The sequence below is a fragment of the Fulvivirga ulvae genome (genome assembly GCF_021389975.1).
Lineage (GTDB): Bacteria > Bacteroidota > Bacteroidia > Cytophagales > Cyclobacteriaceae > Fulvivirga > Fulvivirga ulvae.
Genome location: NZ_CP089981.1, coordinates 1,202,229 through 1,259,899, shown reverse-complemented (window position 1 = coordinate 1,259,899; position 57,671 = coordinate 1,202,229). Strand labels below are relative to the sequence as shown.

The 57,671-nt window shown below is 42.9% G+C and carries 56 protein-coding genes, 2 tRNA genes and 1 riboswitch (2 of these 59 cut by a window edge); of the genes, 34 read left to right on the top strand and 24 right to left on the bottom strand.

The window, feature by feature from the left end; all coding sequences use genetic code 11:
• Positions 1-415, bottom strand: partial view of an MBL fold metallo-hydrolase gene (locus tag LVD17_RS05230; RefSeq protein ID WP_233765222.1) — the start only. It extends 962 nt beyond the left edge of the window; the window shows 415 of its 1,377 coding nt (coding positions 1-415); its start codon is at positions 413-415; its stop codon lies off the left edge, out of view.
• Between the two features lie 113 nt (positions 416-528).
• On the opposite strand from LVD17_RS05230, the gene LVD17_RS05225 reads away from it, so the two are divergent.
• The 6 genes from LVD17_RS05225 to LVD17_RS05200 all read left to right on the top strand — a co-directional run bounded on the left by LVD17_RS05225 (position 529) and on the right by LVD17_RS05200 (position 5,892).
• The gene (locus LVD17_RS05225) at positions 529-2,658 is read left to right on the top strand and encodes a WG repeat-containing protein (RefSeq protein WP_233765220.1); all 2,130 of its coding nucleotides are present in this window, start codon (positions 529-531) and stop codon (positions 2,656-2,658) included.
• 36 nt (positions 2,659-2,694) lie between these two features.
• Positions 2,695-3,165 (top strand): NfeD family protein, encoded by a 471-nt coding sequence (locus LVD17_RS05220; protein ID WP_233765219.1) that lies wholly within the window; start codon positions 2,695-2,697, stop codon positions 3,163-3,165.
• 2 nt (positions 3,166-3,167) lie between these two features.
• A complete protein-coding gene (floA, locus tag LVD17_RS05215) occupies positions 3,168-4,163 on the top strand; it encodes a flotillin-like protein FloA (protein WP_155173747.1) in 996 nt (331 codons plus the stop codon).
• Between the two features lie 201 nt (positions 4,164-4,364).
• Complete coding sequence (locus tag LVD17_RS05210; RefSeq protein ID WP_233765217.1) at positions 4,365-4,583, top strand: helix-turn-helix domain-containing protein; 219 nt, start codon at positions 4,365-4,367, stop codon at positions 4,581-4,583.
• Entirely contained in the window at positions 4,580-4,909 is a 330-nt protein-coding gene (locus tag LVD17_RS05205; protein WP_233765215.1) for a HipA N-terminal domain-containing protein, read from the top strand. The genes LVD17_RS05210 and LVD17_RS05205 overlap by 4 nt, the downstream gene beginning before the upstream one ends.
• On the top strand, positions 4,906-5,892 hold the full coding sequence (locus LVD17_RS05200) for a HipA domain-containing protein (protein ID WP_233765213.1): 987 nt from the start codon (positions 4,906-4,908) through the stop codon (positions 5,890-5,892). The genes LVD17_RS05205 and LVD17_RS05200 overlap by 4 nt, the downstream gene beginning before the upstream one ends.
• Before the next feature lie 10 nt (positions 5,893-5,902).
• Here the strand turns inward: LVD17_RS05200 and LVD17_RS05195 are convergent, their stop codons facing one another.
• Positions 5,903-6,220, bottom strand: coding sequence for a hypothetical protein (locus LVD17_RS05195; RefSeq protein WP_233765211.1), 318 nt, complete (start codon positions 6,218-6,220; stop codon positions 5,903-5,905).
• 193 nt (positions 6,221-6,413) lie between these two features.
• On the opposite strand from LVD17_RS05195, the gene LVD17_RS05190 reads away from it, so the two are divergent.
• Positions 6,414-8,381 (top strand): tetratricopeptide repeat-containing sensor histidine kinase, encoded by a 1,968-nt coding sequence (locus LVD17_RS05190; protein WP_233765210.1) that lies wholly within the window; start codon positions 6,414-6,416, stop codon positions 8,379-8,381.
• On the opposite strand, the gene LVD17_RS05185 is transcribed toward LVD17_RS05190, so the two are convergent.
• A complete protein-coding gene (locus LVD17_RS05185) occupies positions 8,340-8,636 on the bottom strand; it encodes a hypothetical protein (RefSeq protein ID WP_233765209.1) in 297 nt (98 codons plus the stop codon). The two genes, LVD17_RS05190 and LVD17_RS05185, sit on opposite strands and share 42 nt — an antisense overlap.
• A gap of 166 nt (positions 8,637-8,802) precedes the next feature.
• Between LVD17_RS05185 and LVD17_RS05180 the strand changes: the two genes are divergently transcribed.
• Positions 8,803-10,242 (top strand): M48 family metalloprotease, encoded by a 1,440-nt coding sequence (locus LVD17_RS05180; RefSeq protein WP_233765207.1) that lies wholly within the window; start codon positions 8,803-8,805, stop codon positions 10,240-10,242.
• Positions 10,243-10,334: 92 nt separating this feature from the next.
• Here the strand turns inward: LVD17_RS05180 and LVD17_RS05175 are convergent, their stop codons facing one another.
• Positions 10,335-12,119 (bottom strand): 4Fe-4S binding protein, encoded by a 1,785-nt coding sequence (locus LVD17_RS05175; protein WP_233765206.1) that lies wholly within the window; start codon positions 12,117-12,119, stop codon positions 10,335-10,337.
• 9 nt (positions 12,120-12,128) lie between these two features.
• On the bottom strand, positions 12,129-13,454 hold the full coding sequence (locus LVD17_RS05170; RefSeq protein WP_233765204.1) for an NAD(P)/FAD-dependent oxidoreductase: 1,326 nt from the start codon (positions 13,452-13,454) through the stop codon (positions 12,129-12,131).
• A gap of 210 nt (positions 13,455-13,664) precedes the next feature.
• Between LVD17_RS05170 and LVD17_RS05165 the strand changes: the two genes are divergently transcribed.
• Complete coding sequence (locus LVD17_RS05165; protein ID WP_233765202.1) at positions 13,665-14,384, top strand: DUF547 domain-containing protein; 720 nt, start codon at positions 13,665-13,667, stop codon at positions 14,382-14,384.
• A gap of 15 nt (positions 14,385-14,399) precedes the next feature.
• On the opposite strand, the gene LVD17_RS05160 is transcribed toward LVD17_RS05165, so the two are convergent.
• From LVD17_RS05160 to LVD17_RS05150, 3 genes are all read right to left on the bottom strand, one after another.
• Entirely contained in the window at positions 14,400-15,407 is a 1,008-nt protein-coding gene (locus LVD17_RS05160; protein ID WP_233765200.1) for an ABC transporter ATP-binding protein, read from the bottom strand.
• Positions 15,404-16,444: an iron chelate uptake ABC transporter family permease subunit gene (locus LVD17_RS05155; RefSeq protein WP_233765198.1), complete on the bottom strand. Its 1,041-nt coding sequence runs from the start codon at positions 16,442-16,444 to the stop codon at positions 15,404-15,406. The genes LVD17_RS05160 and LVD17_RS05155 overlap by 4 nt, the downstream gene beginning before the upstream one ends.
• A gap of 95 nt (positions 16,445-16,539) precedes the next feature.
• A complete protein-coding gene (locus LVD17_RS05150) occupies positions 16,540-17,676 on the bottom strand; it encodes an ABC transporter substrate-binding protein (protein ID WP_233765196.1) in 1,137 nt (378 codons plus the stop codon).
• A gap of 69 nt (positions 17,677-17,745) precedes the next feature.
• Positions 17,746-17,984: riboswitch (cobalamin riboswitch) on the top strand.
• A 100-nt stretch (positions 17,985-18,084) separates the two neighbouring features.
• On the opposite strand from LVD17_RS05150, the gene LVD17_RS05145 reads away from it, so the two are divergent.
• The 9 genes from LVD17_RS05145 to LVD17_RS05105 all read left to right on the top strand — a co-directional run bounded on the left by LVD17_RS05145 (position 18,085) and on the right by LVD17_RS05105 (position 25,352).
• The gene (locus tag LVD17_RS05145; RefSeq protein ID WP_233765194.1) at positions 18,085-20,001 is read left to right on the top strand and encodes a TonB-dependent receptor plug domain-containing protein; all 1,917 of its coding nucleotides are present in this window, start codon (positions 18,085-18,087) and stop codon (positions 19,999-20,001) included.
• Positions 20,002-20,014: 13 nt separating this feature from the next.
• The gene (locus LVD17_RS05140) at positions 20,015-21,103 is read left to right on the top strand and encodes a YncE family protein (RefSeq protein WP_233765192.1); all 1,089 of its coding nucleotides are present in this window, start codon (positions 20,015-20,017) and stop codon (positions 21,101-21,103) included.
• A gap of 130 nt (positions 21,104-21,233) precedes the next feature.
• Positions 21,234-21,620: an acyl-CoA thioesterase gene (locus LVD17_RS05135; protein WP_155171126.1), complete on the top strand. Its 387-nt coding sequence runs from the start codon at positions 21,234-21,236 to the stop codon at positions 21,618-21,620.
• A complete protein-coding gene (locus LVD17_RS05130; RefSeq protein ID WP_306415981.1) occupies positions 21,620-21,775 on the top strand; it encodes a C1orf53 family protein in 156 nt (51 codons plus the stop codon). Before LVD17_RS05135 ends, LVD17_RS05130 begins: the two co-directional genes overlap by 1 nt.
• Complete coding sequence (locus LVD17_RS05125; RefSeq protein ID WP_233765191.1) at positions 21,772-22,275, top strand: bifunctional adenosylcobinamide kinase/adenosylcobinamide-phosphate guanylyltransferase; 504 nt, start codon at positions 21,772-21,774, stop codon at positions 22,273-22,275. The genes LVD17_RS05130 and LVD17_RS05125 overlap by 4 nt, the downstream gene beginning before the upstream one ends.
• A gap of 1 nt (position 22,276) precedes the next feature.
• Positions 22,277-23,329 carry a nicotinate-nucleotide--dimethylbenzimidazole phosphoribosyltransferase gene (gene cobT / locus LVD17_RS05120; protein WP_233765190.1) on the top strand — a complete coding sequence of 351 codons (1,053 nt, stop codon included), beginning with the start codon at positions 22,277-22,279 and terminating at the stop codon, positions 23,327-23,329.
• On the top strand, positions 23,326-24,099 hold the full coding sequence (locus LVD17_RS05115; protein WP_233765189.1) for an adenosylcobinamide-GDP ribazoletransferase: 774 nt from the start codon (positions 23,326-23,328) through the stop codon (positions 24,097-24,099). The genes cobT and LVD17_RS05115 overlap by 4 nt, the downstream gene beginning before the upstream one ends.
• Positions 24,084-24,629 (top strand): alpha-ribazole phosphatase, encoded by a 546-nt coding sequence (gene cobC / locus LVD17_RS05110; RefSeq protein ID WP_233765188.1) that lies wholly within the window; start codon positions 24,084-24,086, stop codon positions 24,627-24,629. The genes LVD17_RS05115 and cobC overlap by 16 nt, the downstream gene beginning before the upstream one ends.
• 9 nt (positions 24,630-24,638) lie before the next feature.
• The gene (locus tag LVD17_RS05105) at positions 24,639-25,352 is read left to right on the top strand and encodes a Dph6-related ATP pyrophosphatase (protein WP_233765187.1); all 714 of its coding nucleotides are present in this window, start codon (positions 24,639-24,641) and stop codon (positions 25,350-25,352) included.
• Here the strand turns inward: LVD17_RS05105 and meaB are convergent.
• Positions 25,347-26,324, bottom strand: a complete 978-nt coding sequence (gene meaB, locus LVD17_RS05100) for a methylmalonyl Co-A mutase-associated GTPase MeaB (RefSeq protein WP_233765186.1) — start codon at positions 26,322-26,324, stop codon at positions 25,347-25,349. The genes LVD17_RS05105 and meaB overlap by 6 nt on opposite strands.
• A gap of 114 nt (positions 26,325-26,438) precedes the next feature.
• On the opposite strand from meaB, the gene LVD17_RS05095 reads away from it, so the two are divergent.
• Both LVD17_RS05095 and LVD17_RS05090 read left to right on the top strand, forming a co-directional pair.
• Complete coding sequence (locus LVD17_RS05095; RefSeq protein WP_233765184.1) at positions 26,439-27,716, top strand: CHASE2 domain-containing protein; 1,278 nt, start codon at positions 26,439-26,441, stop codon at positions 27,714-27,716.
• A gap of 112 nt (positions 27,717-27,828) precedes the next feature.
• Complete coding sequence (locus LVD17_RS05090) at positions 27,829-28,722, top strand: hypothetical protein (RefSeq protein WP_233765183.1); 894 nt, start codon at positions 27,829-27,831, stop codon at positions 28,720-28,722.
• A gap of 68 nt (positions 28,723-28,790) precedes the next feature.
• On the opposite strand, the gene LVD17_RS05085 is transcribed toward LVD17_RS05090, so the two are convergent.
• Entirely contained in the window at positions 28,791-29,213 is a 423-nt protein-coding gene (locus LVD17_RS05085; RefSeq protein ID WP_233765182.1) for an Hsp20/alpha crystallin family protein, read from the bottom strand.
• Positions 29,214-29,428: 215 nt separating this feature from the next.
• Between LVD17_RS05085 and LVD17_RS05080 the strand changes: the two genes are divergently transcribed.
• Positions 29,429-30,667 carry an Nramp family divalent metal transporter gene (locus tag LVD17_RS05080; RefSeq protein ID WP_233765181.1) on the top strand — a complete coding sequence of 413 codons (1,239 nt, stop codon included), beginning with the start codon at positions 29,429-29,431 and terminating at the stop codon, positions 30,665-30,667.
• 112 nt (positions 30,668-30,779) lie between these two features.
• A tRNA-Asn gene (locus tag LVD17_RS05075) sits at positions 30,780-30,853 on the top strand.
• 443 nt (positions 30,854-31,296) lie between these two features.
• Here the strand turns inward: LVD17_RS05075 and LVD17_RS05070 are convergent.
• The 7 genes from LVD17_RS05070 to LVD17_RS05040 form a co-directional block, all read right to left on the bottom strand.
• On the bottom strand, positions 31,297-31,842 hold the full coding sequence (locus LVD17_RS05070; protein WP_233765180.1) for a YqcI/YcgG family protein: 546 nt from the start codon (positions 31,840-31,842) through the stop codon (positions 31,297-31,299).
• Positions 31,843-31,995: 153 nt separating this feature from the next.
• On the bottom strand, positions 31,996-32,199 hold the full coding sequence (locus LVD17_RS05065) for a LysM peptidoglycan-binding domain-containing protein (RefSeq protein ID WP_233765179.1): 204 nt from the start codon (positions 32,197-32,199) through the stop codon (positions 31,996-31,998).
• Between the two features lie 212 nt (positions 32,200-32,411).
• Positions 32,412-33,305 carry a M90 family metallopeptidase gene (locus LVD17_RS05060; protein WP_233765178.1) on the bottom strand — a complete coding sequence of 298 codons (894 nt, stop codon included), beginning with the start codon at positions 33,303-33,305 and terminating at the stop codon, positions 32,412-32,414.
• 188 nt (positions 33,306-33,493) lie between these two features.
• Positions 33,494-34,015 carry a response regulator gene (locus LVD17_RS05055; RefSeq protein WP_233765177.1) on the bottom strand — a complete coding sequence of 174 codons (522 nt, stop codon included), beginning with the start codon at positions 34,013-34,015 and terminating at the stop codon, positions 33,494-33,496.
• Between the two features lie 167 nt (positions 34,016-34,182).
• The gene (gene pruA / locus LVD17_RS05050; RefSeq protein WP_233765176.1) at positions 34,183-35,814 is read right to left on the bottom strand and encodes an L-glutamate gamma-semialdehyde dehydrogenase; all 1,632 of its coding nucleotides are present in this window, start codon (positions 35,812-35,814) and stop codon (positions 34,183-34,185) included.
• 81 nt (positions 35,815-35,895) lie between these two features.
• The gene (locus tag LVD17_RS05045; RefSeq protein WP_233765175.1) at positions 35,896-36,591 is read right to left on the bottom strand and encodes a YjjG family noncanonical pyrimidine nucleotidase; all 696 of its coding nucleotides are present in this window, start codon (positions 36,589-36,591) and stop codon (positions 35,896-35,898) included.
• On the bottom strand, positions 36,591-36,974 hold the full coding sequence (locus LVD17_RS05040; RefSeq protein WP_233765173.1) for an ArsR/SmtB family transcription factor: 384 nt from the start codon (positions 36,972-36,974) through the stop codon (positions 36,591-36,593). Before LVD17_RS05040 ends, LVD17_RS05045 begins: the two co-directional genes overlap by 1 nt.
• Before the next feature lie 116 nt (positions 36,975-37,090).
• Here LVD17_RS05040 and LVD17_RS05035 point away from each other — a divergent pair, with 116 nt between their 5' ends.
• The gene (locus LVD17_RS05035; protein WP_233765171.1) at positions 37,091-37,723 is read left to right on the top strand and encodes a carboxypeptidase-like regulatory domain-containing protein; all 633 of its coding nucleotides are present in this window, start codon (positions 37,091-37,093) and stop codon (positions 37,721-37,723) included.
• Positions 37,724-38,026: 303 nt separating this feature from the next.
• Here LVD17_RS05035 and LVD17_RS05030 read toward each other — a convergent pair whose 3' ends face one another.
• Both LVD17_RS05030 and LVD17_RS05025 read right to left on the bottom strand, forming a co-directional pair.
• Complete coding sequence (locus tag LVD17_RS05030) at positions 38,027-38,761, bottom strand: tetratricopeptide repeat protein (protein ID WP_233765169.1); 735 nt, start codon at positions 38,759-38,761, stop codon at positions 38,027-38,029.
• Between the two features lies 1 nt (position 38,762).
• Entirely contained in the window at positions 38,763-39,347 is a 585-nt protein-coding gene (locus tag LVD17_RS05025) for an RNA polymerase sigma factor (protein ID WP_233765167.1), read from the bottom strand.
• A gap of 127 nt (positions 39,348-39,474) precedes the next feature.
• Here LVD17_RS05025 and LVD17_RS05020 point away from each other — a divergent pair, with 127 nt between their 5' ends.
• The 5 genes from LVD17_RS05020 (at position 39,475) to LVD17_RS05005 (ending at position 45,793) form a co-directional block, all read left to right on the top strand.
• Positions 39,475-40,476, top strand: coding sequence for a hypothetical protein (locus LVD17_RS05020; RefSeq protein ID WP_233765165.1), 1,002 nt, complete (start codon positions 39,475-39,477; stop codon positions 40,474-40,476).
• A 227-nt stretch (positions 40,477-40,703) separates the two neighbouring features.
• Positions 40,704-42,698, top strand: coding sequence for a PKD domain-containing protein (locus LVD17_RS05015; protein WP_233765163.1), 1,995 nt, complete (start codon positions 40,704-40,706; stop codon positions 42,696-42,698).
• Between the two features lie 45 nt (positions 42,699-42,743).
• Entirely contained in the window at positions 42,744-45,365 is a 2,622-nt protein-coding gene (locus tag LVD17_RS05010) for a CHAT domain-containing protein (RefSeq protein ID WP_233765161.1), read from the top strand.
• Between the two features lie 101 nt (positions 45,366-45,466).
• Complete coding sequence (locus LVD17_RS28660) at positions 45,467-45,601, top strand: GIY-YIG nuclease family protein (protein ID WP_370688788.1); 135 nt, start codon at positions 45,467-45,469, stop codon at positions 45,599-45,601.
• Positions 45,602-45,718: 117 nt separating this feature from the next.
• Positions 45,719-45,793, top strand: a tRNA-Pro gene (locus tag LVD17_RS05005).
• Between the two features lie 93 nt (positions 45,794-45,886).
• Here the strand turns inward: LVD17_RS05005 and LVD17_RS05000 are convergent.
• From LVD17_RS05000 to LVD17_RS04990, 3 genes are all read right to left on the bottom strand, one after another.
• Entirely contained in the window at positions 45,887-46,639 is a 753-nt protein-coding gene (locus LVD17_RS05000; protein ID WP_233765160.1) for a LytR/AlgR family response regulator transcription factor, read from the bottom strand.
• 33 nt (positions 46,640-46,672) lie between these two features.
• The gene (locus tag LVD17_RS04995; RefSeq protein ID WP_233765159.1) at positions 46,673-49,618 is read right to left on the bottom strand and encodes a sensor histidine kinase; all 2,946 of its coding nucleotides are present in this window, start codon (positions 49,616-49,618) and stop codon (positions 46,673-46,675) included.
• A gap of 220 nt (positions 49,619-49,838) precedes the next feature.
• Positions 49,839-51,641 (bottom strand): IPT/TIG domain-containing protein, encoded by a 1,803-nt coding sequence (locus LVD17_RS04990; RefSeq protein WP_233765158.1) that lies wholly within the window; start codon positions 51,639-51,641, stop codon positions 49,839-49,841.
• Between the two features lie 791 nt (positions 51,642-52,432).
• On the opposite strand from LVD17_RS04990, the gene LVD17_RS04985 reads away from it, so the two are divergent.
• From LVD17_RS04985 to LVD17_RS04965, 6 genes are read left to right on the top strand one after another with little or no spacing between them, the layout of a single operon-like run.
• Positions 52,433-53,641 carry a TonB-dependent receptor plug domain-containing protein gene (locus tag LVD17_RS04985; RefSeq protein ID WP_233765157.1) on the top strand — a complete coding sequence of 403 codons (1,209 nt, stop codon included), beginning with the start codon at positions 52,433-52,435 and terminating at the stop codon, positions 53,639-53,641.
• A complete protein-coding gene (locus LVD17_RS28475) occupies positions 53,625-54,017 on the top strand; it encodes a TonB-dependent receptor domain-containing protein (RefSeq protein WP_255702562.1) in 393 nt (130 codons plus the stop codon). The genes LVD17_RS04985 and LVD17_RS28475 overlap by 17 nt, the downstream gene beginning before the upstream one ends.
• Positions 53,980-54,432: an outer membrane beta-barrel protein gene (locus tag LVD17_RS28470; RefSeq protein WP_255702561.1), complete on the top strand. Its 453-nt coding sequence runs from the start codon at positions 53,980-53,982 to the stop codon at positions 54,430-54,432. The genes LVD17_RS28475 and LVD17_RS28470 overlap by 38 nt, the downstream gene beginning before the upstream one ends.
• A gap of 43 nt (positions 54,433-54,475) precedes the next feature.
• Positions 54,476-55,033: a TOL_0243 family YfiR-like periplasmic protein gene (locus LVD17_RS04975; RefSeq protein ID WP_233765155.1), complete on the top strand. Its 558-nt coding sequence runs from the start codon at positions 54,476-54,478 to the stop codon at positions 55,031-55,033.
• Entirely contained in the window at positions 55,030-56,508 is a 1,479-nt protein-coding gene (locus LVD17_RS04970; protein WP_233765153.1) for a sensor histidine kinase, YfiR-like protein-associated, read from the top strand. The genes LVD17_RS04975 and LVD17_RS04970 overlap by 4 nt, the downstream gene beginning before the upstream one ends.
• Positions 56,501-56,947, top strand: coding sequence for a response regulator (locus LVD17_RS04965; RefSeq protein WP_233765151.1), 447 nt, complete (start codon positions 56,501-56,503; stop codon positions 56,945-56,947). The genes LVD17_RS04970 and LVD17_RS04965 overlap by 8 nt, the downstream gene beginning before the upstream one ends.
• Before the next feature lie 35 nt (positions 56,948-56,982).
• Here the strand turns inward: LVD17_RS04965 and LVD17_RS04960 are convergent, their stop codons facing one another.
• Complete coding sequence (locus LVD17_RS04960; RefSeq protein WP_233765148.1) at positions 56,983-57,582, bottom strand: LuxR C-terminal-related transcriptional regulator; 600 nt, start codon at positions 57,580-57,582, stop codon at positions 56,983-56,985.
• Positions 57,579-57,671, bottom strand: partial view of a sensor histidine kinase gene (locus LVD17_RS04955; protein WP_233765146.1) — the end only. It continues 1,797 nt past the right edge of the window; 93 of the gene's 1,890 nt are visible here — the last part of the coding sequence; its start codon lies off the right edge, out of view — the gene reads right to left on this strand; the stop codon is at positions 57,579-57,581. The genes LVD17_RS04960 and LVD17_RS04955 overlap by 4 nt, the downstream gene beginning before the upstream one ends.

Sequence of the window (57,671 nt, the reverse complement as noted above, 5' to 3'; positions counted from 1 at the left end):
CACCCACGAACAGAGTATCACCGGTAAATACAGCATGGTCTTTTCCGTTTTCATCCTGTAGCAGGTAGCAGGTAGATTCCGGAGTATGCCCCGGGGTGTGCAGAGCTTTGATGGTGACTTTTCCTAAAGTAAAAACCTCTCCATCCTTAGCGTTATAAACCTCATATTCCGTATTGGCATTGGGGCCATAAATAATTTTTCCACCGGTTTTTTTCGATAAATCGATGTGGCCGGAAACGAAATCAGCATGAAAATGTGTTTCGAATACATACTTGATCTTTGTGCCACGTTTTTCAGCTAATTCGAGGTAAGGTTTTATTTCCCTTAACGGATCAATAATGGCTGCTTCGCCTTCTGATTCGATATAATAAGCTGCTTCGGCAAGGCAATTGGTGTATAGTTGCTCTATGTACATGGATTCAAGTTTTTATCAAAAGGCAAATTTAAAACCAAATGCCTCGAAATAAAATTAAAACGCTGATTTTCACTCGAAAATAGCTATTTTAGCAATTGAGATTACTGTGTCGAATGAAATACTTTTTTTACCTACTTACCTTTCTTACTTCTCAGGCCATTTTTGCAAGACCCGACATTGAAAATATTGACTATCAATTATTTGAAATGCAGGGCAAACAAGGCATTAAGGATAACCAGGGAAACGTACTTATACCCGCCCAATATGAAGAGCTCGGCTGGAGCGAGGGCGATTTTGAAGTTGTCAACAATGTACTGGGCTTTCGCTTAAACAATACCTGGGGTCTGATCAGCCTTCAAAATGAAATTATTGCCCAGCCCGCATACACACAACTTTATCCGGGCAACAGAGGGCTTCTGATCGCGGCAGTGAAAGGCAAAGTCTCTCAAAGGGATTTTCTGGGGGTGGTTTCCACTGAAGGTAAAGTAGTGCTCCCTTTCAAATATGCATCTGTTAAGTTAGCCGACCTTAGGGCTATCGTTGCCAGCAAACCCGGCCGGTATTATATGTATGGTGTGGTAGACCTTGGCGATAAAGTTATTATTCCTCTAGAGTATAAAGACATTACCGTGCTAGGAGGCTTGCGGTATGCTGTTAAAAATTTTGATGGAAAAACGGCTATTTTCAACGATAAAGGCAAGCAGATCATTGATTTCAGCCTGGATAGTATCAGCAGTTTCAGGAATAACCTTGCTATAATTTACGACAATCATTTAAGAGGTCTGATTGATGCGCAAGGTCAGGTTATCGCACCATTGGGAAGTAAAGACTTCAAAATTTCCGATGGAGAAGCAAAACAGCTTTCTTTTAACGAATGGAAAGTATTGGATAACAAGAACAACGCCATTGGCAGCTACAACTTCGACAGACTAAAGATATATGATACATCAAGAATGCAGGTGCATGCCAATGGTAAAAGCTGGCTGATCAATAAGGCCGGTGATGCACTGACTCCACAAAATTATACCGACCTTGGCACTGAAGAGGGTGGACATTTCGCATTCAAAAACGGTGGCCTTTGGGGAATGATGAAGTCTGGCGGTGATCTGCTGATCTCTGCGAGGTTTGACTCCGTATTTTTATTTGAAGATATGATCTATGCCAGGGAAAAAGTAGGTGGTATATATAAATGGTCACTCTACGATGGTTTTGGTGTTAAAAAATCAAACCACTACTACGACAATATCCGTGAGCGTACCCATTACTTCTTTCCCGTAAGCCGGCAGGGCTATTGGGGCTTTATCGACAGGGCAGGAGAGGAGGTTATCCATTGTGTTTATGATGATGTTTCTCCTTTCGAAGAAGGTATGGCCGTGGTTAAATTCCATGGAGAGACCGGTATCATTGATAAATTTGGTTCTTGGGTCGTGCTACCCCAAAAAGCCAATGTTGAGATTGTCAACAGCCAGTATTATCTCACCCGCAAAGGAAAGATGACCACATTGAAGAGCTTTGAAGAGGGAACAGTTTACTTTACCGAAAACAAGGTGGAAGTAAAGGAAAACTACCTGCTGGAGCACCTTTCCGAAGGCGGACTCTGGAAAATAGACTTTGAAGGCAGAATATTCAATTCATTGGGTGAGGATCGATATCAGGAAGTAAGGCCACCCTCAGAAGGCTTTTATGCCGCCAAAATAGATGGGAAGTACGGCTTTATCGATTCACAAAACCGCCTCAGGATCGCCAACAGGTACGATGAAGTTGGCCCCTTTCAGGAAGGGCTTGCCGCGTTTAAACTTCTTGGGCGGTGGGGCTTTCTGGACAAAAGAGAGCGTATAATCATTCAGCCTTCATATAATTCGTCTTCCACATTTAAAAACGGCCTGGCTATAGTCTCCAACGATAAAGGCAAAGGACTGATAAACCTCACGGGTGAACCCGTCTGCTCTTTTGAGTATGACGATATCCACAGGCAAGACAACGACAGGTTCCTGGTTACAAAAGCAGGGAAATCGGGCCTGATCAGCAATACAGGCAAGTTATTGATAAATGCCAAATATGACGAGCTCAGAGATTTGAACAACGGGTTCGCTATCGTTAAAAAATTTGGTAAGTACGGACTGGTCAATATTCATGGTGTAGACGTGATCCCTGTCATGTATGATCAGCTTATTTATGATTCGTTCAATGACCAGTACCTTGCCATGAAAAAATCCGAATGGGAAAACGTACAGCTCCCATAAATTTATTAGCTTTAAAATTCTAATTTTTCAGTGTCTATGGCTGAGTGGATAACCGTAATAGCCCTGGTTGTGATAGGGCTTTCGTTAATTGTAGCAGAAGTGATTTTCGTGCCCGGCACTACACTGGTGGGCATCATCGGATTTATCGCTACAGCTTTCGGTATATTTTTAAGTTTTACCTACTTTGGCAGTGAAGTTGGCTGGTGGATTACGGCAGGAAGTGTCATTTTATTCGGAATATCCTTATATTTCAGTTTCAAAGGCAATACCTGGGACAGGTTCTCATTAAAAAGTACGATAAACAGCAAAGTAAATGAGGGGCTGACCAGCAAATTAAAAGTTGGTGATGAAGGAATAGCCATGTCAGCCATAAGGCCCATGGGAAAAGCCGACTTTCACGATGCTGAATATGAAGTGCGGTCGATGGGAAACTATATCGACAGCGGAACAACAGTAAAAATCATTAAAATTGACGTTAATAACATCTTTGTAGAACCAATCAACTAAATATGGAAGGAATCGGCCTTATACTAATTATTTTCCTGGGAATTGTACTGTTTTTCATATTCCTGTACTTTATTCCCGTAGGTCTCTGGATCACCGCACGCTTTTCTAATGTGAAAGTGGGGCTTTTCGAACTCATGTTTATGAGGATAAGGAAAGTGCCTCCGGGAGTTATTGTTAACTCCCTGATCACTGCGACCAAGGCAGGGCTTACAGTTACCACCAAGGAACTTGAAACGCACTACCTGGCAGGAGGTCACGTACCTTCAGTTATCAAAGCATTGATTTCAGCAGATAAGGCAAATATCAATCTTACCTTTAAGCAGGCAACAGCTATTGACCTTGCCGGAAGGGATGTGTTTGAAGCGGTTCAGATCTCAGTAAATCCTAAAGTGATCACCACACCTAAAGTAGCGGCAGTAGCGGCAGACGGTATTCAGCTTATCGCCATTGCACGGGTTACTGTACGGGCCAACATTCAGCAGTTGGTTGGTGGTGCCGGAGAAGACACTATTCTGGCCAGGGTTGGTGAAGGTATCGTTACCTCCATCGGTTCTGCCGACTCTCATAAAAATGTACTTGAAAACCCGGATAAAATATCAAAGCTTGTATTGCAGAGAGGTTTGGATGCAGGTACTGCATTTGAGATCCTTTCCATTGATATCGCTGATGTGGACGTAGGAACCAACATCGGGGCGAAACTTCAAACTGACCAGGCGTCTGCTGACCTTAAAGTAGCTGAAGCCAAGGCAGAAGAAAGAAGGGCAATGGCTGTGGCGCACGAACAGGAAATGAAAGCCAAAGCTCAGGAGGCCCGTGCCAAGGTAATTGAAGCAGAAGCTGAAGTACCTAAAGCCATGGCAGAAGCCTTTAGAAGTGGTAACCTCGGTATTATGGACTACTATAAAATGGATAATATCAAAGCCGACACCGAGATGAGGGAATCCATTGCCAAACCTAGTGGCAAATCTTCATCAAAGGATAAAGGCGACAAAAAATAGAAAGGCCTAGTTTAGTTATATTTGAAAAGGCTGTGCTGAAAGGCATGGCCTTTTTATTTGTATGTAAAAGTGCATTATAGAGCACCTTTGTGTGAGATGCTTGGTTCTTGAACATAGAATTTGATAAATAGTGCATTATAGCGCACTATTTGTTGTGTTACATTGTGATTATGACTAAATTTACATCAAAAGAGCATTAAAATGCACTTGGAGGAATTGATAAGAACACTAAAAGAGCGTAGAGAATCCCTCAGTGTTACACAGGAGACTTTGGCCGAATTGGCAGGAGTTGGCCTACGGACTCTCAAACAATTTGAAAGCGGGAAGGGCAATCCTACTTTTATGACCCTGCAAAAGTTAGCTGATGTGTTAGGCCTTGAGCTCTGTTTAAAGCTAAAAAGTATACCCGGTAATAAATGAGAAGTGCTAGAATATTATTTAAAGATGAAGAGGCAGGCGTTTTAACACAACATGACGATGGCTCTTTTACTTTTAGCTATAATCAAAGCTGGATGGAAGATTCGGCTAAGCCTGGTATTAGCCTCACACTACCAAAAAGCAAGCAGACCTATCAATCAAAATTTCTATTCCCTTTTTTTTATAACATGTTACCAGAAGGTGCTAATAAACAAGTAGTCTGTAAATACAACAGGATTGACTTTGATGACTACTTCGGACAATTAATGGTTGTCGGAAAAAGTGATACAATCGGAGCAGTTAGGGTTATAAAAGATGAAACCAGATGAGCTTGCCCATAATAAAGTACTGCCCGGGCACACTGTCTGAGGGCTTTGATACCTATAGCCAAACTTGCTTAAAGAGACTATTTAACGGGAGAAAGGTTCATCATATTTTGCCCTATGATTCTCCCGCTTCCAATCCGGAAACAGATGAGGTTTTCGAGGACAGTAGAAAGACCATTTCCATTTCAGGTGTGCAGGAGAAGTTCTCGGTATTACAAGACAAGAATAAGTTAAGGCTGGTTAAAGAGGGTGAGCGAGGAACGCATATCCTTAAACCCATACCTGTTGTGGGCAAAAGGAATGACCAAATGCCGGCCAACGAACATTTGACCATGCAGATTGCTCGACAGGTTTATGGAATCGAGACCGCTGAAAATGGATTGATTTTTTTTAAAAATGGTACTCCTGCATATATTACCAAACGGTTTGACATAAAAGAAGATGGAACCAAATTGGGTCAGGATGATTTCGCTTCATTAGCAGGTCGAACTCCGCAAACTCACGGAGAACATTATAAATATTTGGGAAATTACAGCGAATTATTCCAGTTGATGGAAACTTATTTGCCAGCCTACAAACTGGAAGCTCCGAAATTGTTAAAGGTTCTTATTTTCAATTATCTTTTTTCAAATGGAGACGCCCATTTTAAAAACTTTTCCATTTTGGAAACTTCAATGGGAGATTACAGGCTAAGTCCGGCTTATGATCTGCTCAATAGTCGTATCCATGTACAGGATCAGGATTTTGCTTTGGATGATGGTCTGTTGACAAGAAATATGGCTCAGGGGAAAATCGGTCAACAGTTCGCTATACTTGCAGAAAAGTCGGGTATTAGCAGGAAAGCTTTTGATAACATAATGTCCTTGATGTTAACTCATTCTGACAAGGTGGAACGTTTGGTAAAGGCTTGTTTTCTTAATGGTTCAACAAAGAGAAACTTTTGGCAAGCCTATCAGGGACGTTTGAAGCAGCTTTCCAAAACGTAATAAGGATGGATTAATTAACCGGCTCAAACTCAGAGAAAAGCTGGCTGAATTCTTTAATGTTCACCGGCTTCTCATATTCGCATACCTTCCTGAACCTATCCCAAAGCTCAAGTACAGCTTTGTTTTGATGTGCTTTTTCCATGGCAATGGCTGATTTCCACTCAAAAATTTCTATAAAACACCCGTCATCAGATTTCATGACTACAGGTTCACGTTCTGTAACCAATCCTTCCCTTTTTAATACAGGAATATGGCTCTCGATCACTTTCTCAAGCTCTTTTGCCTTGCCAGGCAACGGACGATATGCTACAATGACTATTTTACCCATAAGTTTCTATATTTTTGGCCTGTTGAGTTAATATAGGAATACTTTCAATTAAACGCAGGGTCAGAAGGGCATATTTTAGCATTGGAGGTGTTACCCATACTGATAATCAGATATATATAATCTGATCGGAGTAAAATATAACAACTCTGCAGATGAAGCGTTTCTCTTGCGAGTTGGCTAAATAAAGTTTTTAATGAGTAACAGAACAGGTAAAGTGATCATTGTTCTTTTAATGCTTTTAAGGATATCCATGCCGGTGGAGGCACAGGAGGTTTCTTTAATAGACTCACTAAGAACCAAACTTGAGCAGGTCGCTGATACCACACGAATTGACGTGCTGTTCATCCTCTCTATGAAATACCAGCATTTCAAGCCCGATTCTGCCATGTATTTTGCCAAACAAGCCCTCAAAGAAGCGGAAACCGTTGAGTACCCAAAGGGGCAGGGCGATGCTCTCATAAGTATAGGAAGGCTAAAACGGGACAAGGGAAACTACAGCGAGGCACTGGAAGACATCTTTCGATCATTGAAAATATATCAATCAATCGCTGATTCCATACAGATCGGTAATGCCTTTAACGATATAAGTATTGTCTACGCATATTCAGGGGATTACGATAAATCTTTAGTTTATTTTGAGCAGGCGCTTGTTATTTTTCAGCAAACAGGCAATGAGAAGGGTGTCTCTCAGGCACTAAATAATATTGGTCTTATTTACCTCGAGAAGAATGATCTGGAGAAGGCCGAGGAGTACATGTTGCGTTCACTAAGTATTAAGAAAAAGAGAAATGATCTTCAGGACATTTCAAGCGGATATGCTAACCTGGGATCAGTTATGGAACAGAGCGGCCAGAAAGAAAAGGCTCTGCATTACTACAAACAGGCTAATGATCTCTTTTTGCAAACCAATAACAAAACAGGCCTGGCCAGCAACTACATTGCAGTGGCTCGGCTGGAACTGGACGTAGGCAATATAAGCCAGGCCAATAATTATGCCCTTGATGCCCTTGCCACTGCTGAGGAGGTCGACTCCAAACCCTTTATGGAAGAAGCGAGTGGTTTACTGGTGGATATAGCTGAGATAAATGAGGACTATAAAGCCGCATTTAAATACCTGAAGATCAACAGTTCTATGAAGGATAGTCTGTATAATGAAAACAACTCACGCCACCTTGAAGAGTTAAAGGCAAAGTTTAATGAAGAAGAAAACCTGAGAGAAATTGCGCTGCTCAAGAAGGATCAGGAAATCCAGAAGGCAAATATCAGGCAGAAAGATATTCTCACTTATTCACTGATTGTGGTTATTTTTCTCTCACTTGTCATACTGGCTCTTGTTTATGTAGCCTACAGGGTCAACAAGAGGAAAAAGGAAATGCTGGCTTTTAAAAATGAGAAAATCCGAAACCAAAAAGAGGATTTGATAAGGCTGAATCAGGATAAAGATCAACTCTTTTCTATTATTTCACATGATATTAAAAGTCCACTCAATTCTCTAAGAGGATTTTCCCACCTGCTCATCAACCATATAGATAAAATATCACAAGACGAGATCAAGGAGATGGGCAGTCAGATTAATCAATCGTTGGAAAACCTGAATGAGCTTTTGGATAATCTGCTGGCCTGGTCTACCCGGCAGTCAGGACAGGCCAAGCTTAATATAGCGGAAATAGAACTCAATGAACTGATCGGAAAAAATATAGCCCTGTATAATCTGACGGCTTCATTCAAACAGATCAGGTTAGTGAATGACTCTGAGGAGCATGTGGTGGCACTGGCTGACTATAACTCTGTTCATACCATATTGCGCAACCTGATATCAAACAGTTTGAAGTTTTCATACCCTAACAGTGAAATTGTAATTACAGCAAAGCAAAATAAGGATTATGTATCTGTTACGGTAAAAGATGACGGAGTAGGAATGTCGGAGAAGGTAATTTCCAAGCTTTTTGACCTGAGCAAACAAAAAAGCCAAAAAGGCACTTCAAATGAAAAAGGTACAGGCTTTGGGTTAGTTTTATGCCAGCAACTAGTACACGAAAATAATGGTACCATTATGGTCAAAAGTGATGTGCGGATGGGGAGTGAGTTTACCTTCACTCTTCCGGCCCCACCTCCAAATTCACCTGTAGTATCTCATGAAGCTATAAACAGCGAAGCTTAAAAAAGCGGCAGATACAACTATTGAAATAATAACTACAGAGATAATTCTGACAACTTCAGTCCTTCTTTCTTTTATGATCTTACTTCTTACCTGCTGCAGCTGCGCGGCTGATGCTTTTCGATAAATGAGGTGCTCCTTTTTAGAAACTTTGAGATAAATCTCCTTCATTTTGAAGTATCCGGGTTTGCTGAGCAAATTACCGTTGTTCCGTAATCGGGCCATCATGTCGTAGATATGTCCTGCACCGCCTGCCATAGTTTTAAAAATACAAAGTACTGGTTCGTTTTGAAAACTCTGTTGAAAGAATTACCCAAACCTGTGTATTTAATTTTTACTAAGGTTCATTAATTCATGTCACAACACATATTGGAAGCATGGTATAGCTTTTGAAGAATCTTATGGGTAAATAGAAATTAGAACTATGATTCTTCGAAATCTAAAATATTGGCTGCTGTTAGTGCCCTTCATACTTCTTGAGTCGTGTGCCACCAATCCGGTAACAGGCAAAAAGGAGTTTATGTTGCTATCCAAGCAACAGGAAGTAGCCATGGGTGAACAGGCCGATCCCGGGATTATTAATCAATTTGGCCTGTATGATGACCAGCAGTTGCAGAACTTTATAGATCGTAAAGGTGAAGCCATGGCAAAGATATCACACCGCCCCAATCTTGATTATGAGTTTAAAATAGTAGATTCACCGGTAGTCAACGCCTTTGCATTACCCGGAGGGTACGTTTATTTCACCCGTGGCATAATGGCCCACTTTAATAATGAAGCAGAATTTGCCGGGGTGCTTGGTCATGAGATTGGCCACATTACAGCACGGCATTCGGCACAGCAATATAGTAAATCCATGGCTGCGCAGCTCGGTCTGGCCGTAGGCTCCGTAGCATCAGAGACCTTCAGGGAGTTTTCTGATTTGGCTCAGACAGGAGTGGGGCTGCTTTTCCTGAAATACGGGCGTGATGACGAACGTCAGTCGGATAAACTGGGCGTGCAGTATTCCACTGAGATTGGGTACGATGCACACGAGATGGCGGACTTTTTCAACACGCTGGACAGGAAGAGGGAAGAAGCCGGGCAGGAGATTCCTGATTTTCTATCAACACACCCCCATCCGCAGGACAGATACCAAACAGTAAAACAGTTGGCTACCCAATGGCAGCAAAAGCTCAATGTTGCAGACCCTGAGGTTAACCGCAACAGCTATTTGAGAATGATTGACGGTCTGGTATATGGTGAAGACCCAAAGCAAGGCTATGTGGAGAATGAAGTATTTTACCACCCGGTTATGAAGTTTCAGTATCCGGTACCTGATGGCTGGAACCTGCAAAATACACCCCAGCAGGTACAAATGGCCTCTGAAAACGGAGATGCCTTAATGATCCTCACACTTTCCGGTGAAAATTCCCTTGATGCAGCCGCTAAAGCTGTACTCAGTAACTATAACCTTGAGCCTGTAAAATCGGATAAAATTAATGTCAATAGCTTTCCGGCTATTGCCATGGTGGCAGATCAGCAACAACAACACCAGACCTTGCGTACATTAACCTATGTAATAGAGGGTGACGGAAGGATTTACACTTTTATATCGGTAACAACCATAAATGATTTTAATACATATCAGCCAGTATTTCAGAGAACAATGGGTGATTTTGAAAGGCTGACAGACCCGGCCAAAATCAACGTAGAGCCCAAAAGAATAGATATTAAAACCGTAGCCAGAAATGGTACATTAGAAAGTGCCCTCAGGTACTACGGTACCGATGAAGATGATCTTTATGAGCTCTCCGTGCTCAATGGAATGTCATTGACTGACAGAGTGGAAAAAGGAATGTTAATTAAAACTATTGATGGATAAACATTGTGTCACGTGAAGTCCCCCGATTTGCTATATTTTGCTCCATTAAGTATAGCATTCACAGGTTTTGGGGGACTTCATGACACTACTTATCAGGCATTCACTTTTACGCTGTCATTGCCGATAAGTATTGCCTCTCCAAACCTGCCTTTTGGATCTTTGTTTTCAAGCTTTAATACACCACGCGGACAAACCGAAGAACAAACACCACAACCCACGCAAGACGATCTTACTATGTTCTGCCCCCTTTGTGCATACCACCGCACATCAATGCCCATCTCACAGTAAGTGGAGCAGTTGCCGCAGCTTATGCACTGCCCTCCATTAGTAGTAATTCTGAACCTGGACTTAAACCGCTGTACCAACCCCAGGTAAGCCGCCAAAGGACATCCGAACCTGCACCATACCCGGCTACCCATAAAAGGATAGAAGCCAACACCAACCACACCCGCAAATGCAGCCCCGATCACAAAACCATAAACTGACCTGAGATTGTAGGTATTGATCCCGGCTATTTCGCTACTACCGGTGAAATAAGTGTAAAGCACCCCAAAGGTCATCACCACTACAAATACCAGTACACTATGGATCATCCAGCGCTCTATTTTCCACGATTTCAGCGATTTATCTGAGAGCTGCCTGTAGGGGTCGCCAAGTGTTTCTGCAAGCCCCCCACAACCACAAACCCAAGAACAATACCACCTTTTGCCATAAAAATAGGTGATTACCGGCACCCCGATGAGTGCCAGCACAATTCCCCAGACCAGCATGCCTAAGCCTAATGATCCGCTATGGGTCAGGTTTTCGATGTTGTAATCAAAAAAGAACGTATAGTTTAGCGGCCAGATATTTTTCAGGTCCATACTTGGCCTGTTGAGACGAATCAGGATCTCAGGGATCAGGAAGGCAAATGCTATTTGAAAGAATATTACCGAATATGTCCTGATCATTTGGTATTTGCTGTGGCGGTATTTGATGATCATGCGAATACCCATCACACCAATGGCGAGTGTGTACAAAAAGCCGTAGAAAAACCACTGGCTGGCCTCATTGCCATTCAGTGCCATACTTATAGGGTCTACCAGCTCCATCCAGGTAGTCATATATTCCGGATACCAGTAGAGGATTACATAAAAGCCAATGAGAAGGAAGCCGATGATGTAGCCGACCCAGCCCCTGCCGCTATTGGGGCTATGATAGACGTGGTCATTTTTGATGCCGGGCAGAAGTTCCAGTTTAGGAAAGATGTACATCAGAGCACCCACTACACCAAGACCGATGGTAAGTAGCAGCCATAATAAACTGTTTTCAGAAACCGGGCCAAAACCAGACTGGCGGGTAAGTGCCAGCTTTAGAGCCTTTATTTTATAGTCGCTGTAGCCCTTGTCGTTGACGATATTTGCATTGATGCTGTTTTTGGTATTTTCAAGGTGTTCCTGCAAACCGGCCTTGTCTGCATATTTCTTTTCATGCATCCAACTGGTGTAGTCCTTAAGCTTTTGTGCTTTGAATTGGCCTTCTTCACTATCGTCAAATATGTCAGATATCTTTTCAGTACTGTACCTGATTTCCTGACCTGAAAACTGTGACAGCACATTCTCAATATCCTGATCAGTGATTTCGAATTTCGATGTTATTTTTTTGTTCGAAGATTGTAAATGCTTGTCAATATCCCCGTTAAAGCTGAAATTGAAATCATAGGTTTTGCCCTTCATCGGAGCCAAATCCATAGCCACCGTTTTAAGTTCAGTACTATCAGTAATGGCTTTTGAGAGTGCTGCATCAGTCAGTTTATACTGGTTAAGGAACAACACGGAAATAAGCAGCACCGATGCCACTATGAATAAAGTCATTCCTGCTTTTTGTAATAATTTCATAGTTTTTAATTAAAAAATACCCAGTACTTTTTTTCTTTTAACAGTTACTTTTGCGTCAGGATACTGAGCCTTGTAAGCCTGTATAATATCATCTTCATGAGGTTTGAAGAATTCAGGGTCGAAGTTGGCCTCTTTGAGGTGCTCCATTACATAATCAATGGAGACCTCCGTTTTTAGCCACTTATCAAAATGTTCATGCCTGAGCCGTATCCCGAAAGTATTGATACCCAGAAATGTTTTGCTTTGTTTGTCAAATACAAAATGCATGGCCATTTCCCCTGATTCATGCTCCCAGTAAAACTCATCCTCATGCTCTTTGAGCTTGTTCCACACCCTGCCGTAAGTCTGGTATTCGATGTCAAAAAACTTTGCAGAGTTAAACCACGGGCCAGGTTGGTAAGCTGTTTTGTTTCCACAAATCGTTTGGGCCACCGTTTCGCCCATCATCCTGCCGGTATACCAGACCTGCTCCACTGGCGCACGTCCTGGGAAGGGATTTTTATGCTCTGCACAATCACCAATCGCATAAATATCGGGAATATTGGTTTCCAGAAATTCATTGACCAAAATACCGCGATTGGTTTCTATAGGCGATTCTTTCACCAGCTTGACGTTAGGGTGTACACCGGCTGTGAGGCCAACAAACTGACAGGCAATTTCCTCACCATCTCCTGTAACGACCGCACTTACCCGGCCATGATTATCGGCCAGTATTTCTTTAAGCTCAGTTTTGAGCCTCAGGTCTATATGGTGCTTTCTGATATGGCGGCTGATCATGGCGGCCTCCTGATTCGGCAATACATTATCCCAAAACTCCGCTTCCCTGACCAGCAAGCTTACAGGAATATTTCTGGAGTTGAGCATTTCAGCCAATTCTATTCCGATAAGTCCGCCACCGACTATTACGCCTCTCTCAATGTTTTGGGTATGTTCTTCTATCCTTTTCAGGTCCTGCAAGCTTACCATGCCACTGACACCCTTCAGGTCTTGCCCCGGCCACCCAAACTTGTTGGGCTGTGATCCGGTGGCCAGTATCAGTACATCGTAAGTAAGCGGTTCGTTCTGGTCAAGTGTAAGCCTGTGAGCCGCTGTGTCTATGCTTTTAACAAAATCCCTGACCAGGTTGATGCGGTTTTTCTTCCAAAACCAGTCCTCATAGGGTTTGGTATGCTCATATTTCATATGCCCCATGTAGATGTACATCAGGGCAGTCCGCGACCAGAAGTGCTCAGACTCTGCGGATATTACGGAGATATCAAAATCGCTGTTTTTGCGAATATGCCGGGCGGCTGTAATGCCCGCTATGCCATTCCCGATAATCACCACATGCTTCATAGTAAGTTAGTTTAAACAGGATGTTGACTTCTACGAATATAATGTCCGTGGTGTTCAATAAAATAGATGAGATGTCAACAGCCCGACATGAACCTTTAAATTACAATTTACCGAATTGAGGTCACATACTAAATTGACAATATGTCTGTTCACTGACAAACTACCTTAGGAACCTTTCCGTAAACAGGCCTGGATACAAATACAATAATTATGAAAAAGTTTGTCGTTGCATTTTTATTTGGCATATCGCTGACACCTGCCGTTGGTTTTAATCTTGATAGTTTTTTTAAGCAATCAGATGCTTTTTTAAAGAAGTATGTGCAAAATGGAAAAGTAGCCTATAAAACTATCAATAGCCAGTTTTCCGAAATAGAGTCGCTATATAAAACAATCGGTGAGGCAGATCTTTCCGCAGCCTCCGATACCGAGGCGAAGGCCTTCTATATCAATGCCTATAACCTGATTGTGATCTATCAGGTGTCAAAATACTACCCCCTCAAGTCACCCCTCGATCAAAGTGGCTTTTTTGACAAGGTGAAACATACCGTGGCAGGAACACCTATGACCTTGAATTTTCTTGAGATTAAAAAACTAATATTGGCTTATAAAGACCCCAGAATCCATTTTGCCCTGGCTTGTGCCGCCGTAAGCTGCCCGCCACTGGCAGATTTTGCCTACATGCCCGGCCAGCTCGATCAGCAGTTGGATACCCGTACAAAGCTTGCACTCAATGACCCGGTTTGGCTGAGAGTAAGGCCAGATCAGAAGAAAGTACAATTATCAAAAATATTTGAATGGTACCATAAAGATTTTGTGATGGGAGGGGAAAGCTCAGTACTCGAATTCATCAATAAGTACCGCACCAAGAACATACCAACCTCTTATGCCATTGCCTATTACGAATACGACTGGAGCCTTAATGAGCGGTAGATTGGCAATGCCTCCTCAAAACTTCTGCTGATTGAGATAATTGATAAGCTCTTCAAGGGTATTGGTAGCTACAATGCCCTTGTTTTCCACTTCCCAGCTCAGGTTTTTTGAGGCCATAATCCTAATCTGAAAATCACCCTCACTGCTAATCTCGTAACCGTTTCTTTCCAGAGCATTTTTTGTCCAGAGATATTGATAGCCTGCCCCTTGCAGCGAAACCTTCTTGCCCAGGCTTTTCTTTTTCAATTGACCGGTTTTAAGGTCAAAACCTTTGAGCTCAAACACCCTGTCAATGGCTCCGTTAAGCACCATATCTTCAGGGAACCCTGAAATGACCGGCGCCTGATGACCTGCCAGCCACAGGCGGTCAGCCGATTGCAGGGCCAGGTCGAGTTCGTGCGTGGCTATCAGTATGGATTTCCCTGTTTTACGCGTCAGGTCTTTCAGTAAGTTGATGATAGCCACCCGGTTGTTCAGGTCAAGGTGGGCTGTAGGTTCATCCAGTATCATGATCGGGGTGTCCTGGCATAGTGCCCGCGCAATCATCATTTTCTGCAATTGACCGTCGCTAAGCTCATGCACTTTCTTATCCACGTATGCCGATACCTGTGCGAGGGTAATGGACTCTTCAATTTTTCGAAGATCATTATTACTAAAATCAACCCGCCAGCCCAGATAAGGATACCTGCCCAACCCTACAAGCTCCCAACCGGTCATATTTCCGGCATTGATACCATCCGTGAGCACCACGCTCATTTTAGTAGATAGCTCCGCAATTGAAATAGTAGAGAGGTCAACATCTTCAATTCTGACCTCACCGGCTAAAGGTTTTTGTACTCCTGCGATGGTTCGTAGCAAAGTCGATTTTCCCACTCCATTAGGTCCCATAAAGCAAACCAGCTCTCCATGTTTGAGGTGGAGGTTGATATTTTTCAACACCACCAGCTCCCTCTTTTTGGTGTGATAACCTACGGCAAGATCTTTAATTGCCAGGGCGATATCGTTGTTGTCTACTTCTGTCATCCCGAAAAAGAGTGTTTAATGCTGCCCCTGCGCAATATTACCCAGATGACCACCGGAGCGCCAAAAAGTGAAGTTATGGCATTGATGGGTAACACATGCTCACTGCCGGGAAGCTGCGAAATAATGTCGCAGATCAACATGACGATAATGCCACCCATGGCTACGGCAGGGATTAATATCTTATGATTGGAGGTATTGAACAGCAGCCGGGTAAGGTGAGGGATGGCGATTCCGATAAAAGCAATGGGACCGCAGAAAGCTGTAATACTTCCCGCAAGCAGACTGGTGCTGATAATGATCCAAAAGCGGGAAGTTTTGATGTTGATCCCCATACTTTGAGCATAGTTTTCACTTAAGAGCAGAGCGTTGAGTGGTTTTACCATTATAAAAGCAATGGCTATACCCAAACCGGCAATAATCCAGAGTACAGTGATTTCGTCCCAATTGAGTCCGCCCAGACTTCCAAACGTCCAGAAAAGGTATACTTGAATTTCCTCCCCACTACTGAAAAACTGCAAAATACTAACTATTGCCCCGGTCAGGCTGCCAAACATAAGGCCAATGATGAGCAGCGTCATGCTGTCACGAATTTTCAGCGAAACAACTACTACCAACAGTAGCACCAGTGCAGAGCCCAAACTTGCGGCGGATACCACCAGCCAGCTTGTAAGCCCGGAGGCAACAAGGCTCCCGGTGATGGAGATACCCGCCAGTAGCAGTAGCGCCACACCCAGACTTGCACCCGAGCTAATGCCTAGTACAAAAGGTCCTGCAAGAGGATTTCTGAAAAGCGTTTGCATCAGCAGGCCGCTGATGGATAATGCCGCGCCCACAGCTATGGCAGTAATTGCTTTGGGTAGCCGGAAATTAAGGATGATGTTTGTCCAGCTATTTTTGCTCGCAACACTGCCCGTCAGCACATTCAATATTTCATCAAAAGGAATGGAAACACTGCCCAGGCTGATATTCACGACGAATAATACCAAAATCGAAAATGGCAGCAGCAATGTTAATTTTATGGTGTACGATCTATTCAATCAGCGGTGTTTTTTGATTCATCCTTCATTTTTAATACCCGTAAATCTAGCAACTTTTGCTTATACCCTTTAAGTCTGTTGGGTTACACCGTTTCTTAGTTCAGCTTTTCGTAAAAGTAAAGCTCATTATCTGGCAGTAATTCAGGGTGGAAGATCCTTATCAGGTCGGCCAGGATCAGGTCAGGCCTGAGGTAGCCAAGCTCGAGGTATTCATTGCCGCCTGTGGCTCCTATGCGTGCATTGTAGCTGTACACATTTCCATTTTTAAAAGCATCAAACCGGGAGTACCTTTGGTCGGCCTGTTTGATCTCTTCCAGTGAATTATAAGAGGCAACTCCCACCCAGTAGTCAGCATCATGTGCCTTTTCATAAACCGACTCAAAGCTTAATTCCAGAAATCCGGTGGTTGAGTCCTGCCACAAATAATTGGCTCCGGCATCGGCAAACAACTTAGCCGCATTGTTTTCCCCGCCCGGGAGGTACCAGGTATCACCGTAGACCACACCACTATATAAGGTAGGCATGGAGTCTGCCTTTGCGGCTTTTGCTCTCATTGTATTGTAGTTACTTTCAATAGCGTTGAACACAGAGTCTGCCATGTCTGTTTTGTTAAAAAACAAAGCCATGAATTTAATCCACTCCGCACGTCCCAGAGGATGCCGCTCAAGGTATTCCGCATTGATAAGTACCGGTATTCCGGCCTGGTTCATCTTGCGGAACTGTCCATAGTCGCCGGTAATTGTATAGGCCATTACAGCCTCGGGATCCAGCTCCAGCAGGCGCTCAATGTTCATTTCCTTATCTATGCCCAGCTCAGTTACATAACCGGAATCAATTCTGCTGCGCATGTTAGCAGAGCTGATGTAGTCTGTAGTAGTAAAGCCTGTCAGGCTCTGCGTTTCATTAATATAGTCAAGCAAGGGAATATGCGTGGTAGAGGTACAGACAATGCTTTTTATGGGCACTTCCACTATCTGAACATCGCGGTCGTGTGCCGGAATTTCCTCTCCTCTGGGCACGAGCAAATATTTAAAACCTTCTTCCGCACCCTGATAGGGCCTGGGTACCTCCACAAAAGGATAACCTTCTTTTAAAGAAACCCTGAAACCAGTGGCATACTGAATATTAACAGGAGTTTCTGTTAATATTTCTTTGCTTTTCCGCTCCTTATCAGAGTGGTTGCAGGCTATGGCTAAAATGGAAAAAACAATAATCAGAACCTTTAACTTCATCGGTCGGTGCTTTTAGTTGAATACAGAACAATATTAACCATTTTGTTTAGAGCTATTCAATTCTTTCCTAACTTTGAGCCGATTATTGGTTCATGATCAGTCCTTACGGCATATCATGATGAAAAGGGAATCCGGTGCCTCAGTGTGTTACTGATCATTCCGGAGCTGTCCCCGCAACTGTAATCCCGACCTGTACACCAGTACAGATAATACGCTTTGATCATCTTTGCCACTGTCCTGACCTGTCGGGATGGGAAGGTCCTCAAAGTCGGGTAAGCCAGGAGACCTGCCAATAGTTTTATATCTGGGCCTTCGGGAGTTGAGGCTTTAAGAAGTGAACGCTATGTTATCCATCATTTCGCCCATTTCTTAATGGCTTCTATTTAAGGCTCATTAACACGTTGTCGAATGAGTTATCTGCGAATTCTATTATTACCTTTGGTTACAGGCATCTTCGTTCAGCATGTGGCTGCCCAGGAAGATACCACGGCGTTGGTTCTGGATGAGATCAGCATTGAGGGAACGCGTCTGGAGAAGTTTACCATTGGTGAAAAGGTGGAGAAAATTTCACCTGTACAGAGAGAAGCTACGGAGTACAGTAACCTGTCTGAGTTATTGACCAATTTGTCAGGAGCCAATATCAGGTCTTATGGTGTGAGTGGACTTTCAACTCCTTCTGTAAGAGGCACTGGAAGTAATCATACTGCTGTTTTTTGGGAAGGTATAAACCTGCAAAGTCCGACCAACGGTAGCCTTGACCTCACTTTAATGCCAGTAAGCTTTGTGGATGACGTATCTCTCCAGTATGGTGGTGCAGGGTCCCTTTTCGGCTCGGGTACCCTGGGTGGGGCCATTCATCTTGGTACGGAGGCTGCAATGCAGGAAGGCTTTGGTGGTAAGATATTTCAGCAAATAGGCAGTTTTGGCAGTACCTATACGGGCGCGAATGTCAACTGGAAACATCAAAAAGTGCGGGCATCTATACGTGGCTTTGTGAACCATGCCGACAATGATTTTACCTATTTCAACCGTTACACAACCCGGGAAGAGGAGCAAAACAATGCCTCCATCGATCAGCATGGTATATTGTCAGAATTATACTACCAACTCAATGGAAACAGTGATATAAGCCTGAAATATTGGTATCAGGACAACCTGGTACATATTCCGGACCCGGCTTCTGCCTCAGGTGATGCAAGGGAAACCCAGGCTGATGAATTTCACAGAGCGGTTTTAAAGTGGAAGAGCCAAAACAGTAAAAGGATGTTCCGCGGACAATCGGCTTTATTGGTCCACCACCTGGACTACGACGACAAATTAACCGAAGTGTCCACCACACAATCCCTGTCATGGGTCAGTGAGATTGAAGCTACTTATAAACTGGATAAATCTACATGGCTCGATGCAGGTATAAACAACACTTACGATCAGGCGGAGGTGGACAGTTATGCAGGTGAAATACCTTCCAGAAACCAGACAGGCCTGTATGTTTCAGCCAAAAGGCTATTTGCGGAAAGGCTGGAGGCCAACCTGGGCTTGAGGGAGACATTGAGTGATGGTGACCTTTCACCAGTGATGCCCTCCCTGGGATTGAACTACTCGCTAAATAACGACTTCTCTTTGAAATCAAAGGTGGCCCGCAGCTATCGAATCCCTACTTTCAATGACCTGTACTGGAAAGGGGCCGGAGCAGTTGGTAACCCTGATCTGGAACCCGAGCTGGGGTGGAGTACGGAACTGGGTATATTATCTGAAAAGCGGTTTGGTAACTCACAACTTTCCGTTGAATTAACAGGCTATAGTAATACCATTTCACAATGGATTCAGTGGGTGGAAGTAGAATCAGTATGGAGCCCGGTCAATGTGCAGAAAATCTGGGCACGAGGGGCAGAGCTTATTTTAAAATATGGATACAGACTGTCAGACGACTGGAAGCTACAGTTTTGGGGCAATTATAGTTATACAAAATCCACCAAGCAGGAGATCAGTGAGGGCGGTAATCTACAAGAATTGGATAAACAGGTAATCTATACGCCTTTGCATCAAGGGAAGGCTTCGCTGAATTTAGTCCATGCACATTTCACATTAGGAATAAACCAGCTCTATATAGGCGAGCAATATGTTACCGGAGATAATAGAAGATCAATAGACCCTTACACACTGACCGGAGTTTCAGCTTCTTATAAGTTCTTGTTATCTCAAAAACATACATTAAGAATCTCAGGTCAGGTAAAAAATGCCTTTAACGAAGACTATGAGATCCGTAATGCACGGCCTATGCCACGAAGGAACTATCATTTAAGTATCATATATCAATTTAATTAGAGAATAAACCAAAATGAAAAACCAGTTTTTAAAACGCGTATTATTTGGCCTTTTAGTGGCCACCTCCAGCTTGTTCGCGTCATGTTCTGATGATGACAGTGTGGGGCCATTGCCTGGTCAGGAAGGCTTTTTTGTGATCAATGAAGGCGGATTTGGCAATGGCGACGCCAGCCTTTCATATTTTGACAAGGCTACCAATACTATGATCAATGATGTATTTCTTGAAAATGCGGAAAGGCCCTTGGGGGATCAGGCGCAATCAATGAGCATCTATAATGGTAATGGTTATATTGTAGTTCAAAACTCAGGTAAGATTGAGGTTATTAATGCTGAGAATTTCGGTTCATTGGGAACAATTAACAAGGATGCAGGGATAGTTTCCCCACGGTATTTTCTTGGTATAGACCAAAATAAGGGCTATGTAACGGATTGGGGTGCAGACGGCGTAACAGGAACGGTTAAAGTTATCGACCTGAATGCTCTTGAAGTTACCAAAACCATTGACGTTGGCCAGGGAGCTAATGAAATGGTCAGGTTAGGAAATAAAATATATGTAGCCAACAACGGAGGCTGGGGATACGACAATAAAGTTGTGATCGTTGATATTAATACCGACCAGGTTGTTGGTAGCATTACTGTTGGGGATAATCCTTCAGCATTGAAAGTAGACCGAAACAATAATATTTGGGTAACAGGTAGTGGCAAGACAGTTTACAATCCTGACTGGTCAGTGGATGAGGCCAACAGCACCCCTGCTTTCCTTGCTAAAATTGTAAATGATGAAGTAGCCCTGAAGTTAGATGCAGCCAGCGTATATACGGGGCTTGGCAGACTGGTGATGAACAATGCAGCAGACCAGCTCTATTTCAACTATTCAGGTGCAGTATATACCATGAGCATCGACGCCACTGAGTTACCCGCTTCACCATTTATCGATAAGTCCTTTTATGGCCTTTCTGTCGACCCTTCAACCGACAATGTGATTGGAACTGAGGCTCCTAACTTTAGCTCGGCCGGTACAGTCTACCGATATGATAATACAGGTAAGCTGATCGACCAATACACTGCAGGTATTGCACCTAACGGATGCGCATTTAAATAATTAAGATAAACCAGAGACATTTTGTAGAGGCTTTAATACCCTGCTTTTATCAATCCTATTTGGATTAAGTTTGTGGGCATGAAGTAATTAAGGCTTCTATAGAATGGGTTTACAACTAACCAATGATTATATGACCGATATTGCCACAAGAATAGAAAAATCGAAAACCTCAATTTTCAAAGCTGTTTTTCCCAACACCACCAACCATTACGATACCCTATTTGGAGGTACGGCATTGCAACTGATGGACGAAGTGGCTTTTATTACGGCCACCCGGTTTTCCCGGAAGCGTGTAGTTACTGTTTCTTCAGAACGAGTGGATTTTAAACATCCTATACCGGCAGGCACATTGGTCGAGCTGATCGGTACGGTATCCCATGTGGGTAAAACAAGCCTGAAAGTGCAGGTTGATATTTTCATTGAGCAGATGTACAGTGAAGACAGGGAGAATGCTATTCAGGGTGAATTCACCTTTGTGGCTATTGATGATGATAAAAAACCGGTGAGCGTACTGTAATGCAAAGCGGGAAGGGGAGCAAGGAGGAAGAGCCGATGTATTACATTGAAAATGGCTTGTATGTATTCACTGAGGCCTATCACCTCAAACGGGGTTATTGCTGCCAGAGTGGGTGCAGGCATTGTCCCTATGGTTTTAAAAAGAAGAAAAAATGATCATTTTCATATCAGGCGGGGAAAGGAGTGGGAAGAGCAGGTATGCTCAGGAGCTGGCACTTTCCAAAACAGATACACCCTATTACCTGGCAACCTCCAAGATCTGGGACGATGATTTTGAAGAAAGGGTGAAGCGGCACAAGCAGGAGCGGGATGAGCGTTGGACGAATATCGAAGAGCAGTTTGAGCTTGCAAAGGTATTGCCTGAACATGGAGTAGTGGTAGTAGACTGTATTACGCTATGGCTCACCAATTACTTTTCAAAATACAAAGGCGATAAAGAAGCCATAATGAAAGAGGCGAGAGCAGAGGTGGCTAAGCTTTTTGATTATCAAGGCGTACTGATCATCATTACAAATGAGCTGGGCATGGGCCTGCATGCCAGTACCAAGGCCGGGCGCGATTTTGTGGAGTGCCAGGGCTGGATCAATCAATTTATTGCAGCAAATGCAACGGAAGCGTACTTTATGGTTTCAGGAATCCCTTTAAAAGTTAAATGATATGGCAAGTATAAAACCATGCAACCGCGAGATACTGAGCAAAATTCAGCATAAAATAGACCACAAAACCAAGCCACTGGGAGCGTTGGGTGCCCTGGAGGAAATCGCACTTCGGGTAGCTCTTATCCAGCAAACGGATGCACCGCATTTGACAAAGCCGGGTATGGTAGTATTTGCAGCCGATCATGGCATAGCGCGGGAGGGGGTCAGTGCTTTTCCGCAGGAGGTAACCGTACAGATGGTACAGAATTTCCTTCATGGAGGTGCTGCCATTAATGTATTTTGCAAACAGCACAATATTGAGCTACACATTGTAGATGCGGGCGTTAATGCAGACCTTCCCGATTACCCTAACCTTATACAAAAACCGGTTGGAAAAGGCACTGCCAGCTTTTTGTCAGAGAAGGCCATGAGCCTGGAAGCATGCGGACAGGCCTTTAAGTCAGGAGAGGAAGTGACCTTTAAAATTTCCCAGTCCGGCAGCAACATTATTGGCTTTGGTGAGATGGGCATTGGCAACACATCCTCAGCCAGCATGCTCACCAGCCTGCTTTGCCAGTTGCCTTTGGCAGATTGTGTGGGCAAAGGAACAGGTTTGAACGAGTCCCAGTGGCAGAAAAAGATAGATATACTTCAAAATGCCCTGAACTTTCACAGACTATCACCCGAAAGTGACAGCATAGATATACTGACCACATTCGGAGGGTTCGAGATCGCGATGATGGCCGGCGCCATGATGAAGGCCGCTGAGCTGGGTATGGTAGTACTGGTAGATGGTTTTATAGCCACATCAGCTTTTCTGGTGGCGCATGCGCTACAGCCTGCTATACTTGATTATGCCATCTTCTGCCACGTTTCTGAAGAACCCGGCCATAAAAAGGCCCTTGATTTCCTGGATGCAAAACCTATTCTTCATCTCAATATGAGGCTTGGTGAGGGTACAGGTGCGGCAGTGGCCTATCCGGTAATTCAGTCAGCCGTTAATTTTCTCAATGAAATGGCCTCTTTTGAGGAGGCCGGCGTTTCTGAAAAAGACGAAGTGAAGCCGGTATGAAACACGAAGTCCGGCTGTTTTTTACCGCGCTGATGTTCTATACCCGTATCCCATGCCCGAAATGGGTGGATCATTCGGCAGAATACCTCAATCAGTGCACAAAATATTTTCCCTTGATCGGGTGGCTGGTCGGTAGCGCATCGGCTCTGGTGCTGTGGCTGGCTATGTTCATTTTTCCGGCATCGGTAGCCGTTATATTATCTATGGTTACAGGTATACTCATCACCGGGGCTTTTCATGAAGATGGCTTCGCTGATGTGTGCGATGGATTTGGAGGAGGCTGGACAAAATCAAAGATCCTTGCGATCATGAAAGACAGCCTTATAGGTGCGTATGGGGTAACGGGGCTTGCACTCATTTTACTGATGAAATTCTCGCTGGTTTCAGCCATAGCGCAACAAGTGCAAACAGGGCTGCTTTTCGGCATATTGATCGCTGCGCATACCGTAAGCAGGCTGGCGCCTGTTTTTATAATATACTTTGGTGAATATTCAAGGGAAGATGCCAGCAGCAAAGTAAAACCTGTGGCCAAAAAATTATCGGCAATCAATTTTGTGGTTGCCATTGTTATAGGGTTGTTGCCCATAATACGGCTACAGAGCCCGTGGTATTGGCTCATACTTTTTCCTGTTCTGCTGGCTACCTGGTTTTTGTATCGTTATTTTTATAAGTGGATTGAAGGATATACCGGCGATTGCCTCGGAGCTACGCAACAGGTAACAGAAATAATTTTCTATCTTTCAATGTTTGTTTTATGGAAGTTTATCTGATCCGACATACCACCCCACACATAGAAAAAGGAGTTTGCTATGGTCAGTCCGACCTTGATCTGGTAGAGACCTGGCAAGAGGAGTTCCAAACCGTGGCTGGAAAGCTGCCAGGCCAGTTTGATGCCTATTATACGAGTCCCCTGAAACGATGCATGCACCTTACCATGCACCTTACTGAGGATTTTTCCACTGACCACCGGTTGATGGAGTTTAACTTCGGCGACTGGGAAATGAAAAAGTGGGATGACATCCCCAAAGCACATATTGACCCGTGGATGAAAGATTTTGTTAATGTTACCGTGCCATCGGGTGAAAGCATGGCGGCAATGAATGAGCGGGTCAAAGCTTTTTTTTCAGAGCTGGTAGCTAAAGATTATAAACGAGTGGCCGTAATCACGCACAGCGTGGTTATCCGGATCGTTCTCTGCCATGTAGAAGGCCTGCCCTTGACAAGAGCCTTTGAAAGACCATTAACCTACGGAGATGTGGTAAAAGTGGAGTTGAATGAACAGGTTTTTACAAGTAATTGATAAGATCAAATGCCTAAAACACCAATAACTATTAGCTGGAGCGGAGGAAAAGACTCTGCTTATGCCTTATTCCGTGTCATGGAGACCGGGGCATACGATATCAGAAGCCTGCATACTGTTTTTGACTCCGAATTAAAAAGGGTTGGCTTGCATGGAGTGCACGAACATTTGATTGAAGTCCAGGCTGAGGCCCTTGGCATTCCTCTGGAAAAGATCTACCTGCCCAAAGATAATTCACATGAAGCCTATGAGCGTGTAATTAAAAACTTCTGCATGGCCAAAAAAGAAGAAGGGATAAATCACATCATGTATGGTGACATTTTTCTTGAAGACCTGAAGGCCTATCGTGATAAACAATTAAGTTCGGCAGGCATGAAAGGTGTATATCCGATATGGAAAGAAGACACACAACAACTGGTCGAAGAGTTTGTGGCAGATGGTTTTAGAACGGTGGTATGTGCCGCTAATGCCGCTATGTTTGACAAAGAGCAGGTAGGAAAGACGATCGATGCGGAATGGCTCAACCGTCTAGCAGATGGCGTAGACCCTTGTGGTGAAAATGGTGAGTTCCATACTTTCGTTTATGCTGGCCCGGTGTTTCGTAAGCGAGTTGATTTTCGCCTGGGCGATGTGGTGGAAAAAAGCTACGAGTACAACAAAAAAGAAGATGACGGCGGTCTCACCCCAATGAAGTCCAGCTTTTGGTTTCAGGAGCTTCTATAATCTGATCAGCTCCCTTGCTGCTGCCTGGGGAGTGATTTCACCCAAACCAACCTGCTTCTCCATTTCAGGTATACGCTCGGCTACTTCGGGTTTGTGGTAAAAATTGTTTTTTAGCAGAAAGCCTATGGTTTCGTGCATCCAGTTGATGTTCTGGTGCTTGCGAAGCTGATCCAGGCCTGATCCCATATGGCTGAAATACTCCTCAATCATTTTCCAGATATCGTCCAGACCCTGCCGCGTAACGGCTGAGCAGGTCAATACTTTGGGAGACCAGTCTGTTTCCGAAGGGGGAAATAAATGTAAGGCATTCTGATATTCAGCCCTGGCCTTTTTTGAAGCAGTAATATTGTCCGTGTCAGCCTTGGTAATGGCAATGGCATCCGCCATCTCCATAATCCCCTTTTTTATGCCCTGCAGCTCATCACCGGCACCTGCCAGCATCAGCAGCAAGAAGAAGTCAACCATACCCTTAACAGCAACCTCAGACTGGCCGACCCCGACCGTTTCAATAAAGATGATTTTATAGCCGGCCGCCTCACACAGCAGCATAGTCTCACGGGTTTTGTTGGCCACGCCTCCGAGCGATGCCCCAGTGGCAGAAGGCCGGATATAGGCATTACGATGGTGTGATAGCTGCTCCATGCGGGTTTTGTCGCCCAATATGCTCCCTCCACTCCTTTGGCTGCTGGGGTCTACGGCCAGTACAGCCAGCTTTTTGTCCATCTCTGCCAGATGCAGGCCCATGGCTTCTATAAAAGTACTTTTGCCGACACCGGGTACACCAGTAATGCCTATTCGCTTTGAGTTGCCCGTATAAGGTAAGATCCTGATCAGCACCTGTTCGGCCAGTGCCTGGTCACCCGCAAGATTGCTCTCGATCAACGTAATGGTACGGCTTAGAACTACGGTATTGCCCGCGAGCACACCATCCACATATTCGTTTACACTCAGTCTTTTCCGTCTTGAAGTCATACGCAGCAAATCAAGGCATTAATTTAAATTATATTACTTAAAACTGCCTAAAATTTATATTTTTACTATTGCGTTGCCCAAAATTGGGTCGACTTACATTAACTAACAGTGTCTATGGGAAGGAAATTCTGGATAGATTGTATCCTGGGAACTATCTTTATTTTTGGCATCATGTGGGTGATCTTCAACGTTTCCCAATTCCAGATCTTTGATGCCTTTGATCCGGTGGGTGAAGCATTGGACGATATGGAGATGACCGATGTGGCTTTTTCTCAACTCAGGGAAGACCCGGTTCCGGATACTAACATTGTTATTATTAATATAGGCATGCTGAGCAGGGCCGAAATAGCCCGGCAACTTCAGATCATTAACCAATATAAACCAGCCGTAGTAGGTTTTGACAGCTTTTTCAATTTCAGAAGTGCAGATACGTTAGGTGACCTTGCCCTTAGCAATGCATTTTCAGAGGTGGAAAACCTGGTGATGGTTACCAAACTGCTTCAGTCAGATTCCCTGAAAGTGTTGCGTGAGGGCGATGATATCTATGATTCCCTGGAAGTCTCGCATGATTTATTTCGTAAGGATGCATATCAGGCCTTTGCTAACCTTGATACCGACGCTGAAAATCAGGAAGATTATAAAACCTGCCGAGCCTTCCCTACCAGGCGGATAGTTAATGGAAAAGAACATGTGGCTTTTGCCGTTCAGGTAGCCGAATTATATGATCCGGTAAAAGTGAAAGAACTCAAGCAACGGAATAAACCCACGGAAATAATTAACTACAGGGGCAACCTTGTGGATTTCTTTGGGCGTACAGGTTATCCCAATATGTTTTACGCCCTTGATGTGGATGATGTGTTTAGCGAAAACTTCGTTCCGGAAATGATCAAGGGTAAAATCGTGCTTTTTGGGTTTATGGGGGAGAATTTTTTCGATACCTCCTGGGATGATAAGTTTTTTACGCCTTTGAATAAAAACTATGCAGGTAAAGCCAATCCGGATATGTATGGCGTGGTGGTTCATGCTAATATTGTCTCTATGATCTTAAAGGAGGACTATGTCGATGAGTTGACGGATAAAGAAGGTATAGGCATAATTGTGGCTATATTGATATGTTTCCTTAATGTAGCGCTATTTTCTTATGTTTATTTCAAGGTCCCGGACTGGTATGATGGCATTACCAAACTGGTGCAATTGGCAGAGATAATGCTTATTATATTTTTAATGGTAATTGTTTTCAGTGAATACAGTTTTAAGCTAAATTTGGTAATTACACTTGCTGCGATCGCTTTGGCGGGAGACGGACTTGAGGTCTTTTATGGTGTGGTTAAAAACCTGTTTAACAAAGAAAGTCGGAAACAACTGTTTACCATTCGCCGTAAAAGGGTATAAAAGTATATGGTATTTAAATAATCTTATTTATTACTAAAATCGTAAAATTTTTAAATCAACACGTTGGATGCCTCCGGGTTTCCATTCAGATTATCAAAATCAATTTAAACTCATGGAAAAGAATGTATTTGTTTTAACGTTCATGCTCATTTTTACAGTGGGGACTACCTTTGGACAAGGCTATACTTTTAAAGTACTTGCCAACAAAGGAGCGAATAAGGTAAAATCGGGATCAGAATGGCAAGCGCTTAAAACCGGAGCCTCACTGCAGGATGGAGATGAGCTTATTATTTCAGAAAATGCCTATCTGGGTTTGGTGCATGCGAGCGGAAAGACTCTGGAATTGAAAGCACCGGGGAATCATAAAATTACAGACCTAGCAGCTAAAGTAAGTACAGGAGGGTCAAGCGTAGCCAGTAAGTATGCTGATTTTGTATTAAGTAAAATGTCGGCCGAAGGAAAGAAAAACAGATTGAGTGCCACCGGAGCCGTACATAGAGGTAGTAGTGATGCTATTCAGGTTTTCATGCCCAGCTCGGTAGGGGTGTTTAATGACAATGCTATAATCAGATGGGATTCTCTTGATGGTCAGAATACTTACATTGTTACCTTGAAAAATATGTTTGACGACGTCCTGCTTTCTATCGAAACCAAAGACCCCAATATAGAGCTGGATCTGACTGATGACAAGATTTCCAAAGAGAATGTGGTGTTGTTGTCAGTAGCATCAAAAGGTGATGCTGAAGTGAAATCAGGTACTTATGCTATCAAACGTCTGCCTCAGGCAGATGCTGAGCGTGTAAAAGCCACGCTAAATGACCTTATGTCTGATGTCAAGCAGGAAACAGCGCTCAATAAATATATCCTTGCAGGATTTTATGAAGAGAACAACCTCCTTATAGATGCCCTGACCAGCTATGAGGAAGCCATAAAACTGGCGCCTGAAGTGGAAAGCTACAGAGATGCATATGTAGAGTTCCTGCTTAGAAACAGGTTAAATGAATAGTATTATCAGAAATGAATAAAAAAAAGAGGCTACGAAGCCTCTTTTTTTTGTCTGTTCTCCAACTTCACTTAGCTAACTTTGATCATACTCTTTGTTTCTTTCTTCTCTGTCAGGGGCAGTTTAATGGTCAGGATGCCATCAGCATAGTTGGCACTGATGCTCTCTTGGTTGATGTCTTCGGAAAGTGTAAAGGCCCTTCTGAATTTGCCGTAGTTAGACTCTTGCTTTTGAAGCTTCTCTTTCAACTCATCTTTTAAAATCCTTTCACCACTTATTTCAAGCACATTGTTCTCCAGGTTAATGCTAAAATCTTCTTTTTTCATACCGGGAACAATAAGTTGCAGCTCAATTTCTTTTTCTCCTTTGAAGATATCTACTGCCGGTTTGAAGTTGGCACTACCGTTTGTTTTGTCTCTTAAAACACTCTCGATCAAATCACCAAAAGTACCTGGTACAAAGTCGTTTAATGGGTTGTATCTTACTAATGTCATGGCTTTATAAATTTAAGTTTTATGTTTTTGTTTCACTTTAACTCTACACAATTGAAAATTGTACCAGACCGGATTTTGCCCTCAAAATTCAAATAAATAAGACACAATGTCATTAATTTTCATAATGACTTACGATATTAATGTCAATTTGTCTTGTTTTGACTATTTAGTTTTAGAAAAGGAATTTTATATATTGTGCCGCTAATTGCTAAAACATGAACGATAAGGTCAGGAATTTTTTAAAGACGTTAGGGCCGGGGATTGTATTTGCCGGAATGTGCATTGGTGTGTCTCACCTGGTGCAGTCTACCCGTGCGGGAGCTGATTATGGCTTCGCATTACTCATAGCTGTTATTGCGGCCAACCTGTTTAAATATCCTTTTTTCGAATTTTCTTCTCGCTATACTGGTGCTACCGGGCTAAGTATACTTGATGGCTATGCCAAAGTAGGTAAGTGGATCTTATGGGTTTATGGGATCATGACCCTTGTTACCATGTTTATTGTGAGTGCCGCGGTGACCTTTGTGGCTGCAGGCCTGCTAAGCAACCTTATGGGCTTTGAACTTACTACCAATTGGTGGGCAGCGATCATTTTTGGTGTTTGCATCATTGTGCTGGGCAGTGGCAGGTACGGTGCCCTGGACAGCCTCCTGAAAATCGTAAGCGTCGTGCTGCTGATCTCCACCATTACGGCCGTTGTTGTAGCTTTCGCAAAAGGTCGCCCGGAACCTGTAGAGGGGTTTGTCCCCAAAGAGCTGAACAGTGCCAGCGGATTGATATTCCTAATAGCACTGATGGGATGGATGCCAACGGCGGTAGATATGTCGACCTGGACAGGCCTCTGGGCAGAAGCCAGGATCAAACAAACCGGATATAAACCTACTTTGAAAGAGACGCTGCTCGATTTTAATATTGGCTACTCCATTACTGCCCTGCTGGCCGTTATATTTTTATCCCTCGGCGCATTGGTTATGTACGGCAGTGGCATTGAGATGTCCAATAGCGCGCCTGCATTTGCCGGACAGTTATTAGGAATGTACACTTCTTCTATCGGTCCCTGGAGTTATTTTATCATTGCCGTGGCTGCTTTTAGCACGATGTTTAGCACATCAATTACTGTGCTTGATGGCTATGGGCGAACTATGGAGCGCATTGTCAAACTGATTTTTGACGGGAAAAAGAAAGTCGGCTACTTCTACTGGGTCGTGCTGATCGCAGTTGGTTCCTTTTTAGTTATATCCCAGTTTTTAAATAATCTTAAAAGCCTTGTAGACCTGGCAACAGTAGTGTCATTTGTGATCGCACCGTTGGCTGCATTTCTGAACTATAAAGTTATATTCTCGAAGGACATAACCGGAGATTTTGTGCCACCAAAATGGTTAAAACTTCTGGCAATAGGAGGACTGATCTTCTTATCAGCCTTTACGTTAATCTATTTTTATGTCCTAATTTGACGTTTTGAAAGGGTGCTGAAAATTTCTTTAAATTTTTAGAAATTATTTTTTGCATATTTTAATTCGAAGTTCTAATATTGCACACCCAAATGAGGGAAACATATTTAAACATTCCCCCTTAGCTCAGTTGGTTAGAGCGGCTGACTGTTAATCAGTAGGTCCTTGGTTCGAGCCCAAGAGGGGGAGCAAAAGCCTGACGAAAGTCGGGCTTTTTTGTTTTTGAACGTTTTTTACTTATCTGAGTGCGGTTTTAAGAACCGGAAACGGTTCGATAAATGGGTTTTGAAAATCAATCTTTTTCCTGGAGGATACTCTTATAGGATTTTCCAAGCTGTAGTCTCTCGAATAGAATCTGCGTCTATTTGATCGAAGGAAGAAATTCCTTTTCTAAATGAAAAAACACCCCTGTAGTCCCCTCAAGGGGATCGTGCACCTTTGATCCTGCGTAGTTATTTGGCCGGCAACCTGTAACACCCACCGAATGCCCTGGCATAATTCTTATTTCATAAAGAATTAGCTACTAAACCCTTACACCGCACTATTCCTCCCTCGAGGGAGGTGGCCGCAGGGTGCTCCCCGCAATGCAGGTTCGTAATACTAAACGGTGCAAGTGAACAGTAAACTGTAAATTACGAGTCCTTCCCGATGGTTCTGAAAATCAATACAGGCCAGGGGAATCTTCTTACTTTTTGGTTGCTTTGAGGGTGCAGGCAAATGACGTGTAATGGACGGCCTGCGAGGGTGATGCAAAAATCAGATTCACCTGGCATGAGCATTTCATGATCATTTTGAGAGATGTGCTCCAAGGTATTGCCTGGAACGTATTGCAATTGTGTCCACAGCAGCAGTTGAAAATGTTCTTCATCTTCAATATCTACTTCGTCAAAAATGGCGAAGTAGGAGTTGCACTCCGGCCTGTCTTCTATATCTTCAATAAACTGATTAAGGCTATTGGATAGTGCACCGGCACTTTCCCGGGTTCCCATTTCAGAAAAAATCCCCATGCTGTAATTGATCTCTCTGATAGAGGGCATATTGGCCGAAGGTACCAGGTGGTTGTCATAATATCCCTGGATCGCTTCTTTCATCATTCTATACTTTATATTGTTTCGGGTGTCATTTAATGTTCCATGAAGCTCCCCATCCTCAACTCTGGCATATACTGGCTGTTGCATATAATTTTATCTTTAGGCTCTAGAATATTAAAAAGCATACCATGCTAAAAAACGGGAGATTTTCCCCTCCTTCTCGTCATATGCCTACGCTCTTAGTGTAATATCATTCTCACATGTGGAGTTCTTCTTCCACACTGTATTAAACCTTTCAATCTATTTGGGAAGGTTTGGTATTATCAACTTCTGACCGGCCTGAAGGTCATTAGGATCCTTAATCTTGTCAATATTGGCTTCATAAATATGCTTCCAAAGTGAAGGGTTGCCATAAAACTCTCTCGCTATGATAGTAAGAGATTCATCTTCTTTGACCGTGTATGTTTTCTTGATACCACTGCTTTTTATTTTTTGCTCTTCCATGATCAAACTGGTTATGGATTCCGGTTGGTATCGAAATCCTGTTAATAGTGCTTTATAAATGAATTATGTAAAAAGCATGCCAAGGTGACTCCAGAGAGTGACAGGTCAGATAGGATTTTACCGGTTTGGGTGAAATTTCATGTGTTTAGAAGACAAATAATGACCATAAACCGATTGAAGTGTTCTTAAGGATAACTGTGAGGACGTCTTCTTTATGATATCTTTGGGCTTTGATGGAATATTCTGTTTAGCAGATTGTATAGCTCGGGATGCTTGCTTTTAAACAGTTCCGGTCTTTGGAAGAAGTATTCACTGGCTACAGGTAGGAATTCTTCCTCAGAAGTGGCTCCGTATGGGTTAATATCTGATTGATTGCTTTTTATTTTCTGCATCTCCTGGTGCATTATGCGGAGCCATGGTTCTGCATACCTGTGCTCCATCAGGGCATCGGGAATACCGTCAATATTGCCATCTGACTCGTCAAGCAGGTGGATAAACTCGTGAATGCCCACATTTCTTTTGTGTTGCGGATGTTCAAACCCGAAATGAAGGTCTATCTTAGACAATATCATCTTCCCATTCATAATACCATTACCTACCATGCCAGATATTGACCTGTCATCTCCGGCGGTTTCATAGTTACTGTTAAAGGAATTGGGGTATAGCAGTACTTCATCCAGATGGTTGTATTCCCATTCGGGAAAGGCAAAGATGGGTATGACGGCGCTGCTGGCTACTAACAAGCGGTCCAGGTCGTCTACTTCAGTATCGATGCCGGTAATACGTTTCTCAGCCAGAAAGAGGTAAACTTTTCTTTCGAAGAGTACCTTTTTATCGGGTGAAAGCTCCCTGTAAAATTTCACATTTTTAATTAACAACTCTTTCCATGTGTCGGGGAAGTGCTCTTGTAGTGCTTTGGCCTTTCTCCTTATTCTTCGGGTTAAGCTGCGAAAGACAAGATATGCTATAAACAAGGCCACAGGGATGAAAATGGCGAGCAATGTATGGTCATGGTCATACAACGGGTAGCTCAGCATGGCTACGGTGAGAAATGTGGCAATGGCTACGAAGTAATGAAAGAATGACGGCTTAACGTGATTGCTCATAGGCTTTAGTCAAAAAGATTGTCTGAATACAGCTCCGGCAGGTGGGGCGACGATCCCATCGGGAAAGCCAAAGCTACACCTTCTTACTTGTATTTCTACGGAGAGGTTTGGGTTTAAATTCCCATCCCTTTAACTCTTATGTGGAGAGAGAAATCAAAATACTGTGAATTGATTTAATGATCGGTCGCTCAATGATTAAGAATATCAATAACCAACCGGTTAAGCTCCATCAGAGCTTCATTATCTTTAATGATATAGTCGCGAAGGCCGTTTTCAACAAAGGCATCTCTAAGGTTGATATCAATGTCGTTGAGGATCAGTACCTTTTGATTTGGATTGGCTTCCGATATTTTTTCCAGGGTCTCTTGCCCGGTTAGTGCATTGGGCAGACCTTTGTTAATATAAAAATTAAGCAGGATCAGATCCGGATTAAGAGGGAGGTTTTCCAGGCAACTTCTACCCGTAGCGAAATTTCTTACTTTGAATTTATACAGATTATCGGCTTCTGATTTGATCTCCAGCTTATTGAAATGTGTATTTAAGATCTGGAGAAAGTGAGGATCATCATCAACCACAAATACCAGCAGTTCTTCTTTTTGAACCTCCTTGGTGTCAACTAGTTCAGATGGGAATTTAATGCGGATAATGTCATTTTGAGGAGATCGTGTATTACGGTAATTATCTACCTTACTCAAAGAAAATCGTGGCATTCAGGCTAAGGGTTATGGGGTATTAAATGTTTCCTTGCTTCACAAAACTTACACGGATACAAAAATAACATTTTTGATTTATTTTCATAACTTTTTGTAAAATACTGCCTGAGCCATTAAAAAGGCGAGGTGTGTGCCTCGCCTTTACTGTCTTTCGCAGCTATATTTTACTTTTCTTCAAGAAAAGGATACTTGTAATCTGTTGGTGGTACAAAGGTTTCCTTAATTGTTCTTGGAGATACCCAACGCAAAAGGTTAAGTGCAGAACCGGCCTTGTCATTGGTGCCGGAAGCCCTGCTTCCACCAAATGGTTGCTGACCCACAACAGCCCCTGTAGGTTTGTCATTAATGTAGAAGTTACCTGCAGCGTTGACCAGTTTTTTTGAAGCCAGTTCTACGGCATACCTATCTTTGGATATGATAGAACCAGTAAGTGCATATGGAGAGGTACTGTTGACTAGTTCCAGTGTTTCTTCAAATCGCTCTTCCTGATATACATAGATTGTAACTACCGGCCCGAAGATTTCTTCGCAGAGTGTTTTTGCTTTAGGGTCTTTAGTAACTACTACAGTAGGCTCAATGAAGTATCCTTTGGATTTGTCATACCCGCCACCTGCAATGATCTCACTCATGTCTTCATTTTTAGCATGATCGATATATCCTGCAATTTTATCAAAAGCTTTCTCATCGATAACAGCATTTACAAAGTTGCTGAAATCTTCTGTTCCGCCCATTTTGATATCTTTCAGATCTTCCTGGATATACTTTTTCACATCAGTCCAAAGGTTTGAAGGCACATATACTCTGGAAGCTGCCGAACATTTTTGTCCCTGGAATTCGAATGAACCTCTTACTATAGCTGTCGCCAGTTCTTTGGCATTGGCAGATTTATGTGCCACGATGAAGTCCTTACCACCGGTTTCGCCTACAATTCTTGGGTAGGTTTTATATTTTTCGATGTTCTGGCCAATCGTTTTCCACAGGTGACGGAATACGCCTGTACTTCCTGTAAAATGCAAGCCTGCAAAATCAGGGTGGTTAAATACCACATCACCGGCAGCAGGTCCGTCAACATAGATCAGGTTGATAACGCCATCAGGCAAACCGGCTTCTTTGAACACCTCCATAATTACCTGCGCAGAGTAGATTTGGGTATAAGCAGGCTTCCAAACTACGGTATTACCCATCAATGCTGCTGAAGCGGGAAGGTTTCCGGCAATGGCAGTAAAGTTAAATGGTGTGATGGCAAAGATGAAACCTTCCAAAGGACGGTACTCAAGCCTGTTCCATACACCTGGAGATGATTCGGGCTGATCCTGATAGATCTGCGACATGTAATGTGCATTGAAACGCAGGAAGTCAATCAACTCACAGGCAGAGTCAATCTCGGCCTGGAAAGCATTTTTAGATTGTCCGAGCATAGTAGCTGCGTTGATCTTTGCACGGTACGGGCCAGCCAGAAGATCTGCAGCTTTTAAGAATATGCTGGCTCTGTGTTCCCAGGCCAGCTCTGCCCATGCTTCCTTAGCACCTAAAGCTGCATCAATGGCTTGCTGTACATGTGACGAATCTCCTTCATGGAAATAACCCAGCACGTGCTGATGATCATGAGGAGGGTTTAGCGGTAATTTTTTGTCAGTCCTGACTTCCTCACTACCGATGTACATGGGGATATCAACCTGTTTAGACCTCGCTTCCTCAATAGCTTTTTTCAAATTAGCTTTCTCTGATGAACCCGGTCCGTAAGTAAGTACGGGCTCATTTTTCGGAAGGGGTACATTGTAAACTCCTTTTGGCATACTTTATATATGATTATAATGTAAGAAATGATGTGTTTAGGCGGGCAAATTTACGCCATAAGTTTGTAAAATCCGACCGGCCTACAGGATATTCATGAGCTGGCTCAGGCAGTTGATCTCCAGGTCGATATCCTCGCGGTGTATTTTTCGCAATGGATTGAAATAGACAGAATCGATAGATGCCCGCTTAGCCCCCAGAACATCGGCCAACAGGTTATCACCCACCATGAGGGTGTCGCTACAAGTGGAACCGGCCACTTCCAGCGCATGGTTAAAGATCTCCCTGGAAGGCTTTCGGTGACCTATGGTTTCAGAAGTGATCATACCACTGAAATAGTTTTTCAGGTTGGAGTTGGAGAGCTTTATCTCTTGTATATCGTCAAAGCCATTGGTCAGAATATAGAGATCATACTTTTGCTTAAGGTAACAAAGTACATCATGGGCATAGGGTAGGAGGTTGGTTTTGGTGGGGCAAAGGTTAAGGTAGTCGTCAGACAGGCGAAGAGCCAGGTCAGGGTCCTGGATACGAAAGTGCTTTAATATACGATTGAATCGTTCCTGCCGTATAGTCGTCCGGTCGATAAGCCCATGATCGTACTGGCGCCAGAGACCGGAGTTGACCCTGCCGAAGCGGTCGTGGAACTGATCGAAGGAAAAACCGCAAATCGCATTGAGTTTATAGTTGATATATATTTCATTCAGTGTCTCCTGAGAGTTTTTCTCATAGTCCCAGAGGGTATGATCCAGATCGAATAAAATTACCTTGTATTTATGCATTAGTTCTGCCAGTTTCTAGTCTGTAGTTTGTTTAATGCCAGTTCCCTGTTAGAATACATCGTTTTATAAGCCTCAAGGTCACCACGAAGTACCTGATCCTTTTGTAAAAATTGAAATATCTGGTTAATGATATCATAGACCTCATCTTTCAAATGGTAGAATACCCATTGATCCTGCTTACGTGTGTTCAGAATACCCGAATTTTTTAGGTATATAAGGTGTCTTGAGGTTTTGGTTTGGGTGAAATCCAGAATCAGTTCCAGGTCCGAAATACACATTTCCTTATTTTTAAAAATAAGGTGTAGAATGCGAAGCCTGGATTCATCCGAGCAAGCTTTGAAGATCTGGGAGCCAAATGACAAGCTAAAATTTTTTAATCTCATGGTTAAGGTCTGGTTGAATCAAAATTAAAATAAATACTGAACATTATAAGGAAAATTGGCGTTCAATTGATATCTTCGAAATCCTATACATCCATAGTTTTAGTACGTTGAAGTGTTTGAAAAAGGTTCGTGGAAAGTATTTATGGCTTGCGGTGCTGCTGTGTGCAGTACTCTCCCTATCCGGGGTTGACGTTCAGGCGCAAGGCAAGAAAAAAGTAATTCAGCTTTCAGGTATTGTTCTGGGCGAAGACAGCATCTCAGGAATTCCCGGTGTGCACGTATATGTGCCTAAAGCGGGAAGAGGAACAACTACCAACAGGGTTGGGTATTTTTCTATGCCTACGCTGGTAGGAGATGAAATCGTGATCAGTGCGATCGGCTATGAAAAGCAATACTACAGAATACCCGACACCGATAAAGAAAACCTTACGATACTGATTGAACTGGTTTCCGATACCACATTCCTGGAAACCGTGGAGATCATGCCTTTCCCTACAGAAGAGATTTTTAAAGAAGCCGTACTGGCACTTAACCTGCCGGTAAGGGAAGATGTAAACAACGAAAATCTTAATGATGAACTGCTGGCGCTAATGCTCCAAACTACACCTATGGATGCCAGTATGAACCATAGGTATTATATTGATAACTGGGTACAATACCAGGGAGATAAATTTGGTCCAAGACCTAACCCGTTGTTAAATCCATTTAACTGGGCAAGATTTTTCAAATCCTTAAAGAATAAGAACTAATCCTCCGGGGTTATATCGCAAGGGATACGATAATAAGGATGAACAATACTAAGTATACTACTCCTATCAACCACTTGTAAAATTTAAATTCCGCACCTTTCATTGTAGTAATGTCTTTTTATTTTGAATAGTAGCAGAAGCTATGCCAAATGCAGAGACTGGCCTAAAAATCCTGTTTTAGCCCTTTTTTAGATGTTTAAACCTGTGATGTTTCTAATTATGGGATTTGTTCTATTATTTGGAATTTAATTTTTTAACTCTGACAGGGTTCAAAACCCTGTCAGAGTTAAAAAATTAAATATATCAAAGCTCTTCCAACAATGCTCTCGACTCTTCAAAATAAGGCGAGCCCTCCTGTATTTTCGAGAGCTGCTTTTTACAGGCTTTTTCATTTCCTTGTTTAAGAAAGCTCAGCGCCAGGTACCAGCTTGCCGTGGATTGAAAGATGGACGTGCCCTGTTGTACCTCGGCTAGCAGGTGTTCTGCCTGCGTATAATTTTCGGTTTCAATATAGGACAAGGCCAGGTAAACCTTTAGCCTGGGATTGTCAGGGTCTGTTTCTGACAATTGTTCAAGAAGAGCGGCCGCCTCGGCATATTTACCATTATTAAAGGTCTCTTCTGCCGCAATGGTCAGTGATTGGTTGTCACTCCGGCTTGAAAGTGCCAGGGGTTCATAATGGGCGTAATTACTATACTCAGGTGCGTCTGAAGACCAGTTGAGGATAAACAGAAAGCTTAGGGCTAATATAATACAGGCCGCTGTGGCCCAGTAGATATTTCGCAGGGGCACTACTTTTCCTTTTTTCTTTGATGTAGCAAAAAACTCCTCAGAAACAGTTTTTAGGGTATGTTTAAGATGTTCTTCTCCTTCTTTCCTTTTTTCTTTGGCTTGCAGACTCTCGTTTACCTCTGTATAAACACGCACCGTGTCCGCAAAGTCGGCATCCTGCATTTTCAATTCAAAATCCTTCTGCTCCGCTTCGGTCAGGTTGTTGTTCAGATATTTTTCTATGAGGTGATAGTCTTCCGCACTCATGTTACAATTCGTTAAGGTTCTTAAACTCTTTCGACTCACGAACCAGATCGGTTAAATGTCCCATGCATAAGGACTTTTTCTTTCTTACATAGGCATAGGATACCCCAAGTTTTTCAGCAACAGCTTTCATAGAATCTGTCTGCATGGTCAACTTTATCAGTTCACGGCACTTCTCACTCAGGGCATTCAACTTGTCAGCCAGTAGCTTACTTTTCAGTTCATACAGTTCTGTATTGTCTGCTGTTTGTTCGCTTTGTCTGTCTACAGATGCAAGATCCTCTTCAATTGTTACCTCCAGGCGGTCGGTATTTTTCAGTTTGTTCCACCACCGTCTTTTGCACAACAAAAAAAAGTAGGCATCAAAAGGGCAGGTGAGTACCAGTTTTTTTTCAAAGGCCTGCCGGTATATAACTATTAATGTTTCCTGGATAACATCCCTTGCGTCATTTTCATCTCCACTGTTCTTTTTTATAAACGATACTACCTTGCCGGAAAATTTCTCATAGATCTCCCGGATCACTGCGCTGTCATTTTGCAGGAGCGCTTCTATATACCTTTGGTCGCTATGGGCTTTGGGGCTATCCATGATAAGCAAGGATGCTAAACAAGTTCATTTTTTTGTCTTCTGAAATTTATTTCAAAAAAACTTCTGCCTGATGGGTAACAATTTGGAAGGCGGTTGATCTGGGAGTGTAAAACAAAAATTGAAAATCATGAAAACTTTGAAATTTTTAACCAATCTCGTTTTTATTTTAAGCATTATGACCACTGCACTTATAGGGTGCAAGGACGATGACAATGTGACGGTGACGCCTGAAGTGAAAATCCCGGACGGGGAAGCATTGCAGGAGAAATACGCAGAGCACCTGAATGAAGCCAGCCAGACTTTTCAGGTAGATGCTGAGAGTGGCGGTTCAGTTACCGGGGAGAAGGGTACTTACCTTTATTTCAACGCCAACTCCATGGTAGATGCTGATGGCAATGATGTGACGGGCAATATCGATATTGAGCTTATTGAGCTTTACGATAAGGCGCAGATGCTTTTGGGTGATAAGCCGACCCGCGGCCGCCAGGAAGATGGTTCTATCGCTACTCTGGTTTCAGGGGGTGAATTTTTTATCAATGCTACGCAGAATGGAGAGCAACTGCAGCTCAAGCCCGGTATTGGCTTTCAGATCGTAGTGGAAACGGATAGCCTGGATATGGACATGCAATTGTTTGTCAATGAAAATGGTGATTGCCTGGAGGCCGATTGTGAGGTGATCTGGGAAGAAGCCAAGGGCAGACTTGAAGCGGGAGATGCCCAGGGAGGTAATGGTGATGGCGGAGGAGCTTACTATGGCTTAGCCGATAATTTCGGATGGACCAACATAGACAGGTGGTATAGCGATCCGCGACCAAAAACTACACTTTATGTGGATGTACCTGAGGATTATGATAATACCAACTGCAGTGTTTTCCTATCGTACGATGGTGAACCTGCTGCGCTGGCAAAGTTTGATGTATATGACGAAGAAACCGGCCTGTTTACTGAGCACTACGGGCAAATTCCTATAGGGCTGGAGGTGCATTTTATCGTGCTGTCAGTTATTGATGACCAGTATTATTATGCTATTCAGGGTGCTACAATCACTGAGGATCACGTAGAGCTGATCGGTGACCTTAGCCCCACTACAGAGGCTGAGCTTATCCAGATGGTGGAAGATCTTCCCTGATAGTTATTGATCGATCCCTCAGTTCCTCTCCCTGTTTTTCGGGGAGGGGATTGAGTGGTTTTGTCCAATCACCCCTGCATACCGCACGGGAGGTTGTTTGCCCTGGTTTTTAGAATATTACTGAAATTTAGGGATTTACGCTCCAGGCCTTTAATTTGGCTTAAGCTATATTTTTGATATATTATCGTTTAGCTTTCCTTTTAACAGGGGATATCAACTTAACCATCATGCAACGGATCATCATTTTCATTACCATACTTTCGCTCGGTCATACGGCGAGAGGCCAGCTAGTAACGGATACTACAACCCGAAAGGCTGAAATACTATTCAACCAATATGACAATAAAGTGGAGTTCCAGGCCGACACGCCCCCTCTGGTACAGATCTCCGGCGCCCCGGAGGCGTTTTATACTTATTTCTGGGAGTTTGGGGATGGCCATTTCAGCTTTGAGGAAAAACCTGAACATGTTTATAATGATAAAGGCGAATATCAGGTAAGGCTCCAGGTGACCAATAACTATGACAATGGCAAGCCACCACCCAGCCGACCCAAAACCCTTAAGGTGGGTGAAGTTAACCAGCAGACGAGCCCGCTTTCAATGGAAGGTGACTTTCAGGGACTCGCCATGTTGAAAACCAGAGAGCCAGTGCCCAATGAGGATATGGTAGTGGTAATGAGGTATAAAAATGACCTGGGCTATGCCTCTAACGGCAAACTATACATCTACTATAACGAACGGAAGTTTAAAGCCAATAATTTTGAAATTGCTGATGTAAGGACGCATCATAATGAAAAACCGGCAGAAGATATGTTGTTGTCTGCCCATTTTAATACCAACGCCATGTTTGCATCCCATGAGGCCTGGGCATTAGCAGGTATGGGAGCAGGCATGTTCCCATTCTACCGGTCGCCCGGTGATTCTGTCAGAAATCATGTTTTTATTACCGAAGAGGAGTCGGAGAGGGAGTTTAGGGATAAGCTGATCTTTAAGTTTGAAAACCTGGTTCCAAAAGAAGAACGCAATATATTTTTCACCATTAAAACAACCCCTGAAATGATCAAAGATACCAGTGCTATCGTCAAGATCAGGGGAGTGTTTGTACCGGATGAAAGGTCGGAGAGCCACCAGGTCCGGGATCTGGAGATGGAGATTACGACCTCGCATGATCCCAACAAAATGGCAGTTTCCGATACACGTATTAACTATCGCCTGGCGGATAAAAAGAGGTTGAAGTACAAAGTACGGTTTCAAAATAATGGCGAGGGACCAGCCACTACCATCAGGCTGGATGTTGATGTGCCTTCCATCATTGATAGAAGCACCCTCAAATTGCTGGACACCTACCCTGAGTGCCCTGTTTGTCCGGATAGTGATTCATTGACCGTAAGCTATAGCTGCATCGATACGGTCTTTTCTGAAAAGCAGATCTCATTCATATTCAACAACATATACTTGCCTGGCAGCAACCAGGAAGGAGTGCACAAGTACGATTCCACCAAAGGGTTTGTAAGGTACAGTGTGAAATTGAAGGACAAAGCTCCTAAAATTAATTCTGCGAGCCGTACGGCTATCATATTTGATAAGAATGAGCCAATTCTTACTAATTATAGCAAGACCCATTTTAAACCGGGATTGTCATTGGGAGCAATGATTGGGTATAATTCGGTGGCAACGCTGGATAATAGCCAGAATTACTTTCTTGGCATTACAGCCTCGCCATACAAGCCCCACCGTGGGTACCTGCAGGCCGAACTTCAGGTGAGCAAAGGTACTTTTGAGAGCAGCCGGAACTATGAAATCCGGACTCAACTGGAGCCGGGCATAGACATCATGGAGCTTACCCAGGTAGATGAACAGACAGATTTTGAATATATGGACATTACACTGGTTCCGGTATCGTACAGGTATAACCTTAACCGTTTTATAGGTGTTGGTGGAGGCGTACAGATCTCCGGCAGATTGTACGAAGAATACGAGCAAACATCAGATTACGAGTACTTTCTGGAGTTTCCGCAAAATCGCATTGAGCCTAACCAGGACAAACCTGCCGAAACTTTTATTACCAGTAAAAAGGACCGTACAACTGAGCTTAATCCCGGTGTCTTTGTGGGGGTAAACCTGGGCTCGGCCAGAATAGGGCCAAGTGTTGGTATGCGGTACATCTGGCAGGTGAATGAGCCCCGGAATGTGTGGGCATTTTATCTGCAATGGAAGTTTTAAATGTATGATATGAGGTTGTTTTATGTTTTGTGTACAGTCTTTCTGTTGACTGGTTTTTCTGGGCCGGTTGCTGCTAAGCAACCCTTTCAGCAGAGGATAGAAGCACTTATAAAGCAGGATAGCCTCGATGCATTCATTTATACTTACCTGGATGAGTTCTTAAAAGACCCGGTTTATGAACGGCTTTATTTGTTTGATGAGGCAAGTAATAAGCAGTGGCGTGAACCAAGAAGTGCTCATGAGTACCTTGCCAGCACCATATTCCTGTGCAACAAAGGATACTACAACCTGCGATTCAGCCAGGTGGATGAGGCGGTGAGTGCTTATGAAAGTGCCTGGAGCTATGATCAGCAGTTTGATTTTAGTGACTTCGACATCATAGAATACTGTCTGAAACCATTGGGTAACGCCTACAGCATGTTAGGGGACTATGCCAGCGCGGAGAACACCATCAAGAGTTATCTGTTGGAGGCTCAGAAGAGGGGCTTAAAAGACCAGCAAACATCGGCTTTGATCAATCTGTCCATTGTTTATCATGATACCGGCAAAAATAAGGAGGCCATAGAAGTACTGAATACCGCTCAGGAAAACAACTCCGGAAGATCGGGCCTGATCTATTCCAACCTGGCCAAAAACTACCTGACTTTAGGTGAATACAATATAGCGCAGCGGTATGCCATGAAAGCAGCGGAGGTTATTGAAGCAGAAACTCCGAACCAGGCCGGGTATCTGGGCAATATTTATAACATACTTTCATCGATCCGGCTCAAAGCGCGGGATACCGTGGAGGCGCTGAATTTTTTACGTAAATCCCGGAGCCTGATGGAAGCGGATCCGATGGTTAAGTCGCGGGAATATGCCAAGGTGATTGTTCAGGAAGCTAGCGTGCTCTATGCGATGGGCAATAGTGAAGCTTCAATAAAAATTTACCGTCAGGCTCTTCGGCAGCTCATTCCGCTATTAGGGGAGGGGCAGTTGCTGCCCTCGGAAGATATGCTGTACGCGGAAAATACTTTGAAAGAAGTGTTTGATGGCATGGCCGCGGCATTCGTGAGCCTCGATTCCCTGGACCAGGCGATCAACTGCTATAAAAAAAGTTTTACCGTAGAGGAGAGGCTGAAAGAAACGTACACCTATGACGACTCTAAATATTTGCAGCAAGGGGAGAACAGGTGGCGTGCTGAGCAGGTGCTTGACCTTTGTTACAGGCTGTTTTCCTTGAGCAAAGACAGTCGTTATGTGCAAGAAGCGTTCATAGTGGCAGAAAGGACGAAGTCGGTAGCACTCAGGGACAGGTTGTATAACCGCAAGGCATTGGAAAAGTTTGCGGGAGATTCTGTGCTGATCCGCCGGCAAAGGCTGGCGCGAGGCAAGGCGCAGGTGGAAGCCGCCCTGGCGCAGGAGCAACTTAAGGGGCGAAAAGCAGATCTTCGTACCATTGAGCACCTGATGGATAGAAAAAACAGGCTTGCCATGAGCCTGAAAGGTCTTGATAAGGGTATGTCCCGGCTTACCCGAGAGAGCCACCGGGACATAGACCTGGATAGCCTTCAACAAAAGATAAAGGATGATAAGCTTACTTTGGTAGAGTACTTTTTTGGAGCAGAGGCTTTATATACGTTCGCGCTCAATGGTTCTTCCATTACCATGTATAAAAATAAGCAGATAAAACAGGTAAAGAAGATAGTAGGACAATACACTGCGCTCTTTACCGATGAAGTGAAAATTAATGCTGCCCCGGATGTTTTCGCTGAGCTATCGCAAACGCTATTTGGCATATTGTTTCCGGCCAGAGTAAATAATACTTTGCTGATAGTTCCTGATGGATTACTCAACTTTGTTCCCTTTGAAGCACTGCTTACTGCAAAGCCACCTTCTGCAGACTATAGCCAATGGCCGTGGCTGATCAATAGTAATCCGGTGTTTTATCAATATTCCGGAACCCTTTATTTGCACGATTTTGGGCAAGACAGGTTTGCAGACGATAAGGTGCTGGGTTTTTTCCCGCGTTTTGCTGACTCTGAACGTTTCTTAAAATATTCTAAAAACGAGCTTGAGGGGATTCGTAAGCATTTTGATGGAAATTTCCTTAGCGATGAAAAGGCAACTAAACAGGCTTTTTTTAATCATGCTTCTGATTACTCTATCATCCATCTTTCTACCCATGCTAAACCCGGAGGACTTTATGAACCGCCTTCCGTAGCCTTTGTGGATTCCGCCTTACATCTGCCGGAGGTACTCGGGCTTAATTTGCATACTCAACTTTTGGTGCTGGGTGCCTGCGAAACAGGGATTGGTAAGCTATATAAAGGTGAAGGACCTTTAAGCCTGGCCAGCGGCTTTTCACATGCCGGTGTCAAAAATATAGTGCTATCGTTATGGGAGGTAAATGATCTCTCCACCTCTTGGCTTATGACGGATTTTTACAAATCCTATGAAGAGCAGCCTAAGGCACACATGGCGTTGCACCAGGCCAAACTGGCTTATTTACAGAATGATGAGATAGCCATGGATAAAAAATCGCCCTACTACTGGGCATCGTTTGTTTACTATGGACAAAGTGAGGCAAAAGATGCAGTCCGTGCATCAGGATATGGTATGCATATGATTTTTGTGGCAGTTGCCCTTATCGTGATGGTATTATACTTATATTACAGGCGACGGTGATGAAAAATTTTGATTTTGTGTTTACCTAATAATAAAATATCCCTAATATTGCGATCCGGTTTTCGGGATGTGGCGTCCCAACGCGTCGGGATTAGCGCACCATGTATTATGTATATATAATTGAATCGCAAATTGACAAGAGCTGGTACTATGGCTACAGTCAGAATGTTGAGAAAAGATTGGGGTATCATAATAATGGAGAAAGTCGTTACACTAAGCGTAAAACGCCATGGTAATTAATTTTTTGCAGAAGTTTTGAAAGTAAAACTGAAGCATTGAAATTTGAAAAATATTTAAAAGACTCACGAAATAAAGAATACATAAAAAGAGCATTTAGTGAGTACTTTATAAATCGGGATGTGGCGCAGTCCGGTTAGCGCACCACGTTAGGGACGTGGGGGCCGCTGGTTCGAATCCAGTCATCCCGACAGAAATTAAAGCAGAGTCTGAGAAGGTTCTGCTTTTTTATGACTGTAAATTTTAAGTACGGAGATCTGATGAACTCGATATTTTTTGACTATTTACAGTGCGTCCAGTATGCCAATCAAAGATTCTCTTCTTCTGGACGAAACGGGAATTTTCTCTCCATTACGCATGATAACGTAGCCCCCTTCACGTTTGTCAAACAATCGCATGCATGCAAGATTTATGAGATGCGATTGATGTATTCTAAAGAATCCAAAGGGTGTCAATAATTCTTCATACTCCTTTAAAGGCTTTGAAACTACAATTTTACTAACCATTTGCGTGGCTTGTAAATAAAAGGTTGTATAGTTTCCACTGGATTCACACCGAATTACTTCAGATACATCCTGAAAATAGATGGTCTCAGCAGTTTTCAACACTATATATTTATTGGCTTTCGAGGGTTTTCTTAAATGAGAAACCAAGGCATCGATCTGGGCACGTTGATGCTCAGGCTTGCTTTTTAGAGCCTGTTCCACAGCTTGTTGCAATTCAATGGGATCTACCGGCTTCAGCAGATAATCTATAGCGTTAAATTTGAATGCCTTTATAGCATATTCACTGTATGCCGTTATAAAGATTACAGCAAAACCGACAGGAGGCGCCTGCTGTAAAAAATCAAACCCCGTTCCATCTTTTAGCTCTATATCCAGTAATATAATTTCCGGTTTAAAAATTTTCGTAGCCTCAATGGCTTTATAGATATTGTCTGCTTCTTCTATTTCCAGCTTTCCGGAAAAATGAGCTTTCAACATATTTCGGAGGGCTTCTCTTACTCCCCACTCATCATCTACTATTAATATCTTCATTTCTCTACTGCTCTTTATAAAGATAATTTGCTATTATTTTTTGTTGCTACTATTGAGGTAACTATTCTGAACAGGTATATAAAAAGAGACGCGGGTTCCACATACCATATTGTCCTCACCTTTCACATTTGTTATGCTCAAAGCGGCAAGATCCGACTCCCAGCTGTAGAATCTCGCCAGCCGCTCCAGTGTGATCGTTGTTGCCAGCGAGCGGTGTTCCTTGTTTTTTTTAAACCTTGAAGATTCGTTGAAGCCAATACCGTTATCCTCTACGGTAAATAATAATTTACCCGTCTCGAACTTATAATCTATTAGAATATTTCCAGATTCGCTGGAATGGATAATACCATGTTCTATTGAGTTTTCAATAAATGGCTGCGATAGCATAGGGGGTATTCTAACTAGTTCGGGTTCAATCGTATCATCTATGTTTATGTGATACTCAAACTTTTGCATAAATCGTAGTTGTTGTAAGTCAAGGTAATACTTCAATGTTTCTATTTCCCTTTCCAATGTTATAAACTCCTGCCGTGAGTTTTCAAGTATAAGTCGAGTGAGCTTGGCAAACTCAGAAAGATATCTGCCTGCTTCGGCAGGCTCATTTTTGTAGATAAAATTTTGTATAGCCATGAGAGAATTAAACAGGAAGTGAGGGTTCATTTGCAAACGAAGTACCTTTTGTTCCAGTATTATCCGTTGCTGTTCTTTTCTCAGTCTCAGTTCTTTTTTCCAGTTTAAGCGATCTACCACTGATTTTGTGATAAATGCTACAATGAAAAGGAATACTGCCATAAAAAGTATTTGAAACCACAGCTTGAAATGGATAGGAGCAGGATTGTTAACTTTCACTATAGTTACCGGAGATTCCCTCTTATTGGCATCCACTACTTTTATACTAATATTGAATTCGCCGAAAGGAAGGTCGTGAAAACTCACTTCACCGAAGTTTTGAGCTACAGCCCATGGGTTTTCACCTACACGATAACATACCTGCCATCCTTCAGTATTTTTATGATGAGGAACTGAGAATCTTAGAGTAAGGTATTTGGGAGGAACACTAAAAGTAAGAATTTGGGATGTATCTGATACAGCTTCACCATCAGCCAGCAACTCGTTAACGATCACTGAATGAATAACTTGCGACTGCTGCTGCAGAAAGTTTATGGTTTTAATCCTTGATAAATTATTTGAGGAAAGAACATACAGATAGTCATTCACCTTGTCGTAAGCGAGTTTATAAATATCAGATGGCAACCCATCTTCGGCATTGTAAATGTAGAAGTTACGGCGGTCATGCATAAGTAGTCCATGGTTTGTAGCCATCCAAATATTTCCATTTCTATCGTTTACTATTGAATTACAGCGGAATTTAACGAATGGATGGTCGAAGTTCACAAGTTCCTCTCCTTCAATAAGCTTGGAAATACCTTCATTGGTTCCTATCCAATGGCAATGGCCTGTTGTGTCCTTGAAAATAACATTGACATAATTGTTTTGCAGTCCGTTTTTATGGTTCAGGATTTCCCATTTATTTCCTTTGGCTATATATAGTCCCTGGTCTGTTCCTGTCATAATATTGCCTGCAAAATCCTCGGATATGCTTCTGACAAATCTTTTTTCAAATACGTTTAGCTTTTCTGCCAATTGAAAATTACTATTGATTTTTTCTAATCCCGTTCGCAAGCCAGCCCAGTATTCCCCTGATGAACTTTTGTAAAGGGAGGCTACTGCACCACCAACCTTAATGCTATCAGCAGGCTTAGCCATGCCTCGATATAGATAAACCTGAGTCGATCGTGTACCAATCAGGTATTCCCCTGATGCCGGGTGAAGTAATGTTGTTGCCAGTTTTGGTTTAAAAACAGGATATTGCACGTCTGCCGGCTGAATACGCTCTTCATGAAGCATTGTTATCTCCATGTTAGGACTGGCGATGAAAGGTTTTTTAAGGTCTTCGTCAAAAAGCAGGTCTGGGATAAGCATACCGGCAACGGTAGGGAAATTTTTGATATGAATATTAGGTATACACCAAACTCCCTGCCCATAGGTTGACAACCAAATATTGTTCAGATCGTCCTGAAAAAAATGGTTGACAATTACCCCGCTGAGCAGGAGCTCTTTGCTTTTTAAGTCCGGTGAGAACAACCAAACCTCACCAAGTGCATTTGTTACCCATATATTTCCCTCCATGTCTCTAAACAGACACTCTGAGAGAAAATAGAAATTTCCTTTCACTATTTCTGTGGCTGTGAGGTCATACATAGATACCTTGTATATGGCTTCGTCTGTAGCTACAAGCAAACATTGGCCGGGAAGTTCCAGCATAGAATTACACGGAATTTGATCGGGAAATCCTTCTATCTGTAGTGGGTTGAATGTTTCCGTTTGTGAGTCGTATTTATGAATACCATTGCCTGCACTTAGGATGTCACCAGAAGACAATTCAATCATTTTAAATGAATGAAGTTTGTCGTCACCAGACTTAACGGTGCTAAACCCACCCGCCGGATTAAGTTTGTATAGTACTCGTTCCCTGTCCGTCACCCATAAGCCGACTTTGTTTGCCTGAATAGATACCGGATACCGAACATTATTTTGAAATTGGCAGACCTGAACTCCCTTGCCATGTTTGTAGCGGGCAATTCCTGCACCAAAAGAAGAAATCAAAAGAGCCGTGTCAGTTTCCAGCAGGCCGAAAACAAAATTGGACTTCAGGCCATCTTTTGCAGTAAAGTTTTTGAAGGCTTTCCCGTCATATCGTGTTAGCCCGTTATCTGTAGAAAACCATAGTGCACCATCTTTGGTTTGAGTAGTAAAGTAAACAATGGAGTGCCCCAGCCCGTCGTTAGTGGTATATTTTTTTATAGGGCGCTGTTGAGCAGGAAGTATTAGAGGGAGCAAACTGAGAAATACAATGAGCAGGTGTTTTATCATACCAAGCTGAAAATACCTACAACCGGTAGTCCGTTCCATCTCCATGCTCATCTGTCTATGTCAACTAACCCTACTAAAAATTCTTTTTCAGTTCCTTTAAATCTTCGTGTAAAGGCAAATATACGGATATCCTGCAATCCGTCACATTTCATGAAGGACCGTTCTGTGGTTCGATGGAGCTACCAACACTCCGGAAGTTCCAATCTTCCGGAGTATGGTGCTAAATATTTAAGTATAATACAAACAGGCCATGGCCCGGAAAAAATTATGGTTTAATAACAGCGATTGACCTTGCGTTCAAATTTTTGCCTAGATTTAGCGGTTTTCCATTCTTCCAGTATTTGGCTATTTCTTCTCCATTATTATTTGTACTGGATCCCGATATGTATATATCGTCTTCCACTATAGCTATGTCAGAAGCAAATGCAGGACGCGAACCATCCGTTAAATTTACAGGAGTCCCATTTTTCCAATATTTTGCTACAACATTGCCGCTTTCCGAATCGGTCCCGTACCCAACCACATATACATCATTGCCAGATACTTCAATAGCATAGGCCACAATTCCCCCAGACAAACCGATTGCAGTGCCATTTTTCCAGTAAACGGCTCTTTGTTGATTATCTTGTCCGGCAACATAAACATCGTTTCCAACTACAACTATATCATTTACACTTGAAAATGCCTCCTCTAAAACGGTCATGGCTCCATTTTTCCAGTAAGCAGCTTTGAACTCATTTTGCCCACCAACATAGACGTCATTATTTACCACTGCTATACAATGAGCCTGAGCATGTACGGTTCCATCTGTTAGTGTTATGCGGCTGCCATTTTTCCAATACTTGGCAATTCTATGGGCTGTATTGGTGCTTGTTTTTGGTTCATAACCTGAAACGTATACATCCGAACCTACAACAGTAACATGTGTAGCTTTACTATCACTTCCTACGGAAACGTCTGCTCCGGAGACTGCCAGTGAAAGAAATACCTCCTCACCGTTTTTCCAACACATTGGGTATTCATATTTGTTTCGTACTTCTGACCCAGTGATATACACATCCTCTCCATCCACGGTTATGGTATTGGCCACATTGGTATATGATTCATTACCAAAGTCTACCGGCACTCCGTTTTTCCAGTAAATGGCGCGTATACCGAGTAGTGTGCCTGTGCCCACCACATATACCGTGTTGGGATCTTCTTCATACGTGACGGTAAATACCGGACCACGAATTGTTCTTCCTCCTTTACTAATAGTTACATCGCCAGTCATGGCATTGTCGGGTACTGTAGTTGTAATAGATGTATTAGTGAGATCGTTAATTGTAGATGTTGCGCCATTAAAATCAATCGTTAGATCAGCAGCATCGGTACCAAAATTGGCTCCATAAATAATTACACTTGCGCCTATTTCCCCCTCAGTTATGCTTAAAGAGGTGATGGCTACACTGGTTACCGTAAAGTCAGCTACACTGATGGTAGTTTGTTCATTTACGGTAATCGAGATTTTCCCGGTTGTAGCTCCGTCCGGAACAGTAACTGTCAAAGAAGTAGGTGAGGCCGAGCTGACAGTTGCTTCCATATCGTTGAATTTTACTTTGTTCTCACTGGTTATAGTGCTAAAATTAGTGCCGGTTATGGTAACGGTTGTACCAAACTCTCCGCTTGCAGGGGAGAAACCTGTAATAGAAGGTCCGGAGGCAGAGGCTCCAATCACTGTAAAGTCATCGGCACTTGTTACCGTTTGCCCATCGACTGTAACGGAAATTTTACCAGTGGTAGCATCAATGGGAACTATTGCCGAAAGCGAGGTGGCAGAAGCTGAGTTGACAACAGCTGCGACGCCATTGAATTTAACAATATTTTTAGATGTCGTAGCGCTGAAGTTAGTACCACTTATAGTAACTATACCTCCAACTTCTCCACTGGAGGGAGAAAATCCGGTAATGGTAGGCTCTGCAATGGTTGAGATAACGGAATCATCGCTACTGCAGGAAAACAACCCACCACCTATCAGCAGAATAAAAAAAGTAAGCTGATTCAACCGGGAAAAATGATATGTTTTCATAGATAACAGATTGTATGTTGTGAATTTTTGCCGCAATCTATTGAAAATGAATGTGTTGAAATTAATAGATGTGTATTCGTTGAAGGCTATTTATTATTCGTATTGGTTGGCTGGATATTCGCATTGGCAAGTGCAGATAGTGTTTATTTACATTGAGTAATATGGGAAGGCAGATCAATCTTAGTCTGTAATTAAGGGCATTGATAGTGTCATTGGGCCAAAGCCCATTTTCAGTGGCGGGTGAAAATACTGAAACTCGACAAGGTGGATTGTTTATCTCTAAAAAGTGAATAGAGTTAAACTATCTGAAAATCAAAAAAGTAATTCCTGGATCATTTCTACCACTGGAAAATGCTTTTGGTCCAAATCCGGTAAACATCATATTCCTCATGTTTTATTTGCCGTACCTTAATTAAGACAAGCCAGTTTAAACTTATCAAGTCCGGCTCTTATGAAAAGTCAATAGTAAACCAAAATGTGAATTCCCACAAATAAGAATCATATGTATGAAATCCGGTTTCTTTTGAATGAAAATCAACTTTTGTATTGACTGTGAATAGATGTAATCTACTAATATTCAGTTTTTTATTTATTTGATGCTTTCCACCACTTTTCTTTGAAAGGCCATTATATGGTGTGCTTTATATGCTCAATTCTAATTTTTATAAAGTTTTAAATAAACTATATTGATTTTACCAACTGATGTTGATTTAGTATCGATTCCAGTACCTTATTTATCAGATGTTATGATTTAGTCCAAAACTCACTTTCTGCCATGTGATTCTATAGAGATGATATTTACCCTGATCCATAAACAGTTTAGATTACTCTTACCTTTGGTGTGGGGTATACAGTTGTTATCCTTCGGCTTACTGGCGCAGCAGCAAGAAGATAGATACTCCCCCACAGCCCTGAAAGCTTTAAGTATTGAAGATCTCATGAGTATTGAGGTAATCTCTGTAACCAGACGTCCGGAAAAACTGACGGAAAGTGCATCGGCTATACAGGTAATCACAAGCAAGGAAATTCTGAAATATGGGGCAACTAACATTCCGGAGGCTCTTTATTTGGCGGGTAACCTTCAGGTGGCACAAAAAGGCTCGCATTCGTGGGGTGTAAGTGCACGCGGATTTAATACTGAGCTGGCAAATAAACTTCTTGTGCGCATGGATGGACGTACTGTTTATACTCCGCTTTTTTCAGGGGTATTCTGGGACAGACAGGATTATTTGCTGGAAGACCTCGATCAGATAGAAGTGGTGAGTGGTCCGGGCGGAACTTTGTGGGGAGCCAATGCTGTAAACGGGGTTATTAATATAACCACTAAAAGTGCGGAAGAAACGCAAGGACTCTATATACAAGGAGCTATAGGTACAGAAATAGAGGCACTGGCTGGCCTTCGCTACGGGGGGGAAATTAATCGGGATGTTCACTATAGAGTGTACACCAAATATTCGAAAAGAGATGAGTCGGTATTTCCGGATAGCATTGATGCCAATGATGCCTGGGATATTATACAAGGTGGATTTCGAATGGATGCTGACAAAGGCAATTCGCACTTTACGTTTCAGGGAGATGTATATAACAGCAGCTTAGGGTTAACTTTTGGAGAGGAGTCTGAGGTGTTGGGGGGCAATATCTTAGCCAGGTTTATCCATGTTTTTGCTGATAGCTCTGAAGTACGGTTGCAAACATATTACGACTATACTGACCTCGATCTTCCCGCGGAGGCATTTGTTGTAAATGGCACTGAGCTGGCACCAGCAGGTATATTTGAGGACAGGCTTTCTACTTATGATGTCGATTTTCAACATCACTTCGGGCTAGGCAGGTCTAATAGTATAGTATGGGGGGTGGGCTACCGCTTTACGCATGACGAAGTTACCAACGCTCCGGCGCTTGGATTTTTACCTGAAAACCTGGATCAGAATCTTTTTAGTGTTTTTGTGCAAGACGAAATCAAAGTATACGGAAACCTTTTTTTTGACCCTAGGCAGTAAACTGGAACATAATGACTACACTGGCTACGAAGTGGAGCCCAGCATCAGGATACGTCAGGGGATAGGTGAGAAATGGATGGTTTGGGGTGCAGTTTCCAGAGCAGTACGTATGCCTTCGAGGGTAGATCGTGATATTTCACAGGGCAGCCCGCCTTACTTTGTATTGCTGGCTGGTAATCCAGGGTTTCAGTCGGAGACGTTGATAGCCTGGGAAGTTGGATGCAGGGGTAAAATTGACAATAGAGGGGCCATGGCCATTTCCTTGTTTTACAATAACTACGACAACATACGTAGTACAGAACTTGACCCTGATGTCATCTTTCCTTTGCGCTTCCATAATGGACTGGAAGGGGGAGACCTACGGTATAGAAGCTAATATGTCTTACCAGGTGATGTCGTGGTGGCAGTTATCGACAAACATTAATCTGCTTGAAGAGGATATCCGTATTAAAGAGGGCAAAACAGATTTTAACAATACATACAACGAAACGGCTGATCCGAAAGCACAATTCCTGTTCCGGTCAACCTTTGAATTGCCACATAGTATTAGTATAAATGGGGCATTTAGATGGGTTGATGAGCTTCCGATAAATAACGCCGGTGTCAGAGAAACGGTGCCGGACAACGCTGAATTGGATGGTAGCATTGGGTGGCAGGCCAGTAATAAACTGAGGCTTACCGTGGCTGGGCGGAACCTTCTGCACAAGGAGCATGTCGAATACGGAATATTGGGATCTACCCGACAGGCTATTAAAAGAAGTGTTTATTTGAGGCTCTCAATGCACCTTTAACCCATTAGTTAAAAGCATGTAAAGTTCAACAAAGTAATTTGCTATGAGTCATAAGGGCAAATGGACAATAATGATATGGAAAATGAATTTGTTGTTTTTCTTCCTGGTCTTTTTTTGCTCCGCCCAAAAGCCGATCCCAAGGGAATATCAGGTCAAGGCAGCTTTCTTATTCAATTTTACACAATTTATAGAGTGGCCTCAAAATGCTTTTTCAACACATGACACCCCCTTTACTGTAGGTATATTAGGAGAAGATCCGTTTGGAGTATACCTGGAAGAGATAGTTTACAATGAAAAAGTTGAAGGTCACCCTATAATAATTCAAAACTATCAGGACATCAAGTCTATTAAGGAGTGCCATATTCTTTATATAAGCGCAAGTAAGTCGGCCGAGATACAGCAAATACCAGAGATATTGAAAGTAAAGAATATACTTACTGTAGGGGATTCGGAAGATTTCATTATAAAAGGAGGAGTGATCAGGTTTTTTATTGATCAGGGAAAAATACAGCTACAAATTAATAATAGTGCTGCCAAAGCTTCAGAGCTCAGGATCAGTTCAAAGCTATTAAGGTTGGCTACAGTAACAAACGAAATATGAAATTTGTAGATGTACCTATCGGAAAAAAGCTGCTAAGGGCTATTATACTTACCTCCGGGGTGGTGCTGTTAATAACATGCTCATCATATTTTGCCTATGAGTTCTTTACTTTCCGCCAGTCAGCGATCAACCAATTGAGCATTATAGGGGAGATTGTGGCCGATAACAGTACTGCAGCCCTTGCATTTAACAGCCAGAGTGATGCTACTGAGGTATTAGCATCGCTCAAGGCGCATCCACACATAGAAGCGGCCGGAATTTATGATAATAACGGAAAACTTTTTGCTCACTATCCGGAGGAATTGGAAGGAGATAACTTCCCTGACTCTGTAAATTTTTCCGGATACGCCCTTATGGATTCATATATTATTGGTGTACAGCATATTGCTCAGAAGGATAATAGGCTTGGCACCCTTTACCTTAAATCCAACACCACGGCTATAGCCAGAAGATTACAGCTGTATGCCTGGATCGCCGTAATCGTAAGTGCCATATCCTTTTTAGTGGCATACATCCTCTCTCAAAAAATGCAGAGAGCGATAACAGGGCCGGTAAGGGAGCTGGCTGATACGGCTTTGGCCATCTCAGAAAGAAAGGATTATACGGTTCGTGCCACCAAATTTGGCAGTGACGAGGTAGGAGCGCTTACCACTGCCTTTAACCAGATGCTGGATGAGATACAAGCGCAAAACAAAGCTATTAAATCGTTCAATGCACATCTCGAAGAAAAAATCAAGGAAAGAACAGCCGAGTTGGAGATAGCCAATAAGGAACTTGAATCGTTTACTTCTTCAGTATCTCATGATCTGAGAGCCCCATTAAGATCCGTTATTGGATACTCTAAGATCATAGAGGAAGATTACTCAGTTAAACTGGGAGATGAAGGGGTAAGGATGCTGAACCTAATTATATCCAACGGACAAAGGATGGGGCAGCTAATTGATGATCTTTTGGCCTTCTCAAAAGTTGGGAAACAAGATGTATTAAAGGTGCCATTAGATATGGAGAAGATCACGTCAGAAGTAATCGATGAGATGACCCAGGACATTGCCAATACTAAAAGTGTGGAGATCAAAACGGATAAGATCCTGGATGCAGAGGGAGATAAAAGCATGATAAAGCAGGTAATGACCAACCTGATTTCCAACGCACTGAAATACTCTATGAAAGAGGCAAAGCCATGCATAGAAATCGGCTCATATCAGAAAGATAATACCAATGTGTATTATGTCAAAGACAATGGTGTAGGGTTTGATATGCAGTATTATGATAAGCTTTTTGGGGTTTTTGAGCGATTGCATAATCAGCATGACTTCGAAGGCACCGGTGTGGGGTTGGCTCTTGTCCATAGAATTGTGCTGAAACACGACGGACAGGTATGGGCGGAGGGAAAGGTGAACGAAGGAGCTACCTTTTATTTTTCATTACCAGGAATTTCAGACATGTATTACCTAAAGCCAGAAAAATATGATTGACAAAATTTATGATGTAGACGTTCTATTGGTTGAAGATAACCCTGATGACGTGGAGCTTGTGATCAGGGCGCTGAAAAAGCATAACCTTGGCAATAACCTGATCCATCTGCCCGATGGAGCGGAAGCTTTGGATTTTATTTTTGCCCGGGGTAAATATGAAAGTCGCAAAATTGAACAAAAGCCAAAAGTAATCTTACTGGATCTAAAAATGCCAAAAGTAGATGGTCTCCAGGTGTTGAAGGCCATAAGGGAAGACGAACGCACAAGGCTTATTCCAGTGGTTATAATGACTTCGTCTGCAGAGCAAAAGGATATTATTGAAAGCTATGGTTTGGGAGTAAATGCCTATGTTGTTAAGCCGCTGGATTTCGAGAGCTTTTCCAAGGCCGTGGCAGAGCTTGGCTTGTTTTGGTTGTTGGTGAACAACTCTCCGGGCTGAAATGGAAATGGAATGATCAGGCCGGTAGCTACATTTTACAGATGATTGGCATATGCATACGCTATCAGTTCGTTGGCAGTATTGAGCTTCAGCTTTCTTAAAATGTTCTTCCGGTGAGTTTCTACTGTAAATTCACTCAAAAAAAGCTTCTCAGCAATCATCTTACTGGTCAGCCCTTGTTTTATCAGGTGAATGATCTGCATTTCTCTTTCACTGAGCAGGTTTACCTCATGTAAGGACGATCCCTTTTCTGGTAATCCAAGAAAAATATTTTCGCCTCTGCAGATTTTTACTACGGTTTCCTTTAATAGCTCAGCATCGGTAGTCTTTGAAATGAAGCCGTTTGCACCTCTTTTCTGACCTTCTCTTATCAAATGTGGAGCCTGGATCATGGAAATCAGGATAATGATCATATTAGTATAACGTTCTCTTAGCCATGTACAAAGGTCAAGTCCGCTTTGTACCCCGAGTTGAATGTCTAGCAGGACCAGGTCAGCATCTATTGAAGCAGAACTATCCAGGGCGTTAAAAATACCGGTTAAAGTAAAATTATCTTCCTCCTCGAGAATACGAGCCAGGCCATCGGCAAACAGTTGGTGGTCATCTATTATTAAAAATTTAAAAGTTTTTTTCATAGGCTTGGAAAAGGTATAGTTATAATAGTTGTGGTTCCCGACCGTCGATCAGAAACGATATGTACGTTTCCATGATATTTGTTTGTACG

Coding starts and splice junctions, on each gene's coding strand:
- LVD17_RS05225 (WP_233765220.1), top strand. CDS start 529: ATGAAATACTTTTTTTACCTACTTACCTTTCTTACTTCTCAGGCCATT.
- LVD17_RS05220 (WP_233765219.1), top strand. CDS start 2,695: ATGGCTGAGTGGATAACCGTAATAGCCCTGGTTGTGATAGGGCTTTCG.
- floA (WP_155173747.1), top strand. CDS start 3,168: ATGGAAGGAATCGGCCTTATACTAATTATTTTCCTGGGAATTGTACTG.
- LVD17_RS05210 (WP_233765217.1), top strand. CDS start 4,365: ATGCACTTGGAGGAATTGATAAGAACACTAAAAGAGCGTAGAGAATCC.
- LVD17_RS05205 (WP_233765215.1), top strand. CDS start 4,580: ATGAGAAGTGCTAGAATATTATTTAAAGATGAAGAGGCAGGCGTTTTA.
- LVD17_RS05200 (WP_233765213.1), top strand. CDS start 4,906: ATGAGCTTGCCCATAATAAAGTACTGCCCGGGCACACTGTCTGAGGGC.
- LVD17_RS05195 (WP_233765211.1), bottom strand. CDS start 6,220: ATGGGTAAAATAGTCATTGTAGCATATCGTCCGTTGCCTGGCAAGGCA.
- LVD17_RS05190 (WP_233765210.1), top strand. CDS start 6,414: ATGAGTAACAGAACAGGTAAAGTGATCATTGTTCTTTTAATGCTTTTA.
- LVD17_RS05185 (WP_233765209.1), bottom strand. CDS start 8,636: ATGGCAGGCGGTGCAGGACATATCTACGACATGATGGCCCGATTACGG.
- LVD17_RS05180 (WP_233765207.1), top strand. CDS start 8,803: ATGATTCTTCGAAATCTAAAATATTGGCTGCTGTTAGTGCCCTTCATA.
- LVD17_RS05175 (WP_233765206.1), bottom strand. CDS start 12,119: ATGAAATTATTACAAAAAGCAGGAATGACTTTATTCATAGTGGCATCG.
- LVD17_RS05170 (WP_233765204.1), bottom strand. CDS start 13,454: ATGAAGCATGTGGTGATTATCGGGAATGGCATAGCGGGCATTACAGCC.
- LVD17_RS05165 (WP_233765202.1), top strand. CDS start 13,665: ATGAAAAAGTTTGTCGTTGCATTTTTATTTGGCATATCGCTGACACCT.
- LVD17_RS05160 (WP_233765200.1), bottom strand. CDS start 15,407: ATGACAGAAGTAGACAACAACGATATCGCCCTGGCAATTAAAGATCTT.
- LVD17_RS05150 (WP_233765196.1), bottom strand. CDS start 17,676: ATGAAGTTAAAGGTTCTGATTATTGTTTTTTCCATTTTAGCCATAGCC.
- LVD17_RS05145 (WP_233765194.1), top strand. CDS start 18,085: ATGAGTTATCTGCGAATTCTATTATTACCTTTGGTTACAGGCATCTTC.
- LVD17_RS05140 (WP_233765192.1), top strand. CDS start 20,015: ATGAAAAACCAGTTTTTAAAACGCGTATTATTTGGCCTTTTAGTGGCC.
- LVD17_RS05135 (WP_155171126.1), top strand. CDS start 21,234: ATGACCGATATTGCCACAAGAATAGAAAAATCGAAAACCTCAATTTTC.
- LVD17_RS05130 (WP_306415981.1), top strand. CDS start 21,620: ATGCAAAGCGGGAAGGGGAGCAAGGAGGAAGAGCCGATGTATTACATT.
- LVD17_RS05125 (WP_233765191.1), top strand. CDS start 21,772: ATGATCATTTTCATATCAGGCGGGGAAAGGAGTGGGAAGAGCAGGTAT.
- cobT (WP_233765190.1), top strand. CDS start 22,277: ATGGCAAGTATAAAACCATGCAACCGCGAGATACTGAGCAAAATTCAG.
- LVD17_RS05115 (WP_233765189.1), top strand. CDS start 23,326: ATGAAACACGAAGTCCGGCTGTTTTTTACCGCGCTGATGTTCTATACC.
- cobC (WP_233765188.1), top strand. CDS start 24,084: ATGGAAGTTTATCTGATCCGACATACCACCCCACACATAGAAAAAGGA.
- LVD17_RS05105 (WP_233765187.1), top strand. CDS start 24,639: ATGCCTAAAACACCAATAACTATTAGCTGGAGCGGAGGAAAAGACTCT.
- meaB (WP_233765186.1), bottom strand. CDS start 26,324: ATGACTTCAAGACGGAAAAGACTGAGTGTAAACGAATATGTGGATGGT.
- LVD17_RS05095 (WP_233765184.1), top strand. CDS start 26,439: ATGGGAAGGAAATTCTGGATAGATTGTATCCTGGGAACTATCTTTATT.
- LVD17_RS05090 (WP_233765183.1), top strand. CDS start 27,829: ATGGAAAAGAATGTATTTGTTTTAACGTTCATGCTCATTTTTACAGTG.
- LVD17_RS05085 (WP_233765182.1), bottom strand. CDS start 29,213: ATGACATTAGTAAGATACAACCCATTAAACGACTTTGTACCAGGTACT.
- LVD17_RS05080 (WP_233765181.1), top strand. CDS start 29,429: ATGAACGATAAGGTCAGGAATTTTTTAAAGACGTTAGGGCCGGGGATT.
- LVD17_RS05070 (WP_233765180.1), bottom strand. CDS start 31,842: ATGCAACAGCCAGTATATGCCAGAGTTGAGGATGGGGAGCTTCATGGA.
- LVD17_RS05065 (WP_233765179.1), bottom strand. CDS start 32,199: ATGGAAGAGCAAAAAATAAAAAGCAGTGGTATCAAGAAAACATACACG.
- LVD17_RS05060 (WP_233765178.1), bottom strand. CDS start 33,305: ATGAGCAATCACGTTAAGCCGTCATTCTTTCATTACTTCGTAGCCATT.
- LVD17_RS05055 (WP_233765177.1), bottom strand. CDS start 34,015: ATGCCACGATTTTCTTTGAGTAAGGTAGATAATTACCGTAATACACGA.
- pruA (WP_233765176.1), bottom strand. CDS start 35,814: ATGCCAAAAGGAGTTTACAATGTACCCCTTCCGAAAAATGAGCCCGTA.
- LVD17_RS05045 (WP_233765175.1), bottom strand. CDS start 36,591: ATGCATAAATACAAGGTAATTTTATTCGATCTGGATCATACCCTCTGG.
- LVD17_RS05040 (WP_233765173.1), bottom strand. CDS start 36,974: ATGAGATTAAAAAATTTTAGCTTGTCATTTGGCTCCCAGATCTTCAAA.
- LVD17_RS05030 (WP_233765169.1), bottom strand. CDS start 38,761: ATGAGTGCGGAAGACTATCACCTCATAGAAAAATATCTGAACAACAAC.
- LVD17_RS05025 (WP_233765167.1), bottom strand. CDS start 39,347: ATGGATAGCCCCAAAGCCCATAGCGACCAAAGGTATATAGAAGCGCTC.
- LVD17_RS05020 (WP_233765165.1), top strand. CDS start 39,475: ATGAAAACTTTGAAATTTTTAACCAATCTCGTTTTTATTTTAAGCATT.
- LVD17_RS05015 (WP_233765163.1), top strand. CDS start 40,704: ATGCAACGGATCATCATTTTCATTACCATACTTTCGCTCGGTCATACG.
- LVD17_RS28660 (WP_370688788.1), top strand. CDS start 45,467: ATGTATTATGTATATATAATTGAATCGCAAATTGACAAGAGCTGGTAC.
- LVD17_RS05000 (WP_233765160.1), bottom strand. CDS start 46,639: ATGAAGATATTAATAGTAGATGATGAGTGGGGAGTAAGAGAAGCCCTC.
- LVD17_RS04995 (WP_233765159.1), bottom strand. CDS start 49,618: ATGGAGATGGAACGGACTACCGGTTGTAGGTATTTTCAGCTTGGTATG.
- LVD17_RS04990 (WP_233765158.1), bottom strand. CDS start 51,641: ATGAAAACATATCATTTTTCCCGGTTGAATCAGCTTACTTTTTTTATT.
- LVD17_RS04985 (WP_233765157.1), top strand. CDS start 52,433: ATGATATTTACCCTGATCCATAAACAGTTTAGATTACTCTTACCTTTG.
- LVD17_RS28470 (WP_255702561.1), top strand. CDS start 53,980: ATGGACTGGAAGGGGGAGACCTACGGTATAGAAGCTAATATGTCTTAC.
- LVD17_RS04975 (WP_233765155.1), top strand. CDS start 54,476: ATGAGTCATAAGGGCAAATGGACAATAATGATATGGAAAATGAATTTG.
- LVD17_RS04970 (WP_233765153.1), top strand. CDS start 55,030: ATGAAATTTGTAGATGTACCTATCGGAAAAAAGCTGCTAAGGGCTATT.
- LVD17_RS04965 (WP_233765151.1), top strand. CDS start 56,501: ATGATTGACAAAATTTATGATGTAGACGTTCTATTGGTTGAAGATAAC.
- LVD17_RS04960 (WP_233765148.1), bottom strand. CDS start 57,582: ATGAAAAAAACTTTTAAATTTTTAATAATAGATGACCACCAACTGTTT.